At 72.1% G+C, this 57,671-nt stretch carries 41 protein-coding genes and 1 pseudogene (1 of these 42 running past the window's edge); 25 read left to right on the top strand and 17 right to left on the bottom strand.

Annotation, left to right across the window (positions count from 1 at the left end; genetic code table 11):
- Positions 1 to 462, top strand: partial view of an SRPBCC family protein gene (locus AB0D67_RS28610; protein WP_362942508.1) — the 3' end only. The gene continues 717 nt to the left of window position 1, outside the view; the window shows 462 of its 1,179 coding nt (coding positions 718-1,179); its start codon lies off the left edge, out of view; its stop codon occupies positions 460 to 462.
- A gap of 172 nt (positions 463 to 634) precedes the next feature.
- Here the strand turns inward: AB0D67_RS28610 and AB0D67_RS28605 are convergent, their stop codons facing one another.
- The 3 genes from AB0D67_RS28605 to AB0D67_RS28595 all read right to left on the bottom strand — a co-directional run bounded on the left by AB0D67_RS28605 (position 635) and on the right by AB0D67_RS28595 (position 2,940).
- Complete coding sequence (locus tag AB0D67_RS28605; protein WP_362942505.1) at positions 635 to 1,750, bottom strand: CU044_5270 family protein; 1,116 nt, start codon at positions 1,748 to 1,750, stop codon at positions 635 to 637.
- Positions 1,747 to 2,286: an RNA polymerase sigma factor gene (locus AB0D67_RS28600; RefSeq protein WP_362942502.1), complete on the bottom strand. Its 540-nt coding sequence runs from the start codon at positions 2,284 to 2,286 to the stop codon at positions 1,747 to 1,749. Before AB0D67_RS28600 ends, AB0D67_RS28605 begins: the two co-directional genes overlap by 4 nt.
- Positions 2,287 to 2,409: 123 nt before the next feature.
- Positions 2,410 to 2,940, bottom strand: coding sequence for a GNAT family N-acetyltransferase (locus AB0D67_RS28595; protein WP_362942499.1), 531 nt, complete (start codon positions 2,938 to 2,940; stop codon positions 2,410 to 2,412).
- Between the two features lie 172 nt (positions 2,941 to 3,112).
- Here AB0D67_RS28595 and AB0D67_RS28590 point away from each other — a divergent pair, with 172 nt between their 5' ends.
- Positions 3,113 to 6,475, top strand: a complete 3,363-nt coding sequence (locus AB0D67_RS28590) for a CDP-glycerol glycerophosphotransferase family protein (protein WP_362942496.1) — start codon at positions 3,113 to 3,115, stop codon at positions 6,473 to 6,475.
- Positions 6,472 to 7,701, top strand: a complete 1,230-nt coding sequence (locus AB0D67_RS28585; RefSeq protein ID WP_362942493.1) for a glycosyltransferase — start codon at positions 6,472 to 6,474, stop codon at positions 7,699 to 7,701. The genes AB0D67_RS28590 and AB0D67_RS28585 overlap by 4 nt, the downstream gene beginning before the upstream one ends.
- A 155-nt stretch (positions 7,702 to 7,856) precedes the next feature.
- Here AB0D67_RS28585 and AB0D67_RS28580 read toward each other — a convergent pair whose 3' ends face one another.
- From AB0D67_RS28580 to AB0D67_RS28550, 7 genes and pseudogenes are all read right to left on the bottom strand, one after another.
- The gene (locus AB0D67_RS28580; RefSeq protein ID WP_362942490.1) at positions 7,857 to 8,900 is read right to left on the bottom strand and encodes a sulfotransferase; all 1,044 of its coding nucleotides are present in this window, start codon (positions 8,898 to 8,900) and stop codon (positions 7,857 to 7,859) included.
- 3 nt (positions 8,901 to 8,903) lie between these two features.
- A complete protein-coding gene (locus AB0D67_RS28575) occupies positions 8,904 to 9,914 on the bottom strand; it encodes a sulfotransferase (protein ID WP_362942487.1) in 1,011 nt (336 codons plus the stop codon).
- A 25-nt stretch (positions 9,915 to 9,939) separates the two neighbouring features.
- Entirely contained in the window at positions 9,940 to 10,767 is an 828-nt protein-coding gene (locus tag AB0D67_RS28570; RefSeq protein WP_362942484.1) for a CDP-alcohol phosphatidyltransferase family protein, read from the bottom strand.
- A gap of 203 nt (positions 10,768 to 10,970) precedes the next feature.
- Positions 10,971 to 14,384: a bifunctional glycosyltransferase family 2 protein/CDP-glycerol:glycerophosphate glycerophosphotransferase gene (locus AB0D67_RS28565; protein ID WP_362942481.1), complete on the bottom strand. Its 3,414-nt coding sequence runs from the start codon at positions 14,382 to 14,384 to the stop codon at positions 10,971 to 10,973.
- Positions 14,385 to 14,810: 426 nt separating this feature from the next.
- Positions 14,811 to 15,074, bottom strand: a pseudogene (locus AB0D67_RS28560) (transposase family protein); the annotation flags it as partial.
- 118 nt (positions 15,075 to 15,192) lie between these two features.
- Positions 15,193 to 19,359 (bottom strand): AAA family ATPase, encoded by a 4,167-nt coding sequence (locus AB0D67_RS28555; RefSeq protein ID WP_362942478.1) that lies wholly within the window; start codon positions 19,357 to 19,359, stop codon positions 15,193 to 15,195.
- Entirely contained in the window at positions 19,356 to 20,150 is a 795-nt protein-coding gene (locus AB0D67_RS28550) for a glycoside hydrolase family 16 protein (RefSeq protein ID WP_362942475.1), read from the bottom strand. Before AB0D67_RS28550 ends, AB0D67_RS28555 begins: the two co-directional genes overlap by 4 nt.
- 482 nt (positions 20,151 to 20,632) lie before the next feature.
- Between AB0D67_RS28550 and AB0D67_RS28545 the strand changes: the two genes are divergently transcribed.
- The 7 genes from AB0D67_RS28545 to AB0D67_RS28515 all read left to right on the top strand — a co-directional run bounded on the left by AB0D67_RS28545 (position 20,633) and on the right by AB0D67_RS28515 (position 29,544).
- Positions 20,633 to 22,123 (top strand): NAD(P)/FAD-dependent oxidoreductase, encoded by a 1,491-nt coding sequence (locus tag AB0D67_RS28545; protein WP_362942472.1) that lies wholly within the window; start codon positions 20,633 to 20,635, stop codon positions 22,121 to 22,123.
- A 66-nt stretch (positions 22,124 to 22,189) separates the two neighbouring features.
- Positions 22,190 to 25,015 carry a CDP-glycerol glycerophosphotransferase family protein gene (locus AB0D67_RS28540; protein WP_362942469.1) on the top strand — a complete coding sequence of 942 codons (2,826 nt, stop codon included), beginning with the start codon at positions 22,190 to 22,192 and terminating at the stop codon, positions 25,013 to 25,015.
- 76 nt (positions 25,016 to 25,091) lie between these two features.
- Positions 25,092 to 26,246: a glycosyltransferase gene (locus tag AB0D67_RS28535; RefSeq protein ID WP_362942466.1), complete on the top strand. Its 1,155-nt coding sequence runs from the start codon at positions 25,092 to 25,094 to the stop codon at positions 26,244 to 26,246.
- A gap of 161 nt (positions 26,247 to 26,407) precedes the next feature.
- The gene (locus tag AB0D67_RS28530; protein WP_362942463.1) at positions 26,408 to 26,818 is read left to right on the top strand and encodes a helix-turn-helix transcriptional regulator; all 411 of its coding nucleotides are present in this window, start codon (positions 26,408 to 26,410) and stop codon (positions 26,816 to 26,818) included.
- 10 nt (positions 26,819 to 26,828) lie between these two features.
- Entirely contained in the window at positions 26,829 to 27,650 is an 822-nt protein-coding gene (gene modA / locus AB0D67_RS28525) for a molybdate ABC transporter substrate-binding protein (RefSeq protein ID WP_362942460.1), read from the top strand.
- A gap of 104 nt (positions 27,651 to 27,754) precedes the next feature.
- Positions 27,755 to 28,516: an ABC transporter permease gene (locus AB0D67_RS28520; protein WP_362942547.1), complete on the top strand. Its 762-nt coding sequence runs from the start codon at positions 27,755 to 27,757 to the stop codon at positions 28,514 to 28,516.
- On the top strand, positions 28,513 to 29,544 hold the full coding sequence (locus AB0D67_RS28515) for an ABC transporter ATP-binding protein (protein ID WP_362942457.1): 1,032 nt from the start codon (positions 28,513 to 28,515) through the stop codon (positions 29,542 to 29,544). Before AB0D67_RS28520 ends, AB0D67_RS28515 begins: the two co-directional genes overlap by 4 nt.
- A gap of 60 nt (positions 29,545 to 29,604) precedes the next feature.
- Here the strand turns inward: AB0D67_RS28515 and AB0D67_RS28510 are convergent, their stop codons facing one another.
- Positions 29,605 to 31,203: a hypothetical protein gene (locus AB0D67_RS28510; protein ID WP_362942454.1), complete on the bottom strand. Its 1,599-nt coding sequence runs from the start codon at positions 31,201 to 31,203 to the stop codon at positions 29,605 to 29,607.
- 300 nt (positions 31,204 to 31,503) lie between these two features.
- On the opposite strand from AB0D67_RS28510, the gene AB0D67_RS28505 reads away from it, so the two are divergent.
- On the top strand, positions 31,504 to 32,370 hold the full coding sequence (locus AB0D67_RS28505) for a polysaccharide deacetylase family protein (RefSeq protein WP_362942451.1): 867 nt from the start codon (positions 31,504 to 31,506) through the stop codon (positions 32,368 to 32,370).
- Here AB0D67_RS28505 and AB0D67_RS28500 read toward each other — a convergent pair.
- Positions 32,274 to 33,548: an acyltransferase gene (locus tag AB0D67_RS28500; protein ID WP_362942448.1), complete on the bottom strand. Its 1,275-nt coding sequence runs from the start codon at positions 33,546 to 33,548 to the stop codon at positions 32,274 to 32,276. The genes AB0D67_RS28505 and AB0D67_RS28500 overlap by 97 nt on opposite strands.
- A gap of 387 nt (positions 33,549 to 33,935) precedes the next feature.
- On the opposite strand from AB0D67_RS28500, the gene AB0D67_RS28495 reads away from it, so the two are divergent.
- Positions 33,936 to 34,301 (top strand): nuclear transport factor 2 family protein, encoded by a 366-nt coding sequence (locus AB0D67_RS28495; RefSeq protein WP_362942445.1) that lies wholly within the window; start codon positions 33,936 to 33,938, stop codon positions 34,299 to 34,301.
- A 202-nt stretch (positions 34,302 to 34,503) separates the two neighbouring features.
- Positions 34,504 to 34,914 carry a hypothetical protein gene (locus AB0D67_RS28490; RefSeq protein ID WP_362942442.1) on the top strand — a complete coding sequence of 137 codons (411 nt, stop codon included), beginning with the start codon at positions 34,504 to 34,506 and terminating at the stop codon, positions 34,912 to 34,914.
- Between the two features lie 119 nt (positions 34,915 to 35,033).
- Here AB0D67_RS28490 and guaA read toward each other — a convergent pair whose 3' ends face one another.
- The gene (guaA, locus tag AB0D67_RS28485) at positions 35,034 to 36,605 is read right to left on the bottom strand and encodes a glutamine-hydrolyzing GMP synthase (RefSeq protein WP_362942439.1); all 1,572 of its coding nucleotides are present in this window, start codon (positions 36,603 to 36,605) and stop codon (positions 35,034 to 35,036) included.
- A gap of 110 nt (positions 36,606 to 36,715) precedes the next feature.
- On the bottom strand, positions 36,716 to 38,230 hold the full coding sequence (locus AB0D67_RS28480; protein WP_362942436.1) for a DUF885 family protein: 1,515 nt from the start codon (positions 38,228 to 38,230) through the stop codon (positions 36,716 to 36,718).
- A gap of 221 nt (positions 38,231 to 38,451) precedes the next feature.
- On the opposite strand from AB0D67_RS28480, the gene AB0D67_RS28475 reads away from it, so the two are divergent.
- From AB0D67_RS28475 to AB0D67_RS28460, 4 genes are all read left to right on the top strand, one after another.
- On the top strand, positions 38,452 to 39,204 hold the full coding sequence (locus AB0D67_RS28475) for an N-acetyltransferase (RefSeq protein ID WP_362942433.1): 753 nt from the start codon (positions 38,452 to 38,454) through the stop codon (positions 39,202 to 39,204).
- 105 nt (positions 39,205 to 39,309) lie between these two features.
- The gene (locus AB0D67_RS28470) at positions 39,310 to 39,609 is read left to right on the top strand and encodes a hypothetical protein (protein ID WP_362942430.1); all 300 of its coding nucleotides are present in this window, start codon (positions 39,310 to 39,312) and stop codon (positions 39,607 to 39,609) included.
- Positions 39,606 to 39,905 (top strand): type II toxin-antitoxin system RelE/ParE family toxin, encoded by a 300-nt coding sequence (locus AB0D67_RS28465; RefSeq protein WP_362942427.1) that lies wholly within the window; start codon positions 39,606 to 39,608, stop codon positions 39,903 to 39,905. Before AB0D67_RS28470 ends, AB0D67_RS28465 begins: the two co-directional genes overlap by 4 nt.
- Before the next feature lie 60 nt (positions 39,906 to 39,965).
- Positions 39,966 to 40,301, top strand: a complete 336-nt coding sequence (locus AB0D67_RS28460) for a hypothetical protein (RefSeq protein ID WP_362942424.1) — start codon at positions 39,966 to 39,968, stop codon at positions 40,299 to 40,301.
- A 36-nt stretch (positions 40,302 to 40,337) separates the two neighbouring features.
- On the opposite strand, the gene AB0D67_RS28455 is transcribed toward AB0D67_RS28460, so the two are convergent.
- Positions 40,338 to 41,714, bottom strand: a complete 1,377-nt coding sequence (locus AB0D67_RS28455; RefSeq protein ID WP_362942421.1) for a pyridoxal-dependent decarboxylase — start codon at positions 41,712 to 41,714, stop codon at positions 40,338 to 40,340.
- Positions 41,715 to 42,098: 384 nt separating this feature from the next.
- Here AB0D67_RS28455 and AB0D67_RS28450 point away from each other — a divergent pair, with 384 nt between their 5' ends.
- The 7 genes from AB0D67_RS28450 to AB0D67_RS28420 all read left to right on the top strand — a co-directional run bounded on the left by AB0D67_RS28450 (position 42,099) and on the right by AB0D67_RS28420 (position 51,771).
- Complete coding sequence (locus AB0D67_RS28450; protein ID WP_362942418.1) at positions 42,099 to 42,635, top strand: hypothetical protein; 537 nt, start codon at positions 42,099 to 42,101, stop codon at positions 42,633 to 42,635.
- A 198-nt stretch (positions 42,636 to 42,833) separates the two neighbouring features.
- On the top strand, positions 42,834 to 44,063 hold the full coding sequence (locus AB0D67_RS28445) for an ROK family transcriptional regulator (RefSeq protein ID WP_362942415.1): 1,230 nt from the start codon (positions 42,834 to 42,836) through the stop codon (positions 44,061 to 44,063).
- A complete protein-coding gene (locus AB0D67_RS28440; protein ID WP_362942412.1) occupies positions 44,056 to 46,545 on the top strand; it encodes a glycoside hydrolase family 97 catalytic domain-containing protein in 2,490 nt (829 codons plus the stop codon). Before AB0D67_RS28445 ends, AB0D67_RS28440 begins: the two co-directional genes overlap by 8 nt.
- Before the next feature lie 23 nt (positions 46,546 to 46,568).
- Complete coding sequence (locus AB0D67_RS28435; protein WP_362942409.1) at positions 46,569 to 47,834, top strand: sugar ABC transporter substrate-binding protein; 1,266 nt, start codon at positions 46,569 to 46,571, stop codon at positions 47,832 to 47,834.
- A 12-nt stretch (positions 47,835 to 47,846) separates the two neighbouring features.
- Positions 47,847 to 48,800 carry a sugar ABC transporter permease gene (locus AB0D67_RS28430; protein ID WP_362942406.1) on the top strand — a complete coding sequence of 318 codons (954 nt, stop codon included), beginning with the start codon at positions 47,847 to 47,849 and terminating at the stop codon, positions 48,798 to 48,800.
- Positions 48,793 to 49,626 (top strand): carbohydrate ABC transporter permease, encoded by an 834-nt coding sequence (locus tag AB0D67_RS28425; protein WP_362942403.1) that lies wholly within the window; start codon positions 48,793 to 48,795, stop codon positions 49,624 to 49,626. The genes AB0D67_RS28430 and AB0D67_RS28425 overlap by 8 nt, the downstream gene beginning before the upstream one ends.
- Before the next feature lie 51 nt (positions 49,627 to 49,677).
- A complete protein-coding gene (locus tag AB0D67_RS28420; protein ID WP_362942400.1) occupies positions 49,678 to 51,771 on the top strand; it encodes an alpha-galactosidase in 2,094 nt (697 codons plus the stop codon).
- Between the two features lie 54 nt (positions 51,772 to 51,825).
- On the opposite strand, the gene AB0D67_RS28415 is transcribed toward AB0D67_RS28420, so the two are convergent.
- Both AB0D67_RS28415 and AB0D67_RS28410 read right to left on the bottom strand, forming a co-directional pair.
- On the bottom strand, positions 51,826 to 53,547 hold the full coding sequence (locus AB0D67_RS28415; RefSeq protein ID WP_362942397.1) for a GMC family oxidoreductase: 1,722 nt from the start codon (positions 53,545 to 53,547) through the stop codon (positions 51,826 to 51,828).
- Between the two features lie 153 nt (positions 53,548 to 53,700).
- Entirely contained in the window at positions 53,701 to 55,266 is a 1,566-nt protein-coding gene (locus AB0D67_RS28410; protein ID WP_362942394.1) for a succinic semialdehyde dehydrogenase, read from the bottom strand.
- A gap of 85 nt (positions 55,267 to 55,351) precedes the next feature.
- Here AB0D67_RS28410 and AB0D67_RS28405 point away from each other — a divergent pair, with 85 nt between their 5' ends.
- Positions 55,352 to 57,589, top strand: coding sequence for a beta-propeller domain-containing protein (locus AB0D67_RS28405; protein WP_362942391.1), 2,238 nt, complete (start codon positions 55,352 to 55,354; stop codon positions 57,587 to 57,589).
- Positions 57,590 to 57,671: the final 82 nt, after the last annotated feature.

Genomic DNA, 57,671 nt, shown 5'->3' with positions numbered 1-57,671 from the left:
GGCCAGGACACGGACGGGACGTCCGAGGCGGACGGCCGGGGCACGCCGGGCCGGGACACACCAGGCCGGGCCGCCGACAGCCGGGGTGCCGACGGCCGGAAGGAGACGGCCCGCCACCTCACCGCCGTGCCCTCCCCGACCGAGACGCCCGAGGGGACCGAGGCGACCGAAGCCACCGAGGCGAAGGAGCCGGAGCGGCCGGACACGCCGGAGACGGCCGAAGCCCCCGTGACCCTGGCCCCGGTCACGGAGCTCCCACCGGCCGGCGCCGAGCGGGCCGCCGGCCGGGACTCCCACCCGGCCGGGACCTCCCGGACCTCCCTCACCCCCGACGAGGAGGCCCTCGACCTGATGGAGATCGCCGGCATCCCCCTGCTCAAGCGCGCCGCCCCGCTGCTGGCGGCGGTGGCGGGCCTGGCGGTCGCGGCCTGGCTGACCCGCAGGGCCCTGCGCCGCCGCTGACCCGCCCGCCTGCTCGTACCTCTTCCGCCCCGTCTCTCACGGCGTCTCTCACGGCGCGGGCCGAGGGCACGGCGGAGGTCACGCGCCGTCGTACGGCCTGCTCGGCCCGGACGCCCCGCCACCGCCCTTCAGCTGTGTCGGACCGGGCCGATCCGGACGGCGTACGGCCTGCTCAACCCACGCACCCCTTCCACCTGTTCCTCCCGCCCAGATCGCATCCCTTCGGAACGGCCGGCCCGTCATCGGTCCAGCCGAGCCGTTTGACCACCGTGGAGTACAGGCGACCCCACGGAAACACCTGCTGAACCGCCAGCGGGTCACCCGTCTCCCGGTCGATGACGAGCTGCTTCTCCAGCTCGCCCGGTCCTCCTCCGCGCAGGATGGCCACCCCCACCCGTCCGTCGACGTCCCGGACCCCGTCCACGACCCGGGCTCCGGGGAGCCCGGCGAGCACGCGGTAGACGGCCGCCCTGGTCCCCGGGGTGGCCGGGGTGTGCAGGAGGAGACTCTCACCGAGCCCCCACAGCCAGTCGTCCCGCTCTGCGGCCTCCGCTCGCAGCGTCTTCGCGCGCCGCGGATCCTTCATGTGCTTCCACTCGGCGTGCCAGTACGACAGGAGCCTCTCCCTCAGCGCCGCGGGGTCGCGGGGAAGGTCGCGGACCTCCCGCCCGTTCAGCTCCAGGGTCGCCCGCTGGAGCAGCGCCTCCGCGTCGGAGTGGACGTACTGCGTCTCCCCGGTGGGGACCATGTCGTTCCCGCAGTCGGTGTCCGAGCCGCAGAGCCGGGGCGAGCCGGCCTTCTCCCACTCGGCCCGGTCGGCGGCGGTCACGGGCCGGGTGCCGAGTCCGCTCTCCACGGTGACCAGGTCCCGGCCCGACCCCACCCACGCGGTGTACCCGACACGTTCATCGGCGAGGAACGTGTGCCCCTCGACGCTGATCCGCCTCCGGATGACCTCTTCCGTCTCCCCGCGCCAGTACCGGCGCCCGGTCGCCTCCGGCCGCCGGGCAAGCCGGTCGGCGGCGGCGGCGAGCACCTCCTCCGGGTTCACCCGCGTCACCGTGACGGCCGGCCCGGACGGGTCACCACCGAGCCTCGGGACGGCCACGACCGCGACCGCGCCGATGACCGCGGCGGTCGCGGTCGCCGCCGTCAGAATCCCGGCCCACCGGGGGATCCTCCGGTGCCGCCGTCCGCCCAGCACCCGCGCCCTCGCCTCGGCGACCTTCGCCGGGCCGGGCGGCGTGACGTCGGGCATCACCGCGTCGACGAGCCTGAAATCGTTCATCGGACCTCCGTTCCCAGCGACGTGTGCAGCTTGTTCCTGGCCCGGCTGAGCCGTGAGGCCACGGTGCCGTAGGCGACTCCGAGCGCCTGGGCGACCTCGTCGTAGGTCAGGCCGCCGTACGCGACGAGCAGCACCACGTCGCGCTCGCCCTTCGACAGGCCGGCCAGCGCCCCCGAGAGCCGGCCGACCGTCACCCCCGCCGTCACACGGTCGGCGACCCGCTGGTCGTGGCCGTCGTCGTCGGGTGGCGGGCCGGTTCTGGCCAGCGCCCGGTAACGCCGTACCTCGGCCCGGCGGTGGCGGCCGATCAGGTTGGTGGCTATGCCGTACAGCCAGGGACGGACGCCGCCTCTGGCGGGGTCGAACCGGTGGCGGCGGCGGAAGGCGACGAGGAAGGTCTCGGCGGCGAGGTCCTCGGCGATGTCGAGGTCGAGCCGCCGCCCGATGTAGCGGCGGATCTCCTCGTAGTGCGCGTCGAAGACGGCGCCGAACCGCTCGGGATCGGCGACCGACGTGGCGTCGGGGACGGTGATCATGCAAGGGTCTCCCTTGCCGGAAGGACGGGACGTCTCTTCTTGCCCTTCACCCACCACCCCCTTCCCGGGTTTTTTCGGTCGCGCCGTTCCGGCCGGGACCCGTGCCGCCCGGAACGGCGCGGTTCACCCCTGCCGGGTGAGGCTGTAGTGGGTCTCTTCGATCGGGGGGTGCGGTTCGGGCAGCGGATGGGTGCCGGTGCGGCCGGACGGGACGAAGCCGAAGCGCTCGTAGAAGCGCCGGGACCGGTCGTTGCGGGTCGCGACCCACAGGCCGATCTCCTCGTGCCCGGCGGCGCGCAGCCGGGTCACCGCGTCCGCCAGCAGGGCCCGGCCGAGTCCGGCGGACTGCGTCTCGGGCAGCACGTAGAGGGCGAAGACCTCGCCGCCGCCGATCTCCTCGTCCCGGCAGCGGTTGAAGTTGACGAAACCGGCGACCTCACCCCCGGTCTCGGCGACCACGAGCGGCGTGCGCCCCTCGGCCAGGGCATTGGCCAGCCCCCGCTCCATCTGGGCCACCCTGTCGGGGTCGACCCCGAGCGCGTCGAGGTAGTCGTCGGGCATGAGGCCGCGGTAGGCGGTCCGCCACGTCGTCACCCGCACGCGTTCCACGGCCGCCACGTCATCGGGGGCACCGGTTCTGATCTTGAAGTCCATGCCGGAATGATCCGGTGTTCGCCGCACGGGGGCAACGGGATATCGCGACACCCGGCCGACCGGCATGGGCGTGGGCAGGTCCGGACGCATCCTGACGAGTTCGGGTAAAAAGTCCGGTACGCAATGGGCAAACCCCACGAAACCTCTCGTCTGCTAGGGAACACCTCGAAATGTGATCAATTCGCCGGACTGCAGCGTGGTCGTCATCACCTTCGACGACGCCGTCCGCCTGCCCCGGGCCGTCCGGTCGGCGCTGGACCAGTCGCTGCGGAACCTCGAAGTGGTCATCGTGGACGACGCGAGCACCGACGGCACGGAGCGGGTGGCGCGCGAACTCCAGAGGGAGGACCCCCGGGTCCGCTACCTGCGCCGCGACGTCAACAGCGGCGGCTGCGGCGCCCCGCGCAACCAGGGGACGGCGGCGGCCCGCGCGCCCTGCGTGATGTTCCTCGACAGCGACGACCGGCTGACCCGGCACGCCTGCAAGAGCATGCTGCTGGAGGCCGAGCGGACCGGCGCCGACTTCGTCACCGGGCAGATCTCCCGGCTGTACGAGGCGAGCGGCCGGACCCGCCCCTACTACCCGGACCTGTTCGCCCGGCGCAGGACCGTCGAGGGGATCGCCCGCGAGCCGGAGATGTTCCTCGACTCCTTCAGCACCAACAAGCTCTACCGGGCCGAGCTGCTGCGGCGGCTGCCGTTCCGGGAGGACCTGCACTACGAGGACCACGTCTTCAGCGCCGAGCTGTACTGCGCGGCGCGCCGGTTCGCCGTGGTCCCGTGGGTCGTCTACCTGTGGCACCGGGTCCCCGCCGGCGGCCCTGGCAGGCCGTCGATCTCGCTGCGCATCACCGACATGGACAACGTCCGGCACCGGGTCCGGGCGGCCCGGCTCAGCGACGACGTGCTGCGCGGCAACGGCCTGGGCGACCTGGTGCCGGACCGGCGGCGCCGGTTCCTCCGGCAGGACCTGCGGGTCTACCTCGACCCGCTGCCGCGCCGCGATCCGGCGTGGGCGGCGGAGTTCGCCGCGGTCGTCGGCCCGTACCTGGCGGAGTTCGGGCCGCGGGAGTTCGCGGGCATCGACCCGGTCGTGCGGGTCTGCTGCCGTCTCATCGTCGCCGGGCGGGCCGACGAGCTGGTGGTCGCCGCCCGGTCGCTCAGCGAGCCGAAGCCCCCGCCGCGCTTCGCCGTACGGCGGGACGGGCGGACCTACTGGGCCCTCGGCCCTCCGGGGACGGACGGAGCGGTCGGAGGGGGCCGGGAGCGGGCCCCTTCCGGGGAGCCGGTGCGGGCCGGGGAACCGGGCACCGCCGCGCCGGCCGGAGGACGGGAGACGGACACCGCCATACCGGCCGGGAAACGGGAACCGGACACGACGATCCCTCCGGAGGAGCTGGACATCACCGCGCTGCGGATGGCCGAACTGCCGTACGGCGCCTCCCGGCTCCGTCACGAGGCGGCCGTGACCCGCACCGGCACGGACACCGGCGAGGCCGCGGGCACAGGCGCGGGCACGAGGACGGACGCGGAGGCGAGCGCGGGCGTGGTCGTGGAGGCGGAGGCGGGCGCGGGCGGGCGCACGGGTACGGAGGTCACCCTGACGATCCGTACCTACGACCCGTTCGGGGTGCTGGCCGCCAATCCCGGCTGGCGCGCGTACCTCGACGTCGCGGGCCGCAGGACGCGGCTACGTCCGCGGCGGCGGGACGACGGCGTCCACGTCAGCGAGGTGACCGTGGACCTGGCCGTGCTCGGACGCTGCCGTACCGGCGCCGGGCCCCACCGGCTCCACGGGCTCCACGGGCTCCACCGGCTCCACTGGCTCCACTGGCTCCACTGGCTCCACTGGCTCCGCGAGCTCGGTCACGATCCGCGGGTCGTGGTCGTCCGCCCCGACGGCCGGTCCACCGCCGACCCGCTGCTCGCCGACCCGGGAACCGGGCCGGTGACCGTCACCCTCCCCTGGTGCACGGTCGTCCTCGGGCCGGAGGGCCGGGCCGGGTTCCTGCGGGTGCGCCGCCGGCGGCGGGGTGTGCTGCGGCCCGCGGCCCGGGTGGCGCGGATCGGCCGCGCCGCCGTACGGCGGGCGGTCCGGCGGGCCGGGGACCCGCGGGTCAAGCTGCGCGTCTACCGGTTCCTGATCAGGGCGGTCCCTCCCCGCCGGGACCTGGTGCTGTTCGAGTCGGACGTCGGCGCCGGATGCACCGGCAACCCCCGCTACGTCTACGAGGAGCTGCTGCGGCGGCGGGCCCCGTTCACCATGGTGTGGTCGGTGGCGCGGAACCGGCGGAACTTCCCGGCCGGCGCGCGCCTGGTGCGGCGGATGAGCTGGCGGCACGTGTGGACCATGGCCCGCGCGGGGTACTGGGTGGACAGCCACGGCATGCCGCTGGACTTCCCCAAGCCCGCCCACACCCGCTACCTGCAGACCTGGCACGGTCAGGGCATCAAGACGGTCGGCTTCGACGCCCCGGACCTGCGCGCCGACTTCCCCGGGCCGCGGGCGCGGTGGCGGGCGGCGGTGGCGCGGTGGGACGCGCTGGTCTCGCCGAGCGCGGAGTTCGAACGGATCTTCCTGCCGTCCAACGGTTACCGCGGCCCGGTGCTGCGGTACGGCTCGCCCCGGTGCGACGTGCTCGTGCGCGGCGACGACGAGGCCGTACGGCGGGTGCGGGAGGAGCTGGAGATCCCGCCGGGGCGGAAGGTCCTGCTGTACGCGCCCACCTACCGGGACCACGCCATGTTCTCCGGCCGGTCGATCCGGGCCGACCTGGAGCTGATGGCCCGGGAGCTGGCCGGCGAGTGGACGGTGGTCCTGCGCCCGCACCCCGTCGAGCGCTACGCGGTGCCCCGGCACCTGCTCCACTTCGTCCGCCCGGCCGGATCGTATCCGGAGGTCAACGACCTCATCCTGGCCTCGGACGCGCTGCTGACCGACTACTCGTCGCTGATGTGCGACTACGCGGTCACCGGACGGCCGATGCTGTTCCTGATCGACGACTGGGACGAGTACCGGCGTCTGGAGCGGGGCGTCCTCCACGACCTGCCCGCGATCGCCCCCGGACCCTGCCTGACCACGACGCGGGAGGTGGTGGAGGCCATGCGGGACCTGCCGGCGGTGTCGGCGTCGTTCGCCGCCCGGTACGCGGAGTTCCGCGCGCTGTGGTGCGCGGAGGAGAAGGGGCACGCCGCTTCGAAGGTCGTCGACGCCTTCTTCGGCGTCCCGCCGGAGCCCGGTTCCGGGCAGGACGGTCGCGGCGGGGACGGGCGGGCCCGCCGGCCGTCCCCCGGGCGGCTCCCGGCCCGGAACGGCGTGGCCACGCGCGTCCTCATCCGTGCGGGCCTCCCCGTACGACTCCTGACCCGGAACGGCGTGGCCACGCGCGTCCTCGCCCGTGCGGGCCTCCCCGTACGGCTCCTTACCTGGACCGGTCTGTCCAGATTCGCCGAGACCCGGCTGATCGGACGGTTCCCGGTCCGGCGCGGCGCGTTCCGGGCGGCCGGGACACGATTCCGGAGGACCGGGCGATGACGTCGGTGGTGTTCGCGTGCCTGGACGCCGACACGCTCGGCGGGATCCAGCGGGTCACCCACACCGTGGCGCAGGGCCTGGCCGGGCGGGGCTACGACGTGCACGTGGTGGGACTGCACCGCGCCGAGACCCCCGTCCGCTACGTGGACCGGCCCGGCTATCGCCACCACGTGATCCACGCGACGCCGCTGGGCGCGGGCCGGGTCTCCCGGACGGCCGCCCGGCGGGAGCGGCGGCGGCTGCGGGAGGTGTTCCGGCGGGCGGGGCCGGGTTTCGCGGTGCTGACCTCACCGGGCGTGGTGCCCCGCGTCACCGGTGCGCTGCCGGACCGGCTGCTGCCGATCGGCCAGTACCACGGCTCCTACGAGCACGCGCTGGGCTCCTGGCACCTGCGGGCGATCCGCGACCGCTACGGCGCGCTGGAGGCGGCGGTGTTCCTCAGTGAGGACGACGCGTGGCGGTTCGCCGAGCAGGCGCCGCTGCCCAACGCGTGGGCGATCCCCAACCCGCTGCCCGGCCGGGCGCACCGGGCCTCCGGGTTGGACGGGCGGCGGGTGCTGGGGGTGGGGAGGCTGGAGGGGGTCAAGCGGTTCGACCGGCTGATCTCCGCCTTCGCCGAGGCCGTCCGGACCGTGGACGGCGGGCCTCCCGGCGGGCCACCGTACGGCGAGGCGGCGGCGCACGGCGCGGAGACGGACGGCAGGGCGGCGGCGCACGGCGCGGAGACGGACGGCGGGACGGCGGCGCACGACCCGGCGGGTGACGCGCCGGGCGGGCGGTGGGAGTTGCACCTGGTCGGGGACGGCGCGGAGCGGGAGCGGCTGCGCGAGCACGCGGCGGCGTGCGGGGTGGCGGACCGGGTGGTCCTGCGCGGCGCGGTGCCCGCCTCCGGCATGGAGCGCGAGTACCTCGCCGCGTCGCTGCTGGCCCTCTCCAGCGAACACGAGGGGCTGCCGCTGGTCGTGGGCGAGGCGGCGTCCTGCGGTGTGCCGGCGGTGGCGTTCGACGTGTCGGGCGGGGTGCGGTCGCTGGTCGTCCACGGGCGGACCGGACTGCTGGTCCCCCCGGCCGACGTGTCCGCCCTCGCGGCGGCGCTCGCCCGGCTGATGGCCTCCCGGGACGAGCGGCGACGGCTGGGCGCCGCCGCCCGCGCCCACGTCGAGGCGTTCCGGCCCGAGCGGGTCCTGGACCGCTGGGAGGACCTGTTCGCGCAGGTCACCCGTTGACCGATCGGCCGGCCACCGTACCGTCCGGGTGTCCCGCGGTCGTCGGCGCGGGCGGGACGGCGGAGCGGCGGGCCGTACGGGTCACCCGGCGGTCGTCGGCGCGGGCGGAGCGGCGGGCGTACGGGTGACCCGTTGATCGGGGCAGGCCCGACGGGTCACCCGTTGACCGAGACGGGCTCGGTGCGCGGCTGCGGCACCCCGGCCAGCACGATCTGGGCGGAGGTGAGCCGCGCGCCCAGCGGGTTGGGCTCACGCAGCCGGATCAGCCGGTCGAAGGCCACCCGCTTGACCCGGGCCAGCTTCCGCTTGGCGGCGGTGCGCTCGTAGGCGACCATCCGCGCGGCGTCGGTCCTGGGCGCCCCGCTGAGCTCGTAGCCGTAGGCCTGGAGCCGCTCGCCGAGGACGCTCTCGCACAGGGAGACCTCCCACGGGTCGAGGCGGTCGCGCCAGGAGCCCGTCCTGGCGGTGGTCACCTCGTCGTGGGTGCGCGAGTGCCAGGTCTTGCGGTCCGGGACGGCGATGTCGGCCACCCGCTGCGGCTCGCACATCGCCGGGTCGTAGTCCTCGCCGAGGAACTCGCACAGCCTGCGCAGCTGGGCCTCCGGCGCCGAGGTGAGGTCCTCGTAGCGCAGCTCGTGGTAGCTGCCCGCGGGCAGCTTCGGGGCGCCGTGCCGGGCGAAGTCGATCGCTTCGGCCCACGCCGCCACCGCGCTGTAGACGGTGCCGTTGTACCAGGGCATCTCCTTCAGCGACGCCACGCAGTCACGGCCGTCCCTGATCAGGTGGACGAACTGGGCGTCGGGGAAGAGCCGCAGCAGCACCTCGACGTGCTGGAAGTACGACGGCCGCTTGTCGCCCCAGCGCGGCTTGCCGTGCCGGGCCGCGTAGGAGCGCAGCACGATGCCCAGCGCCGAGCCCAGCGTCGGCGGGCCCTCGGCGATCTCCTCGATGACCTTCTCGCCGTCCAGTCCCAGCTCGTGGAAGCGGGACTGGCGGCGGTTGACCACCCACTCGGCCAGCTCGCGCCTGCGCGCCGGGTCCTCCAGGTCGCCGAAGTGCAGCCGCCGCTGGTAGGCGGTGACCATGAACCGGGTCTCCGGGGGGATCGCGATGCGGCGGTGGGCGTGTGTCATGAGCTGGAGCAGCGTCGTGCCCGAGCGGGGGCAGCCCACGATGAAGATCGGCCGGTCGGATTCCATCGGTCAGACCTTCGCCAGTTCGCCGAGCTGCCGGGTGGTGAGCTGCGCGGCCACCGGGCTCGGCTCACGGAGCCGGTTGACGCGGTCGCGGAGCTCCTTGCGGCGGCGTGCCCAGCGCCGCTTGGACGCCGCCTTCTCACACGCCTCGACGTGCGCCTTCTCGGCCTTGGGGGCGCCGGACGGCTCGTAGCCGAACGCCTGGAGCCGCTCGCCCAGCACGGTCTCGCAGACCGAGATCTCCCACGGCTCCAGCCGGGTCCGCCACGAGCCGGACCGGGCGGTGGTCACCTCGCCGTGGGTGTTGCTGTGCCAGACCTTGTGCTGCGGGATCGCCATCCTGGCCACGTGGGACGGCTCGCACATCGCCGGGTCGTAGTCCTCGCCGAGGAACTCGCACAGCCCGGCCAGCTCGGTCGCGGGGTCGGCCGTCAGGTTCTCGTAGCGCAGCTCGTAGTAGGAGTCCGCCGGGAGGTTCTTGGCATGGCGGCGGCCGTAGTCGATGGCCTCGGCCCAGTTGACCACCGCGTGGAAGATGTCCTTGGTGTACCAGGGCATCTCCTTCAGCGACGCCACGCAGTCGCGGCCGTCCCTGATCAGGTGGACGAACTGGGCGTCGGGGAAGAGCCGCAGCAGCAGGTCCACGTGGTGGTAGTAGCTGGGCCGCTTGTCGCCCCAGCGGGACTTGCCGTACTGCTCGGCGTAGGAGCGGAAGGCGATGCCCATCGCCGAGCCCAGCGTCGGCGGGCCGGCCACGATGTCCTCGATCAGCTTGTCGCCGTCGAGCTTGAGCTCCTTGAACTTGGTGTCCTTGTCGTTGACGATCCACCTGGCCAGCCGGCGCCGGTTCCCCGGCTCGCGCAGGTCGCCGAAGACGAACCTGCGGTAGTAGCCGGGCACCACGAACCTCGTCTCGGGAGGCACCGCGATACGCGGGTGGGAGTGCAACATGAGCTGCAGCATGGTGGTGCCCGAGCGCGGGCACCCGATGACGAACACAGGTCGGTCTGACTGCATGACGACGAACCCCCGTAGAAGATGATCAGACGGCTACGCGCTGCATGCTCTCCGGGCGCGGCGCGGAGGGCACCGCCCGGGCGAAGAGCCACATTCGGTGGATCAGGAAGACCTCGTTCAGCAGGAGCAGTCCCCCTGCCACGACGACCACCGGCAGCAGCGCCACCACCCCGATGAGCGGGGCGACCACGAACACCGCCGCGTGGAACTCGATGCCGCTGATGAGGTGGCTGCGCACCCGGTGCCGGGCGAGGAACCGGTTGGCCCTGCGGCGCAGCGTGGGTCTCCTGGCGGGCCTGGGCGGCCGGGGCTCCACCGGGTGGAGCCCGTCCTGGAGCTCTGCCTCGCGCTCTGTCCGGCGCTCGGCCCGGTTCTCCCTGACCACCTCGCGCACCCGCTTCATCTGCGGCGCGTTCACGTAGCGGAACAGGTCGAGTACGGCGACGCCGGCGCCGAGCAGGATGTAGGCCAGCTCCCCCGTCGCCGCGTACTGACCGAACGCCAGCCCCCCGGCGCAGCAGACGACCCGGATGCGGTCGCCGACGTAGTCGAGCCAGAGGCCGAACGCGGTCCCCGTCCCCTTGAGGCGGGCGATCTTCCCGTCCATGCAGTCGACCGTGAAGCTCACGTAGAACAGCGCGGCCCCCGCCACGAGCTGTCCGAACGCGAAGCACGCCGCCGATCCCATCCCGAGGGCCAGTGACAGACGAGTGAGCCCGTTGGGGGTGACGGAGGTGTGGTTGGCGGCGAACAGGGTGAGCCTGCACGCCACCGGGTCGACCAGGAACACCGTCCACCAGGAGTCTCTTCGTTTGCGGGTCGCGTGAACGTCGTTCAACGAATAGGCCCTCATGCGTCCAAGCATGGCGACACATGGTCGCTTCACATCTACGCTCTGTAACTACCGGACGATGTCCATGCCAGTTCTTGACCGTCCCCCGCCGTTGAGATCGGCGGCTTTGGGAAAGGGAGAGACCGGACCGGTCCGCCGGACACGCGGCCCCCCGGCCCCATGGGAACGCCGCCATGGGGAGACCGCCGCGGGGGCCCGCGCCGTCAGCCGAACACCCGGTCCACGACCCGCGCCGCCGCGCCGCCGTCGTCGAGCGGGCAGAACCTCGCCCGGAACCCCTCGTACAGCGCCGCGTACTTCGTCTCCGCCTCGGCGGCGTCCCTGATCGCCGCCGTCACCTCCTCGGTCGTGCGGGCCAGGGGGCCCGGCGCGTCGGCCTCGAAGCCGAAGGTGAAGCCGCGCAGCTCGTCGCGGTAGTGCTCCAGGTCGTGGACGTGGAACACCATCGGCCGGCCGGTCACCGCGAAGTCGAACATCGCCGACGAGTAATCGGTGACCAGCGTGTCGGCGACCAGGTACAGCTCGGTGGCGTCCGGGTAGCCGGAGACGTCCCGGACGAAGTCCCCGCCGGCCCGGGGCACCCGGTCCACCACGTTCGGGTGGCGGCGGATCAGGAGGATATGGTCGCCGCCCAGTTCCTCACGCATCCGCTGGAGATCGAGCCGCAGGTCCAGCCGGTAGCGGCCCCTGGCGTAGAGCTTGTCGTCGCGCCAGGTCGGCAGGTGCAGGACGACCCGGCGGCCCTCGGGCAGGCCGAGCCGCGCCCTGATCGCCGCGGCGTCGCCGTGCCGCAGGACGTCGTTGCGGGGCAGGCCGGTCTCCAGGATCTCCCCGTCGAAGCGGAAGGCGCGCCGCAGCAGCGGGGTGCACCAGGGGCTCGGCGAGACCAGGTGGCTCCACTGGGCGACCTTCCAGGCCAGCCGTTCGTGGTGATCGGGCCGGGCGAGCGGCATCCGCTCGACGTCGAAGCCGACGCGCTTGAGCGGCGTGCCGCGGCCGGTCTGCAGCACGACCTGGTCCGGGCGGCGCTCGAACCAGCCGGGCAGGTCGACGTTGGTGACGACGTGGCGGCAGCGGGCCAGCGCCTCGTAGTGTTCGCGCCCGTACCGCCGGACCGGCGTGACCCCCTCGGGCAGTTCCACCTGGCCGTCGCGGACGCACCACAGGAACTCCAGGTCCGCGCCGCGCCGCCGCAGCTCCTCGTAGATCGCCCGGGGGCTGTCGGAGAACTGCCGCCCGCCGTGGCTGTCGAACAGGACGGCGTCCCGCGGCGGCTCGGCGCGGCGGGAGGGGTAGAACTCCTCGCGCAGCAGCCGCTGCTGCTTGGGCCTCCCCTCGGCGCCCAGGTCGCCGCTGATCGTGAGGACCGCCTCCGACATCAGGTCGGTCTCGAAGGTGAGGACGCGGCTGCCGGTGGCGTGCTCCAGCGGCTCGGGCTGCCGGAACTCCACCCTCATGTCGCCCGCGGCGGTGCGGACCGTGAAGCCGTGCGCGCCGGACGGCAGCGGCAGACGGCCCCCGAGGGTCTCGGACGCCTCGGGGGTCACCGTGACACGCTCGCCGTCGATCGGGAACAGCCGCTCGCCGAACCGGCCGCGTGAGGTGACGACCAGCCACGCCGGGCCGTCGAGCGGGCGTATCGGGGCGCCGGCGAGCTCCAGGTGGCCCCGCTCGCTCCACCGGACCCGCTCGACGTGGAAGGTCGGCCGCTGCTCACGCAGCACCAGCCCGCCCGACGCCGACCGGCTCACCACCACGTCGCGGCCGAGCCTGCGGTGCAGGCCGCGCTCCACGCCGTCGCCGACGACCAGCGGCCGGGCGGGCCCCTCCTGGGGGACGACGTCGAAGCGCCACTCGGCCCCGGGGTTCAGGGCGCTCATCTCCAGGCACGACGGGTCGAGGTCCGGCCACCGCTCGGACAGCACCCCGTCGAGGTCGATCATCACGTCGAACGCTCCGTCGTCCGAGATGATCATCGGGTGACGCCGGTCACGCCCGCCCTGGGGGCGGGTGAGCCGCAGGTGCGGGCCGGCGCCCAGGTCGTCCTCGCACCGGCCGCTGATCCACAGCCTGCCGTCGACCACCCGGTGCCCGGTGACCCGGGCGGCGGGCCGGTCGACGCGCAGCCTGAGCTCGTCGGCGGCCGTCCACTCCGTCCACGCCACCGTCCCCCGGTCGTGCTCGGCGAACACCGGCCGCCGCGCGACCGGGCCGGGCTGGCCCAGCGTGGCGCGCCGCAGGAGGCCGCGGTGCAGGACGCGCAGCTCGACCCGCCACGACGAGCCGGCGGGCAGCTCCGCCGTGTCGATCGCCAGGCGGAACCCGCACCAGTCCCTGCGGCGCCGCGGGCCGGTGTCCACCAGCGACGGGCCGCGCCGCCTGCGCACCCGGAGCCGGACGCGGCGGCCGGTGTCCTCATCGACCAGCCAGGCGGCGACGTGCTGCTGGATCCGCTTGCGGGGACGCAGGTGACGGGGCGAGATCCGGCCGTCGACGACCAGCCGGTCGTCCTGCCAGCGCAGCTCGTCCACCCGCTGGCGCAGGTCCAGCTCCGTGCGCATCCGGGTGACGGAGCCGGGCAGCGGCACCGGGCAGCCGAGGTGGTAGCCGCGCACGCCGCCGCCGGTGACGCGGGTGTTCGCCTTGGCGGTCCGCTCCCACTCCAGCACCCGCAGCAGGTCGTCCACCCGGTCCTGCCGTACCAGCTCCCACTTGACGCGGCGCGGCGCGGGGACGGAGGCGAGGACCTTCGGACCGGCCTCCTCCAGGTAGGCGCGGGCCAGGTCGCCGAAGCGCCGCCGGAAACCGTCGTCGGCCTGGTCGAGCACCTGCAGGAAGTTGGGCAGGTCGCTGTCGAGGACCGTCCGGTCCCAGGCGGGCAGATGGCGGGCGCGCCCGGTCCGGACGAGGAAGTCCCGCACCGCGCGGACCGCGGCGAAGCGGTCCTCGACGCCCTTGACGTGCGCCCGGTTCTGGGTGATCGAGGTGCTCTCCCCCTCGCGTTCCCGCCACAGGTAGACGGGGACGCTCAGCACGTCCACGGCCTCGGCGAGGAAGTGCGCGGGCAGCGCGACCGCGATGTCCTCCCACAGCACCCCCTCGGGGAAGCGGAGGTCGTTGCGGTCCCAGAAGGCGCGGCGCCACAGCTTGTTGGTGACCAGCCGGTCCTTGAGCAGGATGTCGTCGCGGGTGACGTGGGTCCGCCGGGCCGGGCGGGCGAAGATGGCCCGGTGCATCGGCGACTGGCGCACCCCGTGGCCGCTGAAGCGCAGCACGTTGCCGGTCGCCAGGTCCGAGCCGCTCTCCAGCAGGGCGCACGCCATCGTCTCGATCGCGGTCGGCGGGAGCAGGTCGTCGCTGTCGAGGAAGGCGAGGAACTCGCCGGAGGCGTGCCGGACGCCGGTGTTGCGCGCCGTGCCCAGGCCGCCGTTCTCCTGCCGGACGAGCCGGAACCGCCCGTCGCGGGCGGCGAAGGCGGCGGCGATCTCCGCGCTGGAGTCGGGCGAGCCGTCGTCCACCATGACGACCTCGATGTCGCTCCACGTCTGCGCCGCCGCCGACGCCAGGCACGCCTCCAGGTACGGTTCCACGTCGTAGATGGGCACGATGACGCTCACTAGGGCCACGATCGGTCCTCCGGTAGTCGAAAATCGCCCGCCCGGCCCGCCTGCCCGGCGTGGCCGCGTCCGCGAGTCAGCATGGCCGCCTCCCATGCCCCGGCGAGTATGGAATAGGGCCGCGATGGAACGAGCTGACCGACTCTTGACCGTCTCCCCGCCCATTCGCTTTCCCTCAGGCGCCGGTCCTTGTGACGTGGTCACGGCCCGCCACCGCCGCTGAAGCACGCCGAATCCAATGGCGCGCTCTGACCCCCCGGCGGATCTCCCGCCCCAAAGAAAGCCCTGACTCCGCCGACCACCGCAAAGACGACAAAGGGTTTACCACCCTCACCGCGACCACCGAATCGGCAAGGCCACCATCGTCACCGTCTACGCGATCACCAGCCTGCCGCCCGGTCGGGCGAGAGCCTTCCATGCGTCGGTGTGCACGTCGTCGGCCAGGGCGGCGATCAGGTCGATGCTCTCATGCACGTAGCGCCAGGCAGTGGTGGTGCCGATGGCGCACCCGCCGGCCAGACGGGTGTAGGCGTTGCCGTTGCGCAGGTGGGCCAAGAGCAGGAGGGCCTGTCGTCCGGGACCGAGGCGGCATCATCGGGGGCGTCGTTCGGCGCGGTGGATGCGGATCAGGTCGGCCAGGCGGGTCAGGGTGTGGTTGGACAGCGGAATCACGGCACGGTATGACAGCAACGAAGCTCCCGGCTGGAGCATCGGATCTTGGTCGACTGCTGTCTCACCGGGGCCTCGTCTCACCTCAACCCAGTCTCCTTGCGCCTACGCTGACCAGCGCTGCCGGGCCGGAAAGGGCTCAAGGTGGACAAATGTCTTTTGAAGTCAACCTGCCAAGATCCAGGTCTGGGACATCGTCAATGACCCCGTCCCCGATCTCGGCGCAGACGGTGGTGATGAGGTCTTTTATGATCGGGAGGCTGCTCCACCGACGTGCCGTCCGATCCACGCCGGCCGTCACGATCTGCCTGCCATCGGTCTCGATGGCCACCGTCGAAATGGCCTTGCCGCGGGCAGGCACCGACGAACTGATCAGCCGACCGCTGCGCCCGTCCCAGAAGCGCACCTGGCCATCGTTGCCCCCGCTGATGAGAATCTCTTCGCGAGGGTGGAAGGCGATGGAGTCCACGCTGCCCGTCTTGTTTTTGATCATGAAGTTCATTGGCTCGAACGTAGGTGAACGCCACAGCCGGATCGTCCCGTCCGGATAGGCGGCCGCCAGGATGCCGCCTGTGACGTCGAAGGTGATCGAGGTGGCTGCCGTGCCTCCTGCCAACTCCGCGACCTTCCTGCCTCCGCTGACGTCCCAGACGACAACCGGACCATGATCTTCCGAAGTGGCCGCCAGCGTTCCGGTCGGATTCAGCGCGGCGCTGCTCAGTGCGCCGCGGTCGGTGGTGTAGGACCTGGCATCTGGTTCCCATACGGCCGTGCGCCACAGACGTACGGCGCCATCAAGACCGCCGCTCAGCAATACCCTGCCATCCAAGCTGAACGCGAGCGCATTGACGGCTCTCATCTTGGCCGGATCATGCACCAACGGCGGGCGCAGCGGCCGATGGGTGTCCGTCGCCCATAGCTGGATGAGGCTCTCGCTGGTGCCTCCGGCGAGGATTCGGCCATCCGGGGAGAAGGCGAGGACGTTGATCGCGGCGCCGCGGGCCGCACGGAGCGGCGGGCCCAGCGGCCGAGAGGTGTCCGCGGACCATAACTGGATGTGGCCGGAGGCGCTTCCCGTTGCGATGATCTTTCCATCGGGACTGAAGATCGCGGCCTGCACCGGGCCGTTGTGCGTCAGTGGGCGTCCCTCCTCAGTGCCCGCAGGTACCTGCCAGAGCCTGACTGTGCCGTCTTCCCCGCCGCTGGCGAAAATCCCGGCCGGGCCGAAGGCCACGGTGGTCACGGCACCGGCGTGTTCCATGAGCGGGGCCGCGGCCTGCTGGCCGGAATGGGCGTTCCATAGTTCGACCGTGCCGTTGAGGCCGGCGGAGACGAACAGCCCGTTGACGGGGGCGAAGGCTATGGCACCGATGCGCGAACCTTGATGCGCGGGCAGTGGCGTTCCCATGGGCCGCAGGGTGCCGGGATGGTGCAAGCGTATGGCGCCCCCGCTGTTCGCGCTCGCGAGGACGCTGCCATCGTCAGAGAACGCCAGCGTAGTTACCGGCGTGTTTCCTCCTTTCATCATGGTGTGCGGGAGACGACGGCGAGCGTGGGAGATGTCCCACCGGTGGATCATGCCGTCGCCGTCACCGCTGGCGAGAATGTGGGTCCCGGGCTGGAAGCACAGCGCGGTGACGCCATCCCCGTGGCCGCTCAGCGTGATGTTGATGCGTTTACGCGTCCGCACGGCCCAAAGGCGGATATCAGGCCCGCGATGTCCCACGGCCAGCAGATCGCTTTCAGGGGCGAAATCTAACGCCGTTACGGGGACGGTGGGCCTGCCCAGTGTCGCGATCTGCCGTCTGGTCACCGGGTCCCACAGCTGAACGAGCCCTTGTTGATTGCCAGTGGCCATGATCGTTCCATCCGGACTGAATCTGGCCGAGACCAGCATCGACGGTGATGAGATCGGCTCACCAATCGGCTGACGTCGCGCCACATCCCAGAATCGGAGCGTCGAGTCCCGGCTGGTGGTCACCAGGAGCGTGCCGTCCGGGCTGAATGCCGCAGACGTTAGCCGGTGGGTGTGTCCACGTAGAACACCACGCCCTGCCCGTGACAGCACCGACAGCAGCGCCGTGCGTGGTCGCGGCCCCTGCCTCAAGCGCCAGGATCCCGCGGCCAGCAGCGACGACAATTGGGGATCGCGGTCGCCGACGGTGATGCTTCTCTCCGCCGCCTGATCAGATAGGGCTACGTCGGCGTCGTGGCGTGCCTGCTCAATCCACCGGACGCCCAAGACCGTAACAGTCAGCATCAGCAAGGTCACGGCGGCGGCGGACAGCATGCGCTGGTGCGTACGGCGGCGCGTACTTGCGTGGATGAACTCCTTCACCTCAGTGCTGAGTTTCGGATAACGCGGGTCTGATCGCCATTGCTCAGCCGACCGGACGACAGCCGTCAGCCGCTTTCCACGGTAAAGGTAGGACGTTTCTTTGTTGTTGGTCTTCCAGTCAGTGGTATCGGTGATCAGATTTCTGTAGAGGTGGTGCTGGCTCCGGTCGGCGGCGAACCATGTGGTCATACGCGACCACACCTGCAGGAGGATCTCGTGGGAGACGTGCACGCTCTGACGCTCCAGCACGATGAGCCTGGCACGGGCGAATGCCTCCAGCACCTGTTCGACCTCGGCCTCCCGGCCGGTGTTACCGAGGTAGAACTCGGCGCGGGGCACGGGCCGGGCCGACAGTTTGCCATCGTCGCCGACCACGACCATACGGCGGAAGACCTGCTCGGTGAGCTGTTGTAAGGCAGGCGGCAGCCGTTCGTACACTTCTTCGGCACTCTCCTCGACGGCCCGGGCCAGCCTGCCGCTTCGCACGTAACCCAAGCGGGTTAGGCGTCGGCCGTCGCGTTTCTCCCAGGTGCGCCGCATCGCCTCGGACAACAAGGGAAGGGTTCCGCTGTCCAGCCGGTGATCGAGGACCTCGGCGCCGATCGTCTCCCTCAGGGCAGGCTCCACCTCCAGCCCGGCGACCTTGGCGGGGATGACGGCCGCGGCCAGGAAGTCTTCCCGCCGCATCGGGCTCAGCCAACAGCAGCCGTTCTGCAGCACCTCTTTGAGTTCCGGGTGGTTCAGGCAGCGGTCGTGATAGTCGGCACGTATGCCGATGACGATGAGAGCGGCCGGCTCACCTTCGAGAGGGTGGGTGGCCATGGCGTGGAGGGCGGTGATGAACGCCGATCCCTCCTGCTCGGCCTGCCGGTCAGACGAACGGGCGAGGGTGAACACCTGTTCGAATTGGTCGACGATGATTACCATCCGACCCGGGTCCTGACGTGCGGCGCCCGAGTTCCGTACCAGAGCCTCATGAACATGCTGATATGCGTCTTCCGGCGCAGTGAGCAGCATGGCCTTGACCTTGCCGGAGTCCATGTCGCCCACGGCCGCGATCCGGGCCGCCAACTCGGTCAGCGGATGTCGCCCAGGTGCGAAGACCGCGTGCGGCCACCGAGCCGTATCCGGACGCTCGGGCAGGCCTTTGGCCAGGTAGGGCAGCAGACCTGCTTGCAGGAGTGACGATTTCCCCACGCCAGAGGCTCCGGTCACCACGACCAGAGAGGGCGCGGCCAAGCGGCGCTGGACGACTTCGACCAACTCCAGAGTTTCGCTCTCCCTGCCGAAGTAGACGTCCGCGCGGCTTTGGTCGTACGGCTCCAGCCCGGCATAAGGGCAACGGTCGTACCAATGCACCAGGAAGCTGTCTCTAGTACGCAGACCTGCACGGCCGGCCAGGACGTGAACGCCCGCGGTCAACTCCCTCAGGTCTTTACCCAGCGCGTCCAACGCGGTGTCCTGCAGCCGCTGGCGCGCTTTGAACTCGGCCAACGACGCATTCATACCGGGCAGGGAACTGAAGACGTCCTGGACCGCGCGCCGGAGGGCGGTGTCGGTCTGGATGGTCTGCGAGTGCACCGCGTCGAGTTTCGCGAACACCGCAGGCAGGTCACGCACCGCCTCGGCTACGTGAGCGAGCATCTCCGTCGACTGATCATCATCGGTCAGCACCGACTCGAGCCGTTCGCGTAGTACCGCGAGCGCCTCTTGCTCGGTCACCGGCGACTGATCGTTACGCCCGTGCCGTAGAACTCTGATCGAGTCCTGTAGTGCACCGGACAAAAAGTTCCCTCCCACGGCGGCAACTACCGTGAGCCCCGCCTGGACCAAACCGGGATTGCCTGCGAGCAGGGCGGCGAGCGGGGCGAACGCGCCCGCCGTGAACGTGACAGCGAGTGCGTTGCCGGTGACTTTTCGAACGGCGCCAGGCCGGTCAGGCTCCATGTCGTGCGGCGTCTCGATCACACCCCGGGCCAGCGGTAAACCTTGACCCAGTCGACGTACATCCGCACCCACTTCGGCGTTGATGCGTTCCGGCAGGCGATGTACTGGTCGCATCCAGGATCGAGCTGGAGGACGAGCTCCATGGGCTTGGTGGAAGGAACGTAGACCGGGTCGGTGACCGTGAGGGTGCGGCGGCCGTCGACCCAGAAGGTGATGCTCTTGGGCAGCCAGTCGACCGCCACCGTGTGCCAGCGGGTGAAGTCCTTTTCCACCAGCCAGTCACACTTGTTGTCGGAGGGTCCGTTGTGCAGGAAGTGCACGGCTCTGTGACGCTCGGCCTTGTAGATCTCCGCCAAGTCGATCTCGCCACCCGCCGGCCAGGACTTCGGTCCTGGCCACAGGAGCGCTCTCGGCGTGAAGCCCGCTCCCTTGTCCGCTCGCAGCCGCACCTCCCAGCGCCCGTACATACGGTGGCCACGCAGAAGAGCGGCGCCGCCGGTGTCCTTTCCGTACCGTTTGCCCCCGGAGATTTCTAAAGCCCCATTTTTGACCTTGACGGCGGCTCGCACGCGAGGCTGAATCTCGTTCTTGAAGTCGTAGACGTACCAACGCTTCTCGTTGATCGATTTTCCGCTGAAATCCTCCACGACCACAGGCTTGCCCCAACGGACGGAATCGGCCGGTGGAGGCGCAGGCGTGCAGTGCGATTTCTTATTTGCGGTGGTGACGGCGGAGACGGACGGGACTGGCGCTACCACCGAGCCTGCCAGGGTGAAGGCCACCAGGGCGGCCGGAGTGCGCTTGCGAATCATCTCGCCCCTTTACGTTCCCGTTGGAATGAACTGTCATGGCATTTTTGGTTATCCCTAATCCGGTACATCCTTCTCTGGGTTGCTTATTGGGGATGGCTTATTGTGCCGTGCGCATCGGTCTCGGTCCATAGCAAGGTGGAAGCGTTCTCGGCCGATGAGACGGTCGCAGCCCTGACCCGGGTCGGTGGTGGAGGCGGTGCCGAAGCGTTCTCATGCTGTGAGGACGTCTCCCCTGTTCTCCGTGACCGCGCGAGATCCGGCGGGGCCACCGGGCCTGCGCGTGACCGTGCGTCTTCTTCAACGGAGATCCATCGTCCCCCCGGCGGAAGGTCAAGGCTGGGAATGCACACTCCCTAGCAAGTCGCGATGACCCTCCGGAATCACCCCCTGGTCCGACACGATCGACTCGCCGGGCCGCCGGAAACGGCTGGAACCGGCCGGGAACAGCCGGGAACGGGGAAAGCGTCCGCGGGGGGAAGCGCATGGAGTCGACAGTCGTCGTGGGGGCGGGGCCCGCCGGGCTCACCGCCGCCTACGAGCTGACCCGGCGGGGCCTGCCGTGCGAGGTCTTCGAGGCCGACCACGTGGTCGGCGGGATCAGCCGGACCGTGGAGCGCGACGGCTGGCGCTTCGACATCGGCGGCCACCGCTTCTTCACGAAGGTGGCGCGGGTGGAGGAGTTCTGGAACGAGATACTCGGTGAGGAGGACTTCCTGCTGCGGCCGAGGATGAGCCGCATCCACTACGGCGGACGCTTCTTCGACTACCCGCTCCGGGCGTCCAACGCGCTGCGCAACCTCGGCCCGCTGGAGTCGGCGCGCTGCGTGGCCTCCTACGCCCGTGCCCGGCTGCGCCCGCCCGCCGACCTGTCGACGTTCGAGGGCTGGGTCACGGCCAGGTTCGGCCGCCGGCTGTACGAGATCTTCTTCCGCACCTACACCGAGAAGGTGTGGGGCGTGCCCGCCTCCAGCATCCAGGCCGACTGGGCGGCGCAGCGGATCAGGAACCTCTCGCTGGGCCGGGCCATGCTCGCCGCGCTGCGGCCGGGCCGGGGCGGCACCGACGTCACCAGCCTGATCGAGGAGTTCCGCTACCCCCGGCTGGGGCCGGGCATGATGTGGGAGGCCTGCGCCGAGCGGGTCCGTGAGCGAGGCTGCCCGGTCCACCTGGGCGTCCGGGTCGGGCGGGTGCGCCGCGGCCCCGATGGGCCGGTGGTCACCGTCCTGGGCGACGGCGTCAGCCGTGAGGTCCGCTGCGGCGCGCTGATCTCCTCCATGCCGCTCGGCGACCTCGTCCGGGCGTTCGGCCCGGACGTGCCGGACGTCGTGGCCGAGGCCGCGGCGGGCCTGCGGCACCGCGACTTCCTGACGGTGGCGCTGGTGGTGCCCGAGCGGTTCTCCTTCCCGGACAACTGGATCTACATCCACTCCCCCGAGGTACGGCTGGGCCGCGTGCAGAACTACGGCTCCTGGTCGCCCTACCTGGTGCGGGAGGGCCTGACCTGCCTGGGCCTGGAGTACTTCGTCAACGAGGGCGACGACCTGTGGGACGCCCCCGACGACGACCTCGTGTCCTTCGGCACCGGGGAGCTGGAACGGCTCGGCCTGGTCACGCCCGGCGCGGTCCGCGAGGGCTATGTGGTGCGGATGCCGAAGGCGTACCCGGTCTACGACGCCGGTTACGCGGAGCACGTCGAGACGATCAGGAAGTATCTCGACGTGGAGTGGCCGGAGGTCCACCCGGTGGGCCGCAACGGCATGCACCGCTACAACAACCAGGACCACTCCATGCTCACCGCGATGCTGGCCGTGGAGAACGTCGCCGACGGCGCCCGGCACGACGTGTGGGAGGTCAACGTCGACGCCGAGTACCACGAGGAGCGCTCCGGCCCCGGCTCCTCCCGCGGCGGCGGCCCCGCGGGCACCGGCCGTTCCGCCCCCGTCCTGGTGGAGGCGGCGGCCCCGCGCCCGTGAGCCGCCCCGCCCCGTGAACCACCGGACCCCTGCAAACCCCCTTACATCCGACCGGAGTTCGCATCCATGACACAGCGTTCCACGGTTCCCGACGTCAGCGTGGTCGTCATCACCTACGACGACGCGCCCCGGCTGCCGCGAGCCGTACGATCCGTCCTCAGCCAGACCCTCAAGAACCTCGAAGTGATCATCGTGGACGACTGCTCCGGCGATGACACCCCGGCGGTGGCCGCGGCGCTCGCCCGGGAGGACCCGAGGGTCCGGTATGTCCGGCTGCCGGTCAACAGCGGCGGCTGCGGCGCCCCCCGCAACGCGGGCACGGACGCCGCGGCGGCGCCGTACGTGATGTTCCTCGACAGTGACGACGAGCTGCCCCGCCACGCCTGCAAGAGCCTGCTGCTGGAGGCCGAGGCGACCGGCGCCGACTTCGTCATGGGCACCGTGGAGCGCGTCGACGAGGCGACCGGGACCACCACCCTCTGGTACCCCCAGCTCTTCGCCGAGCGCCGGGTCGTGCACGGCGTCCGCGCCGAGCCGGAGCTGCTGTTCAACTGCCTGGCCACCAACAAGCTGTACCGGCGGGCGTTCCTGGAGGCGACCGGCATCCGCTTCCCCACCGGCATCCACCACGAGGACATCGTCTGGTCCACGGAGCTGTTCTGCCACAGCAAGCTGTTCGTGGTCGTCCCCTGGCCGGTCTACCGGTGGCTGCTCGCCGCCGCCCCCGCGACGACGTCGATCTCCTCCCGGCGGCACGAACTGGAGAACGTGCGGCAGCGGGTCACGGCGGCCGAGCTCACCGACCGGGTGCTGGCCGTCACCGGCTCCCTCGACCTGAAGGAGGACAAGGACTTCCGCTTCCTCTCCCACGACCTGCGCCTCTACCTGGGCGACCTGCCCCGGCGCGACCCGGAGTGGATCGCCGCGTTCGCCGGGATCGTCGTCCCGTACGTGGACACGCTGGAACCGGCGGCCGTACGGCGGGCGAGCCGGGCCGAGCGGGTGTGCGTGCAGCTGCTGCGCGAGGGCCGCCACGAGGAGGCCGCCGTCGCCGCCGTCGAGCTGGGCGGCAGGCAGATCCCGCCCCGGACCGTCACCGGGCACGGCGGCCGCGTCTTCTGGGGGGAGACGGTCCCCGCGACCGAGCGGGGCCGCGAGGAGCTGGACGTCACCGAGTCGCACCTGGGTGAGCAGCCGCTGGCCTCCGCGCTGCTCAGGCACGAGCTCACCGGCCTGGAGGCGTCCGGCGACCGGGTACGGCTCCGCCTGCGGACCTACGACCCGGGCCGGGTGCTCGACGGCCGCGCGCTGACCGCCCGGCTGCGGATCGGCGGCCGGAAACGGACGATCGCCGCGCTCCCCGCCGAGTCCGTACCGGCCGGGCCGCCCGGCGGGTCCGTGTCCGTCGTGTCCACCGAGCCCGTACCGGGCCGGGTGCGGGAGTGGGAGGTCGTGATCGACCTGTCCGCGCTGGACTGGCCGGAGGAGGCGGTCAAGGCCCAGTCGGTCGAGCTGTCGCTCGGCGAGGGCGGGCGGTCCTGCTCCCGGCCCGTGCTGGCCTTCCCCGACCTGTCGTTCACCTCCACCGGCGCCCTGTCCGCCGGCCGGCTGGTGCTGGAGGCGTCGGCCGACGTCCCGTTCCGCCTGACCGCGCGCCGGATCGGCCCGGTCCCCCGGCGGGGACGGCTCGCGCGGGCGGCCGAGCTGTGGCGGGACCTCCCGCGGCGGCTGGCCACCCCACGCAACCTGGGCCGCTTCTACCGGCTCGCCGCCGCGCTGACGCCGGTGGACCGGCGGCTGGCGGTGTTCGAGTCGGCGGAGGGCGGCGCGTACACCGGCAACCCCCGCTACGTCTACGAGGAGCTGCGGCGGCGCGGCACCGGGATCAAGGTCGTCTGGTCGCACACCGGCGACACCGCGGACTTCCCCCGCGACGCCGTCCTGGTCAGGCGCAACACCTTCCGCTACGCGTGGCTCCTGGCCCGCGCCCGCTACTGGGTGGACAGCCACAACCTCCCGTACTGCTACCGCAAGCGGCGGGCCACCCGGTACCTGCAGACCTGGCACGGCCAGGTGTTCAAGAAGATGGGGCTGGACGACCCCCGCCTGCGCGCCCAGCCGGCCATGGCCAGGAGGTACGCCGAGGCGGTGGCGCGCTGGGACGTCCTGCTCACCCCGAGCCCGGACTTCCGCCGCGACTTCGGCGACGCCAGCGGGTTCACCGGCGAGACGCTGCACGCCGGGTATCCCCGCACCGACGTGCTCGTCCGGCACGACGAGCCCGAGCAGCGCGAGCGGGCGCGGCGGACACGGGAGTTCTTCGAGGTCCCCGAGGGCAGGCGGGTGATCCTCTACGCGCCCACCTACCGCGACGAACGGCGCTTCAGCGGGGAGTCGATCCGGCTGGACCCGCAGGTCCTGGCCGCCGAGCTGGGCCGCGACTGGGTGATCCTGGTGCGCGCCCACCCCTTCGACCGCTTCACCGTGCCGGACCCGCTCGGGCACCTCGTCCGGGACGCCTCGTCCTATCCCGAGGTCAACGACCTGATGCTGGCCTCCGACGTCCTGGTGACCGACTACTCCTCGATCATGTTCGACTACGCCTGCCTGGGGCGGCCGATCCTCTACTACGCCGACGACTACGAGCACTACGCGGCGGACCGTCGGGGCGTCTGCTTCGACCTGGAGCGCCTCGCCCCGGGACCGCTGCTGCGCAACCCCGGCGAGCTCGTCGCCGCGCTGAACCGGCTCGACACGGTCACCGAGCGGTACGGCGAGCGCTACGCGGACTTCCGTGCCCGCTGGTGCGCCCTGGACGACGGGCGGGCCGCCCGCGCGGTCGTGGACGCGTTCTTCCCCGAGAGCACCCGATCCCCGGAGGCCGCCCGATGAGCCGCGCCTCCTCCGCAGGCCGCGCGCCTTCCGTGGGCCACCCGACGAGCACCGCACACTCCCCGGAGGCAGCCCGATGAGCACGACGAGCACCGCACGACCGCGCCGCGTCTTCTTCGTCAGCACCGACGGGGACTCCATGGGCGGCTCCCAGCGGGTCCTGCACACCCTGGCCCAGGGACTCGCCGAGCGCGGGCACGCGGTGACGCTGGTCAGCGTCAACCCCTCCCGGCAGCCGCAGTCCTACGTCGCCGATCCCGCCTACCGGCACGTCACGCTGTACGGCACGCCCGCCCCGGAGGCGCCCGCCCGCCGGCTGCCGTTCCCCCGGCGCGGCGGGGCCAGGCCCCGGCGCTCCCCGGACGAGGTGGCCGCCGCGAAGGCGAAGCTGGCCGGACTGGCCGAGGAGGTCACCGGCGGCTACATGGTCGTCGCCTCGCCGTGGGCCGCCCACTGGATCTCCGACGTGCCCATGCCGCACCTCGCCATGATCGGCCAGTACCACCAGACCTACGAGGACGCGGCCGGCACCCCGCACCTCCGGCTGATCAGGAAGCACTACGCCCACTACGACAAGTCCCTCTTCCTGTGCGAGGAGTACGCCGCGGCGTTCACCCGCCACCGGCTCGCCAACTGCGGGGTCATGCCCAACCCGGTCGGCCTCTTCCCCCGCGAGCCGGCTCCGCTGGACGCCCCACGGATCGTCTCGGCGGGACGGCTGGTCAGGCCGAAGCGGATCGACCTGCTGATCGACGCCTTCGCCGCCGCGGCCCCATCCGCCACCGAGCCGTGGGAGCTGCGGATCGTCGGCGACGGGCCGGTGCGGGCCGCCCTGGAGGAGCAGGCCCGCGCCACCGGCCTCGGCGACCGGATCGTCTTCCGTGGCCAGGTGGCGGACGTCGAGGCCGAGTATCTCGGCGCCTCCGTCGTCACCCTGACCAGCGACGCCGAGAGCTGGGGGCTGGTGCTGGCGGAGGGCGCCGCCTGCGGCCTGCCCGCCGTGGCCTGCGACGTCTCGGCCGGGGTGCGCGCGCTCGTGGCCGACGGGGACAACGGTCTCCTGACCGGGCCCGGTGACGTGCGGGGCTTCGCCGCCGCGCTGGAACGCCTGATGTCGGACGGGGAGCTGCGCCGGAAGATGGGCGCCCGGGGCCGGCAGCGGATGCGGGAGTATCTCCTGCCGCGCGTCCTGGACCGGTGGGAAGCGCTGTTCGACGAGATCGACCGCTGACGGAGGAGGCGGACCGGGCGGGCGCCGAAGACACGACCCGGCCCGGTGGCGGGTGTTCTCCCCGACTTCGCGAGTGCCATGTCTGAACCGTGAATCATGCCGCGATTACGATGCTGGACGGGTATTCAGGTTGGCATGTGCGGAAGGTATGGTGAGGGCTTGTGACGACGTTCCGGATCAGCGAGGCCGCGGCGCTGCTCGGGGTCAGCTCCGACACCGTCCGCCGGTGGGTGGACGCGGGCCGGCTGCGGGCCGAGCGGGACGAGCACGGCCACCGGCAGGTGAACGGCACCGATCTGGCCGCCTTCGCCCGCGATCAGGTCGAGGCGGTCGAGGGCGGCCGTTCGTCGGCGCGCAACCGCTTCCGCGGGATCGTCACCGAGGTGATCCGCGACGCGGTGATGGCGCAGGTGGAGATCGCCGCCGGGCCGTTCCGGGTGGTGTCGCTGATGAGCCGCCAGGCCGCGGACGACCTGGGCCTGGAGGCGGGGGTGGTGGCGGTCGCCGTGATCAAGTCCACCAACGTCGTCGTGGAGATCCCCGGTCACGAGCGCGTGGCCGGTCACCTGTGAGGAGCCCCCTTTGGTGTTCAGGCCGGTGTTCAGGCGTCTTCCCCGATGGGCGATCGCCCTGCCCGTCGCACTCGCGCTGACGGGTCTGTCCGGTTGCGGCTCCGGCCGGCCGGCCGCGTCCACCGCACCGGCTTCGCCGGCTCCGGCCGCCGACGGCGGGGCAGGGGAGGTGACGGTGTTCGCGGCGGCCTCGCTGACCGGGACGTTCACCGAGCTCGGCAGGACCTTCGAGGCCGCGCACCCGGGTACGACGGTGAGGTTCAACTTCGGCTCCAGCGCGACGCTGGCGCAGCAGATCGTCCAGGGGGCGCCGGCGGACGTGTTCGCCGCGGCGAGCCCGGCCACGATGAAGACTGTCACCGACGCGTCGCTGGCCGGCTCGCCGACCACGTTCGTGCGCAACAGGCTGCAGATCGCCGTGCCGAAGGACAACCCGGCCGAGGTGGACGACCTCGCGGACCTCGCCGACGCGAAGGTGAAGGTCGCGCTCTGCGCCGAGCAGGTGCCGTGCGGCGCCGCGGCGGTCAAGGCGCTGGACGCGGCAGGGCTCAAGGTCACCCCCGTCACCCTGGAACAGGACGTCAAGGCCACCCTCACCAAGGTCGGACTGGGTGAGGTGGACGCGGCGCTGGTCTACCGGACCGACGTGATCGCCTCGGCGGGCGAGGTGACCGGGATCGACTTCCCGGAGGCGGACAAGGCGATCAACGACTATCCGATCGCGACGCTCACCGAGGCGCCGGCCGGTGGTCCGGCCAAGGAGTTCGTTGACCTGGTGCTGTCGCAGCAGGGCAGAGACGTCCTGACCAGGGCCGGTTTCGAGGCGCCCTGATTCGCATGGCCGCCACCGAGCACCTCGGTCCGGTGGAGCCGCACCGCGGCTCCACCGGCCGCCGGGCGACGTCGTCCGGCCGGATCTCCGGCCGCCCGCCGTGGATGCTCCTCCTGCCCGCGCTGCTCGGGCTGGCGTTCCTGGTGCTGCCGCTGGCCGGACTGCTGGTCCGCGCCCCGTGGTCCACGCTGGGCCGGCGGCTGGCCGAGCCGCACGTGCTGGAGGCGCTGCGGTTGTCGCTGGTGTGCGCCACCGTCGCCACCGCCTTCTGCCTGCTGCTCGGGGTGCCGCTGGCCTGGTTGCTCGCCCGGGTGGACTTCCCCGGCCGGCGTCTGGTCCGGGCCCTGGTCACCGTGCCGCTGGTGCTGCCCCCGGTGGTGGGCGGCGTGGCGCTGCTGCTGGTGCTGGGCCGGCGTGGACCGGCCGGGCAGTGGCTGGAGAGCGCCTTCGGGATCACGCTGCCCTTCACCACCGCCGGGGTGATCGTGGCCGAGGCGTTCGTGGCGATGCCGTTCCTGGTCATCAGCGTCGAGGGCGCGCTGCGCGGCGCCGACCGGCGCTTCGAGGAGGCCGCCGCGACGCTGGGGGCCTCACGCTGGACCGTGTTCCGGCGGGTGACGCTGCCGATGGTCATGCCGGGCGTGGTGGCGGGGGCGGTGCTGTGCTGGGCGCGGGCACTGGGGGAGTTCGGCGCGACGATCACGTTCGCGGGCAACTTCCCCGGCACCACCCGCACCATGCCGCTGGCCGTCTATCTCGCCCTGGAGACCGAGCCGGAGGCGGCGATCGTGCTCAGCCTGGTCCTGCTGGCCGTCTCCGTCGTCATCCTGGCCAGTCTGCGCGACCGGTGGGTGAGCGCGTCATGAGCCTGCGAGCCCGCCTGGTCGTCACCCGGCCCGCCTTCACCCTGGACCTGACGCTGGAGGTCGCGCCGGGCGAGGTGGTCGCGCTGCTCGGCCCGAACGGCGCGGGCAAGACCACCGCGTTGCGCGCCCTCGCCGGGCTCACCGGGCTGTCGCGGGGCGAGATCGTCCTCGACGGCCGAGCGCTGCACACCCTGCCCGCCGAGAGCCGCCCGGTGGGCGTGGTCTTCCAGGACTACCTGCTCTTCCCGCACCTGACGGCGCTGGACAACGTCGCCTTCGGGCCCCGCTGCCAGGGCGTGCCCAAAGCCGAGGCCCGCCGCGCCGCCGCGGCCCTGCTGGAACGCGTCGGCCTCGCCGATCACGCCGCCGCCAGGCCCCGGCAGCTGTCGGGCGGGCAGGCCCAGCGCGTCGCGCTGGCCCGCGCGCTGGCCGTACGGCCGCGCCTGCTGCTGCTGGACGAGCCGCTGGCCGCCCTCGACGCCCACACGCGGCTGGAGATCCGCTCCCGGCTGCGCCGCCACCTGGCCGACTTCGACGGCGCCACCGTCCTGGTCACCCACGACCCCCTCGACGCGATGGTGCTGGCCGACCGCCTGATCGTCATCGAGAACGGCGTGCTCGTCCAGCAGGGCGCCCCGGCCGAGGTCGCCCGCCGCCCGCGCACCGACTACGTCGCCCGCCTGGTCGGGCTCAACCTGTACCGGGGCGTGGCCGAAGCGGGCCGGGTCAGGGTCGGCGAGTTGCCGCTGCACACCTCGGAACAGCTGGACGGGCCGGCGTTCGTCGCCTTCCCGCCCGCCGCCGTCGCCCTGTACCGGAGCCGCCCCGACGGGAGCCCGCGCAACCTGTGGCAGGCCGTGGTCGGCGGCATCGAACGGCACGGCGACAACGTCCGCGTCCACCTCGACGGCCCCGTCACCGCCTTCGCCGACATCACCCCCGCCGCCGTCGCCGACCTCGACCTGACCCCCGGCCGGCGGGTCTGGGCGTCGGTCAAGGCCACCGAGACCCACGCCTACCCGGCATGAGCACCCGACCGGGCGACGGCCCACGACCGCGACGCCGTCCGCTCCGGCGGCGCCGCGGGATCACCGGGGTGACAGCAGGGCCCGTACCTCCCGCAGGAGCGTGGGGAGCAGCAGCACCCCGGCGATGATCGGCGTCACCATGAACCGGAAGTCCTGGGCGGTGTTGGTGAGGAGCACGCAGAGCTGCTGGGCGCAGATCACCGCCGCCAGGGCGGCCACCGCCCGGTTCCCGGTGCGCCGCCGGGCCAGCGCGGCCGTCGCGTAGCAGAGGTGGCACCACAGGGCCCCCCGCCACAGCAGCCATTCGAGCCGGTGGGCCCCGGCCGCGTCCAGGGCGGTCAGCGCGGCGGTCCGCAGCCCCTCGGAGAGCGGCCGGGCGCGCATGACCGCGGCGACCGGCGTGCCCTCCCACGCGGGCGGGAGCACCGGGTCGCGCAGCGAGAACCGGTAGAGCTCCCCGCCGGGCTCGCCAGCGGTCGAGCCGATCTGCCAGGCGAGCGCGGCGCGGCAGAGCCGGGCGTCCAGGATGACGCCCGGCGCGCGGACCAGCAGGTCCCGCCAGAGGTCCATGACCTCCGAGACGTGCCGCTCGGCCTCCTGGCCGTCGAAGTCCGGGTCGAAGTAGACGCGTGTCACGGTGTGGCAGGTCGCCCCGCGCAGCCAGGTCTCGATCGGGGCGATCCGGGTCAGCAGTTCCCGCTGCCCGCGGTCGAACAGCCCCGGACGCTCTGCGTAGGCCACGGCGAGGTCGCCGAAGACCGTCTGGTACGCGAAGACACGCGGCGGCGGGGCGATGCCGAGGGCCGGGTAGCCGGTGACCGTCAGCAGCGGTGGCACCGCCACCGCGACGGCCGCGACCGCCGCGGTCCACCGGCGCGCGACCGGCAGCAGCGGGACCAGCAGGGCGGCGGCGATCAGCGCCACGACGAAGCCGTTGTTGCGGAACAGGCCCGCCCCGAGGAGCTCCGCACCCAGGGCGGCCAGGCGGGGATCCCAGGCCCGGCCGCGCGGGCGCGGGCCGTCTGGGGCCGTGCCGCCATCGGGGACCGTGCCGCCGTCCGGGACCGTGCCGCCGTCCGGGGCCATGCCGCTTTCCGGGACCGTGCCGCCGTCCGGGGCTCCGTCTCCCTTCCGGGACGCCGCACGCGGGCGGGCCGCGATCCTGGCGGCGGTCCCGGCGGCGAGCAGGACGCAGATCGTGAACGGCACGTCCTTCCACATGGTCACGGTGAAGGCCCCGAGCGGCGGGAGCAGCGCCGCGCAGCCCACCGCCGCGACCAGCCACCGGCGGCGCGGGCCGTACGGCCGGAGGGCGCCGGCGAGGTGGGCCAGCGCGGCGGACATGGCGGTCGTCTGCAGGAGGGTCACCGGGGACAGGTCGCCGGTGACCCGCAGGGACAGGCGGAGCAGGGCGTCGTAGGCGACCGAGTGGGTGGCGGTCCAGGGCCCGGTGGTGACGTGCCGGACGTAGGAGACGGTGTCGGGGCTCATCAGCCCGGGATGGAGGGCGAGCCACCAGCCGAGCAGCACGAGCTGGCCGGTCGCGTAGCAGGCGAGCGGGAACCACGGGTCCCGAGCCGGCGCGCCGTCCCCGCCGGCCCCGCGGCCGTCCGGCCCGCTCTCCCCGGCCGGACGCGGCCCCGCCGTAGTGATCGTCATCGTCTTCCCAGCGCGTCGGGGCGGGGGGCCGTGCCCATCATCGGGTACGCCGGGGGCGAGTTCGGGCCGTTATACCCGGTCGTGACCGCATGAGTTGTCAAGTTTGCCGTTCGGCGGGGAGGAGCTCGTCCGCCCGTCGCCTCCCGGCATATCCGTCCACCGAACCATCACAAAGCACGTATTCGATGACATAAATCAAGGCTTTTCACAGGACATCGTGACGCATAGACCCCAGAAGCCATCGAGAGCCTCGATAAGATTCCCATTCACCCGACGTCAATTTGACCCGGAGCTCCCCTCATGAAGTCTCCTGCCCGCATGTTGCTGGCCACGTCATGTGCGCTGGCCCTGACCTCCGTTCCGGCCGTCGCCTGGAGCGCGGCACAGAGCGGTTCCACCATCACGATGAGCCCGGCGAGCACGCCGAAGCCCTCGCCGAAGCCGAAGTCGACGGCCAAGCCGAAGCCCGCACCGGTGGACTGCGCCAAGGTCAAGTGCATCGCGCTGACCTTCGACGACGGCCCCGGCAAGTACGCCGACAAGCTGCTCGACACCCTCAAGAAGTACGACTCCAAGGCGACCTTCATGCTGGAGGGCCAGTACGCGAAGTCCCGCCCGGCGTTCGTCAAGCGGATGGTCGCCGAGGGCCACGACATCGGCAACCACAGCTACACCCACCCGCACCTGCGCGAGCTGTCCGAGGACCGGATCCGCGAGGAGCTGAACAAGACCGTCGAGGTCGTCAAGAAGGCCTCCGGCAAGGCGCCGACCATGATCCGCCCGCCGTACGGCGAGCTGGACAACCGGGTGGTCGAGATCGCCAAGGAGATGCAGCTCCCGGTCGTGCTGTGGAACGGCGGCTCCCGCGACTGGGCCACCAAGAACGAGAAGGCCATCTACGACGAGGTGCTCAAGAACGCCAAGCGTGACGGCGTCATCCTGATGCACGACTGGGTCCCGCAGACCGTCACGGTGATGCCCAAGCTGCTCGAAGCGCTGAAGAAGCAGGGCTACCACATGGTGGGGGTCTCCTCCATGCGCGGCGTGAAGGACCTGAAGCCCGGTGACATCTACCCGGTCGGCAGCGAGAAGGACGCCGACCTCTCGTCCGACGCGCCGCTCGGCGACAGCGGCGAGTACGCCGAGTCGCCCGCCGACGGCCTCTGAGACCACCTCCGGGCCACCCGCCTGCCCAGCCGCTGCATGGGCACCTCCACGTAGCGGTAGCTGAGCAGGCTCAGCACCACCGCCGCGGCGATCGTCGCCACCGACACCGCCGCCTGCACCGGCGGCCGCATGGCCCGGACGTCCCCGAGGACGGCCGAGACGGCCTTCAGCAAAGGGTGGTGCAGCAGATAGAGCGAATAGCTGATCAGGCCCAGCCTGACCAGCGAGCGGGGGAGGCGGCGTTCGCGCAGGGCCATCGCGCCCGCGAACGTCGCCCCCGCGAGCGCGATCGTGGTGAACCACACGCCGGGCTGGACCCACCACCAGCCCGCCTGCGGCGACCACACCGGGGCCAGCGCCACCGGTACGGTGGCCGCGGCCACCGGCCAGAGCGGGCCGGTGCCCTGCTCCCAGCGGCGGATCGCGGTCCCGGTGAACATCACGGCCAGGATCGCCGCCCCCAGCCATGGCACGAAGCCGCTGAAGATCGTCAGCAGTACGGCAGTCACACCGAGCACCCAGGCGGCGATCGTCCGGAATCTGCCGCTGATCAGGCAGAACATCCCCACGGCGAACACCGCTCCGGCCGCGTAGGCGGGCCAGGGGCCCTTCAGCAGCGGCCCCGTGAGCACCAGCCCGGCCGCCACCGCCACGACGCCGAACCCTATGGCCAGGGACCCGCTCCGGCGGTGCAGGCCGCCGGTGAACAGCGCGGTGACCAGGAGGTAGAAGACCATCTCGTAGGAGAGCGTCCACATGGTGTCGGCCAGGCCGCCCATGTGGAGCACGTCCAGCAGCATCGTGGCGTGCCCGAGCACGCCCGCCAGGTCGCGCGGCACCTCCTCGCGGACCGGCAGCCACACCGCCATGACCAGGACGATGGCCGTGACCAGCAGATAGACCGGGTAGAGCCGGAACCCCCTGCCGATCCAGAACGCCCGGACATCACCCCGGCCCTCCAGCGACACCGGGATGATGTAGCCGCTGACCAGGAAGAAGACCAGGACGCCGTACATCCCGAGGTTGAACCAGTAAGGTCGCAGGGCGGGCATGAACCACGGCAGCAGGTGCTCCAGCAGAACCGCGACGGCGGCCAGGCCGCGCAGCGCGTCCAGCCATGCGAGCCGGGCGCCCGAGGTGGGTCGCGGGGGCGGGGGAAGGGCGGCGCTCGTAGACACCCATCCCAACTTACCGGCTCACCAGGCATAGAAGGATAAAACCCGCAATTCCCAGGCATGACCTGCGATGTTCACGAATTCCCAGTGACTTCTTCCCCGCCCGGAGCGGTGGCCGTTCCCGGGGGCGCCCGGCGGCCGTTCCCGGGGATGCCCGGCGGCCGTTCCCGGGCCGGACCTGCCGGGAGCCGGTGATCCGGCGACCGGGCGACCGGGCGACGGACCCGACAGGCAGACGGACACCGACGGACGGACACCGACGGACGGATACCGGCGGCAGACGGATAGCGGGCCCGCCAAGTACCGGTGCGTGACGGATTCCGCGATCCGCCGATCTCCGTAACTTTGTGACCTGCAAGGACAACCGCAGGAAACACGGAGGAGAACGAGATGAACGACATCGCCAAGCTGGTCGAGCGCTACCTGGCCACCTGGAACATGACCGACGCCGCCGAGCGCCGCGCGGAGATCGACACCATCTGGGCCGAGGAGGCCCGCTACGTCGACCCGCTCGCCGACGTCACCGGCCGCGATGCGATCGACGCCGTCATCACCGCCGTCCAGGGGCAGTTCCCCGGCCTGGTCTTCACCCTCGCCGGCGACGTCGACGCCCACCACGACGTGGCCCGCTTCACCTGGCACCTCGGCCCCGAGGGCGGCGAGGCCATCGTGGTCGGCTTCGACGTCGCGGTCCTGACGGCGGACGGCCGCATCCGGGAGGTCCACGGCTTCCTCGACCGGGTCCCCGCCGTCTGACCCGGCCCGCCGGATCCACCGGTTCGGGGGCACCGCCCAATGGCCCGCCGGCACCCCGCCCACGGGCCCGGCACGTCCCCGCCGGACCCCCTCACGCCCCGGCCGGACCTCCCGGACGCCCCCGCCGGACCCCCTCACGCCCCCGCCGGACCTCCCGGACGCCCCCGCGCTCCCGTCTCCCACGCAGAAAGGCACACCCGACATGACCACCATCGGCGCCCCCACCACCGCCACCGACACCGCCGGCCTCCTGCGACTGGCGATGCGCCTGGACGCCGTCGTCACCGGCGTCAACGGCCTGGCCTATCTGGCCCTGGCCGGCCCGATCAACGACCTGCTCGGCCTGCCGGTCGGCCTGCAGCGCGGCATCGGGGCCTTCCTCGCCGTCTACGGTGTGGCGGTCTGGCTCGCCGCCGTCCCCGCCCGGATCTCCCGGACCGCCGCCGGAGCCGTCATCACCGTCAACCTCGTGTGGACCGTCGTGAGCGTCGCGGAACTGGCCATGGGCGGCCTCGGCGTCACCACGCTCGGCGCCTTCTGGGTCCTGATGCAGGCCGCGGTCGTCGGCGGCTTCGCCGCCCTGCAGTTCCTCGGCCTCCGCAGGGCACGGTGAGCGACCGAGTGGACGGCCGGGCTCCCCTCACCCGGCCGCCCACCCCACGGGCACCCCGTGGACGGGTACGGCGCGGCCCCGCGGAGCAACGCTCCTCCGCGGGGCCGCGCCGCGTCCGCCTACTCCCACTCGATGGTGCCCGGCGGCTTGCTCGTCACGTCGAGGACGACGCGGTTGACCTCGCGGACCTCGTTGGTGATCCGCGTGGAGATCCGGGCGAGCGCGTCGTAGGGGACGCGGGACCAGTCGGCGGTCATGGCGTCCTCGCTGGAGACCGGGCGCAGCACGATCGGGTGACCGTAGGTGCGGCCGTCGCCCTGGACTCCCACCGAGCGGACGTCGGCCAGCAGCACCACCGGGCACTGCCAGATCTCCCGGTCGAGCCCGGCGCGGGAGAGCTCCTCGCGGGCGATGGCGTCCGCCTCGCGGAGGGTCTCCAGACGCTCGCGGGTGACCGCGCCGACGATCCGGATGCCGAGCCCCGGTCCGGGGAACGGCTGGCGCCAGACCATCGCCGGGGGCAGCCCCAGCTCCTCGCCGGCCCGGCGGACCTCGTCCTTGAACAGGGTGCGCAGCGGCTCCACCAGCGTGAACCGGAGATCCTCGGGGAGGCCGCCGACGTTGTGGTGGGACTTGATGTTGGCGGTGCCGGTGCCGCCGCCGGACTCGACCACGTCGGGGTAGAGGGTGCCCTGCACGAGGAAGTCGACCGGGCCGTCGGCGAGGATGGCGCGCTGCTCGTCCTCGAACACCCGGATGAACTCCCGGCCGATGATCTTCCGCTTCTCCTCGGGGTCGGTGACCCCGTCGAGCGCCTTCAGGAAGCGCTCCTGGGCGTCGACCACCCGCAGCTTGACGCCGGTCGCGTCGACGAAGTCGCGCTCGACCTGCTCGGCCTCGCCCTTGCGCAGCAGGCCGTGGTCGACGAAGACGCAGGTCAGGCGGTCGCCGATGGCCCGCTGCACCATGGCGGCGGCCACCGCGGAGTCGACGCCGCCGGACAGGGCGCAGATGGCCCGGCCCTCCGGGCCGATCTGGGCGCGGACCGACTCGACGGCGTCCTCGACGATGTTGAGCATCGTCCAGGAGGGACGGCAGCCGGCCGCGTCGAGGAAGTGCTTCAGCACCGCCTGGCCGTGCTCGGAGTGGAGCACCTCGGGGTGGAACTGCACGCCGTACAGGCCCCGCTCGGGGTGCTCGAAGGCGGCGACCGGCGTCTGCGGGGTGGCGGCGGTGACGACGAACCCCTCGGGGGCGGCGGAGACGCTGTCGCCGTGGGACATCCACACGGCCTGCGCGACCGGCAGCCCGGCGAACAGCACGCCCTCCTGCCGCACCTCCAGCGGGGTGCCGCCGTACTCGGCCAGGCCGGTGCGGGCCACCGTGCCGCCGAGCTGCTGGGCCATGGCCTGGAAGCCGTAGCAGATGCCGAAGGTCGGCACCCCGGTCTCGAACAGGCCGGCGGGGACGGCGGGGGCGTTCTCGGCGTAGACCGACGAGGGGCCGCCGGACAGGATGACGGCCTTCGGCTTCTTGGCCATCATCTCCTCGACCGGCATCGTGCTCGGGACGATCTCGGAGTAGACGTGGCATTCACGCACCCGTCGCGCGATCAGCTGCGCGTACTGCGCGCCGAAGTCGACGACCAGGACCGTGTCGAAATCAGACACCAAGACCCCCAAAGAAACCACAGCGGTGGGTTCAGTCTATCGGCGCTCGCCGGCACGCCCGCGCCGAGCCGGAAAAGGGGTTCCGAGGGTCCGGGGACGTCCGGGACGTCCCCGGACGTCCGGGCGGGCGGTCAGAGGATATTGGGCAGCAGGCCCAGCGGCGGGGAGCCGAGGTCGAGCATCGCGGTGTGGAAGCGCTTGAGCGAGAAATCCGCGCCCCAGGCCACCCGCGCCCGCTCGCGCAGGTCGAGGATCTCCAGCTTGCCCCAGGTGTAGCGGCCGTAGGTCGGGTCGAAGGTGGCTCGCGCCGCCTCCGACATCGCCGCCGGTCCGCCGATGTGGGTGTCGGCCTCGAAGCGGCGGGCGCCCTCCTCGACCGTCATCGAGCCGGTGTGCACGCCGATCGCGCAGGCCAGCCGGGTCACCCGGATCAGCGCCTCCAGCCACACGCCGATCTCGAAGCGCGGGTCGTCGGGCGCGAAGCCCTCCTCGACGCACAGCTCCTCGGCGTAGTGCGCCCAGCCCTCGGCGAACGCCATCGACATCAGCGTCCGGCGCACGTCGGAGGGCGCGTGGCGCAGCGCCCGGCCGTGGGAGAAGTGGCCGGGCGCGACCTCGTGCACGTTGATCGCGGGCAGCGTGGTCGCGCTGAAGACCTCCAGCCACTCCTCGATGTCTCGCTCCGGCCAGGTGGGGTCCGGCGGGGTGATGTGGTACCACGAGGGGCCGTCGGACTCGCCCGGCGCGGCCCAGCTCATCATCGCCATGGCCCAGCGCCGCGACTCGGGCGCCAGGCCGACCAGGCACTCGCCGTCGTGGTAGGGCACCAGGTCCCTCTCGCGGGTGAAGGCGACCGCCCGCTCGGCGCCGGTCCGCGCGGCGTCCATCACGCCGTCGATGCCGGGGTGGTCGCGGACCAGCTCGCGCGCCGCCTCCAGCGGGGAGCGGCCCGCCGTACCGAGCTTCGCGCACGACTCGGCGAGGCGCTCCATGAGCCGGTCGCGCTCGGCGTCGGCCCGCGCGGCCAGGACGCCGAGGTCCACCGGCAGGCCGTCACCCGCGCCCATCAGCAGGGTCAGCCCCTCGGCGCCGAGCGAGGCGTCGGGGTCGCCGGAGCGGGACGCCTCCTCCACGTGCTCCACCAGCCGGGCGTGGGCCTTGAGCGCCGCCTCCCGCACGGAGGCGTCCGCGTCCTCGGGCACCCCGGCGGCCAGGCCCCGCACCGCCCCCAGCAGCGCGGAGGCGACCGGCGCGCTGAGCCGGTCGAGCGAGGCGATCGCGCCCTCGACCGCCTCGGGCCAGCGGGCGAGGTGGGCGAGCCTGGCCGCGGTCCGCTCCGCCTCGGGGGCGTACTCCCGGTCGTAGCAGGCCAGATCGAGGTTGTTCAGGTGGGCGAGCGGGCTGCGCCGGTGCAGCTCCAGCTCGCCGAACGCCGCCCGGGTGGCCGCCTCGAAGATCTCCAGGTGGGCGGCGTCGTGGGGATCGTCCGGCGGCGCGCCCTCCCCCAGCGCGGCCAGCCCCGCGCGCACCCCCTCGGGGGAGAGGTCCTGCACCACCCCGTCGTACTCGTGCCGCCCGGCCGCCTCCCGGGCCTCGGCCACGGCCATGTCACACACCGCACGCAGGCGGGAGTCGAGTTCACTCATGCAGGCGAAGCTATCCCAGACGGCCTCCCGCGCCGAGCCCCGAATCGGAGGCCCCGCGGACCACGCCGTCTCCCGGCGACCGCCATGAGGGGCGACGCCCTGCCGTCGGCCCCGCTCCCTCCCCGGCCCCCGCGCGGACGCCCGTGCCGACGGCCCACCGGGGTGCGCGGCTCGGGGAAAACCGGTCGAGCGGCGTGGGACGGCGGTGGGAGGATGCCGAAATGCCCCTCCGCATCACCACATTGGCCGAACGTCCTCATTTCCGCGACGAGCTGTGGGACATGCCCACCTCCTGGCCGGAGTTCATGCTCCGGGATGCGACGGGTTCGCTGTTCTACGAGGTCTGCGTCGAGAAGTACGCGGAGTTCGTGCTGGTCGCCGACGATGACGACGAGCCGGGGCGGCTCGTGGCCAAGGCGATGAGCGTGCCGTTCACCTGGCCCCGCGACGAGCTGCCGGACGGCGGGTGGGACGCCGTGATGCTGTGGGCCTGGCACACCCGGATGACCGGCGCGGAGCCCGGCACGGTGTCCGCCCTGGAGATCACCGTCCGCCCCGACCGCCTGGGGACGGGTCTGTCGCCGCTGATGCTGGCCGCCCTGCGCGACAACGCCGCCCGCCTCGGGTTCGGCGAGCTGCTGGCCCCGGTACGGCCCAACGCCAAGCACCTGGAGCCGCGCACCCCGATGGCGGAGTACGCCGCCCGCACCCGTCCCGACGGCCTTCCGGCCGACCCGTGGCTCCGCGTCCACGTGCGCGCGGGCGGCACGATCGTCAAGGTCGCGCCGCGCTCGATGACGGTGCCCGGCACGCTCGCCGAGTGGCGCGAGTGGACCGGCCTGCCCTTCGACGTCAGCGGTCCGGTCGAGGTGCCCGGGGCCCTCGTCCCGGTCCACTGCGACGTCGAGCAGGACCACGCCGTCTACGTCGAGCCCAACGTCTGGATCCGCCACCACCTCACCGCTCCGGCCTGAGCGCTCGCCCGCTCCACGGCCTCGGTGATCTCCGCATCGGACGGCAGAGGTCCCACCTGCGCGGATGACCTCCCGGACCACCTATCGGTGGCGTACGCTGTCGTCATGGGCGAAGCCGCGTACGAAATTCCCTTGGAGGATCTTCACGCGCATCCGGAGCGCTGGGACGATGCGATCGAGTCCGCCGTGCAGGGACGGGTGATCGCCCTCACCGGCAGGGGAGAACGACTGGCCGCCGTCGTTCCCGCCGACCAGATCGACCTCGTGGATCGTCTGCGAGAGACCATCGAGGTCCTCTCCGACACCGAGGCGGTCCAGGCGATCGTGGAGTCACGGGCGTCGATCGCCGCCGGAGAGGGCGTCCGGGGTGCTGACGCGATCCGCGCGCTTCTCGATCACCGGTGAGCGACCAGCCAGAGCCGGTGTCCTTCGAACCGGTGCTGGGCACCGCGGCCCGCCGAGCCATCTCCGACAAGCTTCCACCTGATGTCGCGGCGGGCGCGGTGGAGTTCATCACCGGCGCATTGATGAGAAACCCCTATCGCGTCGGCAAAGAACTCCACGAACCGCTCACCGGCGTGTACAGCGCCAGGATCATGCGAGACTGGCGCGTCCTGTACAAGATCCGCGATGACCTGAACCCACGGGAAGTCCATGTCCTGGACATTCGCCACCGGGGGGACGCTTACCGGCGTCGCTGAGCACTCAACTCACCCAGACCTGCGACGAGTCGCCGAACAGCGGAGGGACGGCGTGATCCTGTGGGCAGGTTGGAGCGGGACGCCGCGGTCGTCGACTTCACCTCCCGTCTGCTCGCCGGACTGGCACGCACCGAGGACATCGCGGTGTTGCATCAGGTCCTGACCGAGGCCCTGCCCTGGAGCACGTTCCTGCCTCCGGAAGACATGGACGCGATGCTCACCGAACTGGTGGACACGGCGCGTGGAACGGCGGTTCCGGAGAATTCCACCCCGATCGCGCTCCTGCTCACCCAGTGGCGGCACAGCGCCGAGATATACGCGGATCCGGCCCTGCTCTCCGTCCTCACCCGCGAACCCGGCGGCGACCTCGGCCCACCTGCCAAGGTCACAGACTGATCCTCAAGGCAACGGTCGTTCGCGGTTTCCGGTGCGTCAGTCCGTTCCGGTGATCCGGTCGAGGAGCGCCTCAAGGGTCTTCTCGTCCGTGGACGGGGACATGACCGTGACGCGCAGGTGGCGGACGCCGCCGATCTCGGCCGAGGTCAGGTGGAAGGAGCCGTCCGCCATCAGGCGCTCGCGGATCGCCGCCTGGTCGCCCGTGCCGTACCGGAAGCAGACGATGTTGCTCTGCGGCTCGTACGGGAAGACGAACCCGGGCCGCTCCCGGCCCAGCTCCCACAGGCGGCGGGCGGCGGCGTACCGTCCCGCGACGTACTCGCCGATTCCCCGCTCGCCCCGCCAGGCGAGGTTGAGGAAGATCTTCAGGCCCAGCGCAGCCTTAGCGCACTCCACCGTACGGCCGGCCGAGTCGAAGTCCTGGTCGCCGTAGAACAGGTAGCTCGCCCGCTGCCGGAACGCCGCGTCCAGGTCGTCCCGGCGCCGGGTCAGCACGGCCGCGGCCACCCCTGAGGTGCGCAGCATCTTGTGCGCGTCCCAGATCAGCGAGTCGGCCAGCCCGATCCCGTCGAGCAGCTGCCGGTGCCCGTCCGACAGCAGGGCCGACGCGCCGTGGGCGCCGTCCACGTGGAACCAGATCCCGTTGTCCGCGCAGAATTCCCCGGCGCCGCGCAGGTCGTCGTAGAGGCCGGTGCCCGTCGCGCAGGCGTTCGCCACCAGGGCCATCGGCCGCCGGCCCGCCCGCCGTACCCGGTCCAGGGCAGCAGGCAGGCGGGCGACGTCGATCCGGCCGAGCGGGTCGGCGTCCAGCGGGACGACGGCCCGCTCCCCCAGGCCGAGGATCGCGGCGGCGCGGGTCAGCGAGTAGTGGGACGCCTCGGGGACGAGCAGCGCGAGGTCGCCGGGCACCCCGTCGGCCCAGGCGTCCGGCGCGGCGGCGGCGCGGGCGGCCAGCAGCGCGGTGAGGTTGGCCAGCGACCCGCCGTGGGTGAGCACCCCGCCGCCGGACTCCCCGAAACCGGCTCTGCAGAGCATCCAGCGCACGACCTCGAACTCGACGGTCGCCGCCGCCGCGCCCATCTCGTAGAACGCCATCGTGTTGTTGGTCACGCCGTGCACGAGGTCGGCGAGCGCGGCGGGGAAGTCGGGGGCGGCGACCTGGTGGCCGAGGGAGGCGGGGTGGTGCGGCCGGCTCCCCTCCGCGAGATAGGCCGCCAGGAACTCCGCGTGGCTGTCCGGAGTCATCCCGCCCTCGCGGATCCACCGCGCCAGACCGAGCCGTTCGGCCAGCTCACGCGGCGGGCGGCGGCCCAGGGCCGGTGTCAGGCCCCGCCGGCTCTCGTCCACGTGCACGGCCAGTTCCTCGACGGTCGCCGCGGCGGCCCGCACGAACTCCTCCACATCCCACGTCACACCGGAATACTGGGCCACCCGGTCCAGGATGACCAACCGCGACCGGTTTGCCTCGACTGTGCCCACGAGTCGTTCGCCGAGGTCTTCCATTCTGTAGAAACAACTCAACATGATGTAGCATTATCTCTACATGGATCGGCATCCCAGCAAGGAGATACGGGCCGCGATCGATTACATGATCATGAGGGGGTGGATCATAGAGAAGGCGGAAGGTCATGCGTGGGGGCGCGCCCGCTGCCCCGGAGGGCGGGACGGATGCAGACCGCCGACGTCGATCTGGTCGACACCGCGATCACCGGAAGCCCATGCGAGACGCCTGCGCCGTCTCGCCGATCATTGCCCGCACACGTCTGAGGACGACACGGCGGAAGGAGGACGGTTCCGATGACCGTCTACAGCTTCGAACTGCACTTCACGGCTCCGGCGGGCGAGGAGGTGATCGACACCCTGTACGAGGCGGGGTGGGACGACGCCACCGTGTCGCTCGACCCCGGCGAGGGCGGATCCGGTGTCGCCGCGTTCGACCGGGAGGCCGCCACCGCGGTGGAGGCGGTCGCCTCCGCGATCGCCCAGGGCCGGGCGGCCGGTGTTGAGATCACCGGCGCCAGCGAGGATCTGGTGACGCTCACTGAAATCGCGGAGCGTACCGGAAGAAGTTTCGCCACCGCCGACCACTGGGCCGTCGGCCGCCGAGGGCCCGGCGGGTTCCCCGAGCCGAAGATACGGCGCCCGCGGGTCAGCCTCTGGTCGTGGGCTGAGGTGGTGACCTGGCTGCATGAGAACCGTCTGGCCGAAATGTCACCGATGGAGGTGGAGGTCGCGCGGGTGTGCGAGGTCGCGGACTCCCTGATCCGCGCACACCGTCTTCAGCGGCGGCTCCCCGCCGAGGATCGCGCGCGTCTCTGCCATGCGTTCTCTTGAGGTCCGCGAAGCCGGTCCCGCCGCCGGTGACCACTGCGGCCGGACCGGCGGACGACCCCCGCGCCCGGGTGCACGGACGGCCAGGGGCCGGGCATTACCTGCCTTGAGCAAGTAAGTCTCATCTCGCTACGACGCGACATCGCACGTTGCACAAATGTTACTTGTTTAAAGTAATTAAATCACCGTATGTTGTGCGGCATGCCACGCCAGAGAAAGGGGCCCATCGAGGGGACCCCTGCCGAGGCGGCCGTTCTCACGACCGTCCTGACGAACGGCCCCGTCGCCCGAGCCGAGATCGCCCGCCTCACCGGACTGTCCTCACCTGCGATCACCCGTGCCGTGAAGCCGCTGCTGGACGCGGGATACCTCGAATACGACGAGGCGGCCGAACCGCTGAGCCCCGACGAGGCACGCCTCGGGCGCCCCAGCCGCCCGCTGCGCATCCGGGCCCTGCACACGGGCAGCGTGGGCATCAAGATCACCGGCGACGAACTCATCGGCGTGGTCTGCGACCTGGCCGGCACCCCTCGCGTCACCAAGCGGCGCGCGCTCGCCCGGCACGTGCCGCACGAGGTCATCGCTCAGGTGGCGTCCCTCCACGGGCAGCTGCTCACGGCCGCGGAGCGGGTCGGTTTCGCGCTCCCACCGCGCCATCTGGGCATCACCCTGTCAGGAGAGGTCGACCACGAGACCGGCTACGTCCGGTACTCGCCCTTCCTGCGCTGGCATCACGTCGACCTGGGCAGGACGCTCTCGGCCGAGCTGGGCCTTCCCGTCGTGGTGGAGAACGACGTCAAGGCGCTGACCATCGCCGAGAAGTGGTTCGGTCTCGGCCGCGGTGTGGCCAACTTCGCCGTGGTGACCGTCGGCGCCGGAATCGGTTGCGCCCTGGTCGTCGACGACGCGCTGGTGCGCGGCGCGCACAGCGTGGCCGGCGAGATCGGTCACCTGCCCCTGGGCGATCGGTCGGTGCTCTGCCATTGCGGCGCCCACGGCTGTGTCGAGGCGCAGGCGTCGACCACCGCCCTGGAGATCGCCTCGCGCAGGGCGACCGGCCGGGACGATCTGACCTTCGGCGACGCGGTCGAGTCGGCCCGCGCCGGCGATCCGGCCGTCATGTCCGTGTTCGCCGACGCCGGCGCCCTCATCGGGCGGGCGCTGGCGTCGGTGGCCAATCTCCTGGGGCCTGAGCAGATCATCGTCGCCGGAGAGGGCGTGGCCACCTACGACCTGTTCGAGACGGCCATCCGCGAGGCGTTCACCGAGCACGCCTTCGGCGCCGCCCTTCGTGTCGCGGTGCACGTCAGAGACCTGCCGTTCGAGGAGTGGGCCCGCGGAGCCGCGGCGATGGCCATCGAGGCGGCGGCGTTCCCGTCATGGGCTCCGGCCACAGGTTCCCGACGCGTCAATGGAGATTCCGTTGCTTGATCATCACTGGGAGACGGCCTTCGGCGACCTGAACATCGGCCTCCGTCTCGACGACGGCACGCTGACGTGGTCGGCGAGCCGCGAGGGCGTCGTGCTGACCTCGCCGGCGCCGATCCGGCTCACCGGCGCCGACGGTGAAGACCTGCTCACCGGCCTGTCGTTCGTCTCGACGGGCGAGCGTGCCGTACACGAGGACTACGAGCTCATCGTCGGCAAGCGGGTCGGCGGTCACCGGGTCGAGCACCGCGAGCGCACCGTCCGTTTCCGCATCTCCGCGGGCGAGCTGTCGGTCGTGCTGCGCGCCGCCGCCGACGGCGTCGCGCTCCGCCTCGTCCTGCACGGCCTGCGCGGCAGGAACATCCGCGGCGGCGACGTCCACCTCCGCCTTCCGGCCGCGGCTCGCACCTGGCCGCTGACCTACACCCCCTGGTACGAGACCATCCGGTTCTCCTCCAGCCTTGACGTGCTCGAACCCGGCGACTACGGATTTCCCTTCCTGGCCCAGATCGATTCCGGCCTCCACGTCCTGGCGACGGAGGCCGACCTGGACGGGCGGTACGGCGGCGCGCTGGCCCGCTACACCGGCGCCGGGGAGCTCGCCTTCACCCTCGCCGAGGACGTGACCCTCCTCGCCGACGAGGTGGCGAGCCCCTGGCGAGTCCTGATCGCCGGTGACCTCGCCACCATCGTCTCCTCACACCTGGTGGAGGACCTCGCCCCCGCCGCCGCCGAGCCGGCCCCCGGGTGGGCGCGCCCGGGACGGGCCGCCTGGTCGTGGTGGTCGGACTTCTTCAGCGGCGCCCACCTGGACAAGCAGATGCGCATGCTGGACTACGCGGCCGCGCGCGGCTGGGAGTACGTGCTGGTCGACTGCGGCTGGGATCCGGCATGGATGCCGGATCTGGTCTCGGCCGCGAGCACCCGCGGCATCGGGGTGTTCGTCTGGGTCGCCTGGGATCGGCTGGGCACCGACGAGCAGAGACGCCAGCTGGCCGAGTGGGCCTCCTGGGGGGTGGCCGGGATCAAGGTCGACTTCATGGAGTCCGAGGCCCAGTCGCGCTACCGGTGGTACGACTCGGTGATCGCCGAGTGCCGCCGGGTCGGCCTCATGATCAACTTTCACGGCTCGGTCATCCCCCGGGGATGGGCCCGCACCCACCCCCACGTCATGAGCTACGAGGCGGTCCGGGGCGCGGAATACTACGTCTTCTACGGCGAGCCGCTGACCGCCGAGCACAACACCATCCTTCCCTACACCCGCAACGTCGTCGGCTCGGCCGACTACACACCGGTGACCTTCTCCGCCAAGGGCCGCCAGACGACCGAGGCGCACGAACTGGCGCTGGCCGTCGTCCTGGAATCGGGCCTGCTGCACTTCGCCGACGAGATCGGCGAGTACCAGGCGCGGCCCATCGCCCAGGCCGCGATCGAGCGCATCCCCGCCCACTGGGACGAGACCCGGCTGCTCGGCGGGCGGCCGGGCGAGTACGCGGTGCTGGCACGACGCTCCGGCGACGACTGGTTCATCGGCGCCGTCGCCGCGGGCCGGAGCGTGGACACCGACATCGACCTGGCCGGCCTCGGCGTCGGCCCCGGCCACCGGATCACGCTCATCGAGGACGACGCCGACGGCGGGCTGACCGAGTCGCGGCACCCCGGCGGCGTCGGCCGGCTCCTGCTGCGCCTGCGGCCCAACGGAGGCGCGCTCTGCGTCGCGGCCCGCGGTGAGCCCACGGCCCGGCGGCGGGATCGGCCCGCCGTCCGCGTGGACTCACCACTGCTGTTCGCCCGTCCCGGCACGGACGCTCGCATCCGTGCCGAGGTCACCGGCGGAGGCGAGGTCCACCTGGAAGTGCCGCCGGACTGGCCGAGCCCCCGGCTCATCCGGCGAGAGCCCGGAGCGGACGGTACCGAGGTCTCCTGGTCGGTCCCCGTACCGGAGTCCTTCTCTCCGTCACGGCTCGCCGTACTCGCCGTGCACGCGGGACGGCCGCGCGCCGCCGAGCGCTCGGTGATCGCGCACGTGCGGGTGGCGCACCCGTTCGGGCCGGGGGAGACCGCGCTGGAACGGGTTCGCCCGACGCGTTCGAGCAACGGGTTCGGACCGGTCGAGGTCGACCGGTCCAACGGCGGCGGCGACCCCGGCGACGGCCGCCCGATGCATGTCGCGGGCCACCACTTCGAACACGGGCTGGGCGTGTGCGCGCCCGCGTCGATCACCTACGCCGTCGGCGGGACCGCGCACACCTTCGTCGCCGGCGTCGGCATCGACGACGAGACACCGGAATCGGCCCCCGCGACCTGCCGGGTGCTCGCCGACGGCCGGGTGGTCGCCGAGGTGACGGTGACCCCCGGAGAACCCGTCCGCCCGCTGGAGGCCGACATCACCGGCGCGCGACTGCTCGAACTCGTGGTCGAGCAGGCCGGCGCCGGTGAGGTCACCCCGCACATCGACTGGATCGCACCGCGCGTCCAGGCCTGAAGGTCAGATCAAGGAAGGTTCCCATGAGCACGAAGTGGACTGCGGTCTCACTCCTCGCGGCGGCCGCGCTCACGCTCTCGGCCTGCGGCGGCTCGGACACCGAGGTCGCCGACGCCGGTGGCATCCGGTTGACCTACGCCATCTTCTCCACCGACCAGCAGCCCGCCATGCAGAAGGTGGTGGACGCGTTCGAGAAGGACCACCCCGGCATCGACGTCGCCGTCCAGGTCATCCCCTGGACCGACTACTGGACCACCCTGCAGAACTCGGCCGCCGGCGGCACCGGGCCCGACGTGGCATGGATGCTGGGCTCCAAGATCGCGCCGTACGCCGACGGCGGCGTCCTGCAGCCTCTCGACGAGACGATCAGCGCCGCCGGCACGAACCTGTCGGCCTACCCCCAGCAGCTCCTGCCGCTCTTCAAGCGCGACGGCAAGACCTACGCGCTCCCCAAGGACTTCGACACCATCGGGCTCTGGTACAACAAGGCCATCTTCGACGCGGCCAAGCTGCCTCACCCGAACGCGGACTGGACCTGGGACGACGTCGTCAAGAACGCCAAGGCTCTGACGGACAAGGGCAAGGGCGTGTACGGCATCGCCGCTCCGGTGGAGGCGCAGGCCGGTTATTACAACACCATCTACCAGGCCGGCGGCCATGTCATCAGCCCGGACGGCAAGACCTCCGGTTATCAGGAGCCGGCCAGCGTCAACGGGCTGCGGTTCTGGACCGACATGATCAAGAACGGCTACTCCCCCGACCTGAAGTCGCTCAGCGACACCGAGGCCGTGGCCCAGTTCATGGGCGGCAAGATCGCCATGTACTACAGCGGATCCTTCTACGCCTACCGCTTCGCCCACGACGACTACACCTCCAAGAACGTCGACGTCACCGAGCTGCCCGCGGGCGTCAAGGAGGCGACCGTCATCAACGGCCTCGGCAACGTGGCCCTCGCCTCCTCCAAGCACCCCCGGGAGGCGGCCGAACTCGCGGTCTTCCTCTCGGGCGAGCAGGCGTCGCGGATCCAGAGCGAAACCGGCACCGTACTCGGCTCCCACTCCGGCACCCAGCAGGCGTGGGTCGACGCGGCGCCCCAGTTCAACCTGCGGGCGTTCCTCGATCAGCTGCCCAACGCCGTGGTGTACCCGGTGTCCGAGAACACCGACGCCTGGTCCAGCCGGGAGAGCGAACTGCTGACTCCGGCCTGGAACGGCGAGACCTCGGTCGAGGAGGCCGCGAAGTCCCTGGCCACAGCCATGAACGAAGCCCTGGCGCAGGAACGGCAGTAGAGACGGTTCCCCATGACGCACCTCGACACCCGGAAGCCCGGGACGGGCGGGCGGTATCCGGACGGCAACGCGGCCCGTGAACCGGAGGTCTCCCGCCACCCCGACAACCGCTGGGCCGCTCTCCTGCTGGCCGGACCGCTGCTGGGGCTGGCGGTCTTCTACCTGTGGCCGCTGGCCCGCACCCTGGTCCTCTCCTTCTCGGAAGGCAACCCGTTCCAGGGTTACCGGATCGAGGGCCTGGGCAACTGGGCGCAGGCGCTGAAGGACCCCCACCTCCCGCGCGCCCTGGGGAACACCCTTCTCTACGCCGGGATCGTGCTCCTGGGCGTGCCGCTCGCGATGGTGACCGCCGCCCTGATGCACCAGGGCGGCCTGCGCGGCCGCGGCCTGTACCGCACGCTGTACTTCCTTCCCGTGGTGACCATGCCCGCCGCCGTCGCCATGGTGTGGCGCTACATCTACAACGGCGATTTCGGCCTCCTCAACCAGGTCCTCGGCTTCTTCGGCGGCCCGCACGAGGCCTGGGTCGCCGATCCGGACACCGCCCTGTTCGCCGTGGCGGTCGTCGGCGTCTGGACCACCTTCGGCACGAACCTCGTCATCCTGGCGGCGGGGCTGGACGCCATCCCCGCCTCGGTGGTGGAAGCGGCCGGAATCGACGGCGCGGGGCCCGTGCGGGTCTTCCGCCACATCACCGCACCGCTGCTGTCGCCGTCGGTGTTCCTGGTGTCGACCCTGTCGGTCATCGGCTCACTGCAGATGTTCGACCTGCTCTTCATCATGATGGGGCGCAACAATCCCGCGCTGCGCGATTCGAAGACCATCGTGTACCTCTTCTACGAAGAGGCGTTCGTCCGCAACGACCGGCCGCTGGGAGCGGTCATCGCCATCATCGCCCTGGCGATCACCCTCGTGGTCACCGCGGTCCAGTTCCGGCTCCAGCGGCGGTGGGTGCACTATGGCTGACCGCCGTAGGGCCGGCGCCGGGCGCCTGCTCACCCATCTGATCCTGCTCGCGGGCGCCGCCGTGATGGTGTTCCCGTTCGTATGGCAGTTCCTCACCTCGCTCAAGACGCTGAGCGAGTCGACGAGCGCGCCGCCGACATTGCTGCCCCGGCACTGGCGCTGGGACAACTACGCGACGTTCTTCGATCTGATGCCCGTCATGTCGATGACGGTCAACAGCGTCATGACCCTGGTACTGCGGGTCGCGGGCCAGCTGCTCTTCGCGTCACTGGCCGCCTTCGTCTTCGCCAGGCTGCGCTTCCGCTTCAGAAAGCCTCTGCTGTCGGCCTTCCTCATCGTCCTCATGGTCCCGCCGCAGCTGTTCGTCATCCCGCAGTACGAGGTGATCCGCCAGGCGGGGCTGCTCAACACCGTGCCCGCACTGGCACTGCCGGGGATCTTCAGCGCCTTCGGCGTGTTCCTGCTGTACCAGTTCATGCGGACGATCCCGGCCGAGGTCGATGAGGCGGCAAGACTCGACGGGGCCAACCCGTTCCAGATCTACCTGCGGATCGTCCTGCCGATGTGCAGGCCCGCGCTGGCGGCGCTGACGATCATGACGGCGCTGTTCTCCTGGAACGACCTGCTCTGGCCGCTGATCGTCAACACCAGGCCGGACATGATGACCCTGCCCGTCGGCCTGGCGACCCTGCACGGGGTCACCATGACCGACTATCCCGTGCTGATGGCGGGCTCCCTGCTGGCCATCCTTCCCATGGTGCTGTGCTTCGTGCTGCTCCAGCGGCAGTTCATCCAGGGGATCGCCATGTCGGGCAGCAAAGGCTGACGCCGCGCACCGTCGACCGCCATACGGAATCGCCATGCAGAAAGGACGCCCATGCCCCTTGTGACCTACCTGGCCGACCGGCGAATGTGGCTGTTGCGGACCCCCGGGTCCTGCTACGCCTTCGCACTGGACGCCGATGACCGACCGTGTCACGTTCACTGGGGCCCCCCGCTGACCGCCGAGCAGGCGCTCACCGTACCGCCCGCACCGCGCCGCGACACCAGTAGTTTCACCCAGCCGGGGTACGGCGAGCTGGAAGGCCCGGGTTTCGGCGCCCCCTCCCTCCGGCTGATCTACGCCGATCACGGCGAGGGCGTGGAGTGGCGCCATCTCGACCACGAGATCGACGGGGGCCGCCTGTCCGTCCGCTTCGCCGACCGCCACCACCCCCTGGAGATCACCCTCCACTACCGCGTGCACGACGACGGCGACGTGATCGAACGCTGGACGACGCTGCGCCACACCGGCGCGGACGACGCCGAGCCCATCACACTGGAGCGCTGCGACTCGGCGGCGTGGACGCTGCCACCGCGCGACGGTGTCCGGCTCAGCCACATGGTCGGCGGCTGGTCGGCGGAGAACCAGGTGCGGCGCGAGGAGCCACCGGTCGGCGAGACCGTGCTGACCAGCCGCCGCGGCACCACCGGGCACCACGCCAACCCGTGGATCATGCTCGATGACGGAACCGCCACCGAGGAGCGGGGCGAGGTGTGGAGCGCGGCCCTGGCCTGGAGCGGAAGCTGGCGAATCACCGTGCAGCGGCCTCCCTTCGACGCCGTCGGCTTCACCGGCGGCTTCGGCCACGAGGGACTGCGCCTGCGGCTGGCCCCCGGGCGGTCCTGGCACACCCCGATCTTCGCCGGCGTATACGGCTCGGCGGGCTTCGGCGCCGTCAGCCGGGCCTGGCACGCCTACACCCGGCGGCACGTCCTGCCCCACCCGGACGAACTGCGGCCCGTCGTCTACAACTCCTGGGAGGCCACCGGCTTCGACGTCGACCTCGACGGCCAGGTCCGGCTCGCCGACCGCGCGGCCGCCCTCGGCGCGGAGCTGTTCGTGCTCGACGACGGCTGGTTCGGCGACCGCAGCAGCGACCGCGCCGGGCTCGGCGACTGGCAGGTCAACCCCGAACGCTTCCCCGGCGGGCTGAACAAGCTGATCGGGGCGGTACGGCAACGCGGAATGCGCTTCGGCCTGTGGGTCGAGCCCGAGATGGTCAACCCCGACAGCCGCCTCTACCGTGAGCACCCCGACTGGGTCCTGCACATGCCGCACCGGCGTCGCACCACGCTCCGCAACCAGCTCGTGCTCAACTTCGCCAGGCCCGACGTGGCCGCGTGGGCGTACGACTGGCTGGACCGGCTGCTGTCGGAGCACGGGATCGACTTCCTGAAGTGGGACTTCAACCGGGCTTTCACCGAGGCCGGCTGGCCCGGCCAGGACGACCCCGGCCGGCTCTGGATCGACCACGTGCGCAACGTCTACGCCATCATGGACCGGCTGCGCGCGGCTCACCCGGGTGTGCGGATCGAAGCGTGCGCCGGGGGCGGCGGCCGGACCGACCTCGGCGTCCTGAACCGTACCGACCAGATCTGGACCTCCGACAACACCGACGCCGTGGACCGGCTGGTCATCCAGCACGGATTCAGTCAGGTCTATCCCGCCGGCACCATGGTCGCCTGGGTCACCGACAGCCCCAACCCGCTCACCGGCAGGCTGGTGCCGCTGCGCTTCCGCTTCCACGTCGCCATGGCCGGCGTCCTCGGCCTGGGCGGCGACCTGTCCGCCTGGGACGAAGCCGAACTGGCGGAGGCGGCCGAGCTGGTGGCCGAGTACAAGCGGATCCGGCCGGTGGTCCAGCACGGCGCGCTGCACCGGCTCGGCACGCCCGGCGAGTCGCTCAGCGGCGTGCAGTACGTCCACGGTGACGACATCGTGATCCTCGCCTATCGGGTCAAGACCCGTTTCGGCCACCACGCCGCCAGGCTGCGCCCCGCCGGGATGGACCCGGACGCCCGCTACCGCGACGTGGTGACGGGCCGGATCCACCACGGCGCGGTCCTCGCCTCCCACGGGCTGGAGCTGGACCTGCCGCAAGGTGATCACGCCAGCGCGCAGGTTCATCTCGTCAGACAGGATCCGTGATCGGACGGACGGGGGAACAGAGCGCGCGGCCCGACCCGGCGGAGGAGCCGGAGGTCAGGTGACGGGGACGATCGGCAGGCGGAGGGCGCCGGGGGCGGCCTCGGGCACGACCGGGCTGCGCGGCGCGACCGGCGTGATCCGGGCGTACGGCGAGCCCGGCGCGGGCCGGGGATCGGTCTCCCCCCGGTTGGGCCACAGGGCCATGGCCCGCTCGGCCTGCGCGGTGATGGTCAGCGAGGGGTTGACGCCCGGGTTGGCCGAGACGGCGGAGCCGTCCACGACGTGCAGGCCGTCGTATCCGTGGACGCGGTGGTAGGCGTCGATCACACCGGTCTCCGCGTCGGCGCCGATGACGCAGCCGCCCAGGAAGTGCGCGGTGGCGGGGATGTCGAACAGGTCCAGCCAGGAGCCTCCGGGCATGCCGCCGATCTCCTCGGCGGCCCGGCGGGCGAACTCGTGCCCGGCGGGCAGCCAGGTCGGGTTGGGCTCGCCGTGGCCGCGCCCGGAGCGCAGCCGGCCGCCGAACACGCCCCGGCGGGCGGACAGGGTGATCGAGTTGTCCTTGGCCTGCATGACGAGGGCGATGATCGTGCGTTCCGACCAACGGCGGTGGTCGAACAGTCTCGGCAGCAGGTGGGGCCTGCGCAGCGCCTCGCCGAGGAACTTCCGCCAGCGCGGCGTCCCCCCGCCGCCGGTGCCGCCGTCGGTGTCGCCGTCGATCAGCAGGGAGCGCAGCAGGCCCATCGCGTTGGAGCCGTCGCCGTAGCGGACCGGCTCGATGTGCGTGTGCTCGTCGGGGTGGATGGAGGAGGTGATCGCCACCCCGCGGTTGAGCTTCTCCCCCGGGCTGCCCGCCGGCCGCTCGAAGCCGAGCAGCGCCTCGGAGTTCGTCCTGGTCAGCGTGCCCAGCCGGTCCGACAGACGGGGCAGCGCGCCGGACGCCTTGAGGCGGTGCAGCAGCCGCTGCGTGCCGTACGTCCCGGCCGCGAAGACCACCTGGCGGGCCGTGAGGGTACGGCGCCGCCACGGCGTACCGGTCCTGGCGACCTCGACCCGGTAGCCGCCGCCGGCCAGCGGGCGGACCGAGGTGACCGTGGTCTCCGGGTGGATCCTCGCGCCGGCCTTCTCGGCCAGGTGGAGGTAGTTCTCGGTCAGCATGTTCTTGGCGCCGTGCCGGCAGCCGGTCATGCACTCGCCGCACTCGGTGCAGCCCCGGCGGCGCGGCCCGGCCCCGCCGAAGTAGGGGTCGTCCACCTCCACGCCGGGCCGGCCGAAGAAGACCCCGACCGGCGCCGGGTGGAAGGTGTGGCCCACGCCCATCCGGTCGGCGACCTTCCTGACGATCTCGTCGGCGCGGGTGACGGTCGGGTTGACCGTCACCCCGAGCATGCGCCGGGCCTGGTCGTAGTAGGGGGCGAGCTCGGTCTTCCAGTCGGTGATCGACGCCCACTGGGGGTCGCGGAAGAACGGGTCGAGGGGCTCGTAGAGGGTGTTGGCGTAGACGAGCGAGCCGCCGCCGACCCCGGCGCCCGCCAGGACCATCACGCCGGTGCCCTTCTCGCCGCGCAGCACGTGGATGCGCTGGATGCCCTTCATGCCGAGCGCCGGCGCCCACAGGAAGTCGCGGACCCGCCAGGAGGTCTTCGGCAGCGTGTTCCCGTCGAACCGCCGCCCGGCCTCCAGCACCCCGACCCGGTAGCCCTTCTCGGTCAGCCGGAGCGCCGTGACGCTGCCGCCGAACCCGGAGCCGACGACGAGCACGTCGTAGTTGAACATTCCGCGATTTCCCTTCGGGCCGTGACGGGGGACGCCCGGCGCATCGGGCGGGAACGGGGCGGGACGGGATCCCGGCGCGCGCCCGTGTGTCCGGGGCACGGGCGCGCCGGCGCGCCCGGCCGGGACGCCCCGTTCCGCACGCGGCCCGCCCCCCTACTTCAGGTGCAGCCGCTTCATGGCCTTGAGGAGCCCGGCCAGGGTGTCGGCGTACCTGTCGTACGTCATGCCGAGGATCGGTTCGAAGCCCATCCAGGTCGCCTGGCTGGAGATCGTCTGCGCCTCGGTGTACTTCAGCAGGCCCTCGGCGCCGTGGCGGCGGCCGAGACCGGAGGACTTCATGCCGCCCATGGGCGCGTCGTAGGAGGCGTATGCCGCGCCGTACCCCTCGTTGATGTTGACCGTTCCGGCCTTGATCCGGGCGGCCAGCGCGCGGCCGCGGGCGACGTCGCGCGTCCAGACGGAGGCGTTGAGACCGTAGGAGGTGTCGTTGGCCCGCTCGACCGCCTCGTCCTCGCCGGTGAAGCGGTAGAGCGACACGACCGGGCCGAACGTCTCCTCGCGGCACAGGGTCATGGTGTCGTCCACGTCCGCCAGGATCGTCGGCTCGTAGAACAGCGGGCCGAGGTCCGGCCGGGCCTTGCCGCCGGCCAGGACGACCGCCCCCTTGGCGACGGCGTCGTCCACGTGGGCGGTGACCGCGTCGAGCTGGCGGCGGGAGGTGAGGGAGCCCATCTGGACGCTCCAGTCGAGCCCCGCGCCCAGGCGCATGTTCTTCGCCTGGCGGACGAACCGCTCGGCGAAGGCGTCGTACACGGCGTCGTGGACGTAGAGCCGCTCGACGGAGATGCACAGCTGCCCGGCATTGGTGAAGCAGGCGCGGACCGCGCCCTGGGCGGCGACGTCGAGGTCGGCGTCGTCGAGCACGAGCATCGGGTTCTTGCCGCCGAGCTCCAGCGAACAGCCGATCAGCCGCCGGGCCGCCGCCTCGGCGATCTTCCGGCCGCCCCGGGTGGAACCGGTGAAGGCGACGTAGTCGGCGCCGTCGAGCAGCGGGTCGCCGATCTCGGCGGGCTCGCCGAGGACGACCTGCCAGACCTCCCGGGGCATGCCGAGGGAGACCAGCAGGTCGATCGTCCACAGCGTGGACAGCGCGGTCTGGGTGTCGGGCTTGTGCACCACGGTGTTGCCCGCGAGCAGCGCCGGGACCACGTCGGTGACGCCGAGCGAGAGGGGGTAGTTCCACGGCGAGATCAGCGCCACGGTCCCCTTGGGCCGGCGCGCCTCGGCGGTCCGCGTCGCGACGGGGAAGATGCCCGCGCGGCGGCGGGTCTCCAGCAGGCCGGGGGCCCGGCGCGCGTAGTACAGCGTGCAGCCGGCGACGTCGAGGACCTCCTCGAAGGCGTGCCTGCGCGCCTTTCCGGTCTCCCACTGCACGACGTCGAGGATCTCCTCGCGCCGGTCGAGGATGGCGTCGTGCAGCCGCATGAACGGCCGGACCCGCTCGGCGGCGGGCAGCGCGGCCCAGGCGGCGTGGGCCTCGCGGGCCCGGGCATGGGCGGCGCGGACGTCGTCGGCGGTGGAGACGGGCAGCTCGGCGAGGACCTCGCCGGTGAACGGCGCGACGATCTCCTGGGTCTTGCCGGACGAGACCACCTGCCGGGCGACACGTTCGACCATGGTCGGGTCGAGGGTCCTGGTAGCGCCAAGGGTGACAGCCATGCTCGAAGAATATTCGGGAGCGGCCGCTCTGGCTACCGGTCGGTAAGCCTTCGAACCGGACACGGCCCGGATCCGTCGTAGGGGCATGAGGACATCCACAGGTACGGCCGGCGCCGTATCCCGCGCGGCCTCCCGCCCGGCGTTCCGCGCCGCCCTCACCCCCGCCCGCACCACCCTCACCTCCACCTTCGCCGCGGCCCTCGCCGTGGCCCTGCTCGCCTCGGGGTGCGAACAGGCGGGGCAGGACGCGGGCCGTACGGCGCCGGCCGACCTGGGCAGGATCAGGCTGGTCTCCTACGACGGCTGCGACGACATGCTGGCGGGGCTGCGGTCGGCCGCGGCGCGGAACGTCGGGCCGTGGGGCCTGGGCCCGCCGCAGATCATGTACATGGACGCGCGCTCGGACACCTCCGCGGCCCGCGCCAAGACCGCCGTCCCCGAGCACTCGACCACCAACGTCCACGAGGCCGGGGCCGACGAGCCCGACCTGGTCAAGACCGACGGCAGGCGGGTGGTCGTCGTCAACCGGGGCGTGCTGCGGGTGGTGGACGCCGCCACCAGGAAGGTCACCGGCACGCTGAAGCTGGTGGACGGCGACCAGGGCTGGGCCCCGGCCGACCTGCTGGTCAGCGGCGACCGGGCGCTGGTGCTGTTCTCCGGCGGCGGGATGGTCCCCTTCGGCGCGATGGCCAAGCGGGCGCCGATCCCCGGACCGCGGTACGTGCTCGTGGACCTCTCGGGCAAGCCCTCGGTGACCGGCACGCTCACCGCGTCCGGATCGCACCTGGACGCCAGGATGACCGGCTCGACGGTGCGGATCGTGGTCCGCAGCCAGCCGGAGATCGCCTTCCCCGACCCCGGCCCCGACCTGACGGACGCCGAGCGGATCCGGCACAACCGCGACGTCGTGGCCAAGGCCCCGGTCGGCGCGTGGCTGCCGGCGTTCGAGACGACGGACGCCGAGGGGCACGGCACCAAAGGCACGGTCGGCTGCGAACGGGTCAGCCACCCCGACGAGTACACCGGCACGTCGATGCTGACCGTCTACAGCGTCGATCTGGCCGCGGGCGCGAAGGGCATCGCCGCACCGGACCCGATCAGCGTGGCGGCCGACGGCGACACGGTGTACGGCACCGCCTCCAGCCTGTACGTGACCAGCAACCCGCGCATGCTGTGGCCCCGGCCGGTCGAGCCGCCCGTCGAGGACGCGCCGAAGGCCACGCCCGCCGCGACGGAGCCGGCGACACCGGTGGTCCCGGTGAAGTCCCCGGCTCCCGGTCCGGGAACGGCGACGCCCGCGAACACCGCGCAGGCGCCCCGCGACGAGCCGACCCCCTCCGAACCGGCCCCCGTGCCGCCCACGGTCACGGCCACGGCCACGGCCACGGCCGAGACCGCGTCCGGGACGGCCGCCCCTGAGACGACGGCTCCCGAGCCGACGCCGTCCCTGCCGCCGGAGGAGACCGAGATCCACCGGTTCGACATCGGCGCTCCCGGGGCGCCGCGCTACGTCGCCTCCGGGAAGGTCCCCGGACGGCTGCTCAACCAGTACTCCCTGTCGGAGCACGAGGGGCATCTGCGGGTCGCCACCACCTCGGCCGACCCTTCGGACCCGGCGGCCGGGGAGCGTGACTCCTCCAGCGCCGTGTACGTGCTGGACGCCCGGACCCTGGGGAAGGTCGGCGAGGTCGGCGGGCTGGGCCGGGGCGAGCGGATCTACTCGGTCCGCTTCGCCGGGCCGATCGGCTACGTGGTGACGTTCCGGCAGGTGGACCCGCTCTACACGCTGGACCTGCGCGACCCGAAGGCCCCCCGGGCGACCGGTGAGCTGAAGATCAGCGGTTACTCCGCCTACCTGCACCCGGCGGGCGACGGACGGCTGATCGGCATCGGGCAGGAGGCGAGCGAGAAGGGCCGCACGCTCGGCACCCAGGTGTCGCTGTTCGACGTCTCCGACCCGGCCGCCCCGCGCCTGCTGTCGCGGATGTTCGCCAAGGACTCCGGCTCCGAGGCCGAGTGGGACCCGCACGCCTTCCTCTACTGGCCCGCCACCGGCACCGCCGTCGTCCCGCTGAACTCCTGGAGCGGTGAGCGGCCCATGGGCGGCGCCCTGGTCCTGCGGATCGACGACTCCTCGGTCACCCGGACCGGCACGATCACGCACCCCCGCCCGGGGAACGATGGCAACGGCCGCTTCGCCTACGACCCGGGCATCCGCCGTTCGGTCGTGATCGGCGACGACCTGTGGACGGTCTCTGACCTGGGACTGAAGGTCAGCGCCTTGGACGGCCTCGCCGACCGGGCCTGGATCCCGTTCGGCTGAGACCGGTGCGGTGGGCCCACGGGCCCACACAGGCGCGACCCACCACGTCGGGGGAACGGGACTACCACTTGCCGAGGACGAG

This window comes from Streptosporangium sp. NPDC048047 (genome assembly GCF_040653115.1).
Lineage (GTDB): Bacteria > Actinomycetota > Actinomycetes > Streptosporangiales > Streptosporangiaceae > Streptosporangium.
This window is presented reverse-complemented; position numbering and strand designations above follow the sequence as displayed.

What these genes read in the sequence shown, in the direction of transcription:
- AB0D67_RS28490 (WP_362942442.1), top strand. Translation starts at nt 34,504, where the DNA reads ATGACCACCATCGGCGCCCCCACCACCGCCACCGACACCGCCGGCCTC.
- AB0D67_RS28445 (WP_362942415.1), top strand. Translation starts at nt 42,834, where the DNA reads ATGCCACGCCAGAGAAAGGGGCCCATCGAGGGGACCCCTGCCGAGGCG.
- AB0D67_RS28570 (WP_362942484.1), bottom strand. Translation starts at nt 10,767, where the DNA reads ATGAGGGCCTATTCGTTGAACGACGTTCACGCGACCCGCAAACGAAGA.
- AB0D67_RS28580 (WP_362942490.1), bottom strand. Translation starts at nt 8,900, where the DNA reads ATGGAATCCGACCGGCCGATCTTCATCGTGGGCTGCCCCCGCTCGGGC.
- AB0D67_RS28480 (WP_362942436.1), bottom strand. Translation starts at nt 38,230, where the DNA reads ATGAGTGAACTCGACTCCCGCCTGCGTGCGGTGTGTGACATGGCCGTG.
- AB0D67_RS28405 (WP_362942391.1), top strand. Translation starts at nt 55,352, where the DNA reads ATGAGGACATCCACAGGTACGGCCGGCGCCGTATCCCGCGCGGCCTCC.
- AB0D67_RS28550 (WP_362942475.1), bottom strand. Translation starts at nt 20,150, where the DNA reads ATGATTCGCAAGCGCACTCCGGCCGCCCTGGTGGCCTTCACCCTGGCA.
- AB0D67_RS28420 (WP_362942400.1), top strand. Translation starts at nt 49,678, where the DNA reads ATGCCCCTTGTGACCTACCTGGCCGACCGGCGAATGTGGCTGTTGCGG.
- AB0D67_RS28595 (WP_362942499.1), bottom strand. Translation starts at nt 2,940, where the DNA reads ATGGACTTCAAGATCAGAACCGGTGCCCCCGATGACGTGGCGGCCGTG.
- AB0D67_RS28575 (WP_362942487.1), bottom strand. Translation starts at nt 9,914, where the DNA reads ATGCAGTCAGACCGACCTGTGTTCGTCATCGGGTGCCCGCGCTCGGGC.
- AB0D67_RS28510 (WP_362942454.1), bottom strand. Translation starts at nt 31,203, where the DNA reads ATGACGATCACTACGGCGGGGCCGCGTCCGGCCGGGGAGAGCGGGCCG.
- AB0D67_RS28520 (WP_362942547.1), top strand. Translation starts at nt 27,755, where the DNA reads ATGCTCCTCCTGCCCGCGCTGCTCGGGCTGGCGTTCCTGGTGCTGCCG.
- AB0D67_RS28545 (WP_362942472.1), top strand. Translation starts at nt 20,633, where the DNA reads ATGGAGTCGACAGTCGTCGTGGGGGCGGGGCCCGCCGGGCTCACCGCC.
- AB0D67_RS28475 (WP_362942433.1), top strand. Translation starts at nt 38,452, where the DNA reads ATGCCCCTCCGCATCACCACATTGGCCGAACGTCCTCATTTCCGCGAC.
- AB0D67_RS28450 (WP_362942418.1), top strand. Translation starts at nt 42,099, where the DNA reads ATGACCGTCTACAGCTTCGAACTGCACTTCACGGCTCCGGCGGGCGAG.
- AB0D67_RS28585 (WP_362942493.1), top strand. Translation starts at nt 6,472, where the DNA reads ATGACGTCGGTGGTGTTCGCGTGCCTGGACGCCGACACGCTCGGCGGG.
- AB0D67_RS28435 (WP_362942409.1), top strand. Translation starts at nt 46,569, where the DNA reads ATGAGCACGAAGTGGACTGCGGTCTCACTCCTCGCGGCGGCCGCGCTC.
- AB0D67_RS28515 (WP_362942457.1), top strand. Translation starts at nt 28,513, where the DNA reads ATGAGCCTGCGAGCCCGCCTGGTCGTCACCCGGCCCGCCTTCACCCTG.
- AB0D67_RS28535 (WP_362942466.1), top strand. Translation starts at nt 25,092, where the DNA reads ATGAGCACGACGAGCACCGCACGACCGCGCCGCGTCTTCTTCGTCAGC.
- AB0D67_RS28425 (WP_362942403.1), top strand. Translation starts at nt 48,793, where the DNA reads ATGGCTGACCGCCGTAGGGCCGGCGCCGGGCGCCTGCTCACCCATCTG.
- AB0D67_RS28415 (WP_362942397.1), bottom strand. Translation starts at nt 53,547, where the DNA reads ATGTTCAACTACGACGTGCTCGTCGTCGGCTCCGGGTTCGGCGGCAGC.
- AB0D67_RS28430 (WP_362942406.1), top strand. Translation starts at nt 47,847, where the DNA reads ATGACGCACCTCGACACCCGGAAGCCCGGGACGGGCGGGCGGTATCCG.
- AB0D67_RS28540 (WP_362942469.1), top strand. Translation starts at nt 22,190, where the DNA reads ATGACACAGCGTTCCACGGTTCCCGACGTCAGCGTGGTCGTCATCACC.
- AB0D67_RS28600 (WP_362942502.1), bottom strand. Translation starts at nt 2,286, where the DNA reads ATGATCACCGTCCCCGACGCCACGTCGGTCGCCGATCCCGAGCGGTTC.
- AB0D67_RS28470 (WP_362942430.1), top strand. Translation starts at nt 39,310, where the DNA reads ATGGGCGAAGCCGCGTACGAAATTCCCTTGGAGGATCTTCACGCGCAT.
- AB0D67_RS28505 (WP_362942451.1), top strand. Translation starts at nt 31,504, where the DNA reads ATGAAGTCTCCTGCCCGCATGTTGCTGGCCACGTCATGTGCGCTGGCC.
- AB0D67_RS28605 (WP_362942505.1), bottom strand. Translation starts at nt 1,750, where the DNA reads ATGAACGATTTCAGGCTCGTCGACGCGGTGATGCCCGACGTCACGCCG.
- AB0D67_RS28495 (WP_362942445.1), top strand. Translation starts at nt 33,936, where the DNA reads ATGAACGACATCGCCAAGCTGGTCGAGCGCTACCTGGCCACCTGGAAC.
- AB0D67_RS28410 (WP_362942394.1), bottom strand. Translation starts at nt 55,266, where the DNA reads ATGGCTGTCACCCTTGGCGCTACCAGGACCCTCGACCCGACCATGGTC.